The sequence below is a fragment of the Eximiradius proteiniborus genome, assembly GCF_058546985.1.
Map to the genome: position 1 here is coordinate 2,083,358 of NZ_CM178592.1, position 57,671 is coordinate 2,141,028.

The window sequence follows — 57,671 nt, forward strand, 5'->3', positions numbered from 1 at the left end:
AATAATTGCTGCATTTACCGGTGGTTTTCACGGACGCACCTACGGAGCTCTCTCAATTATGGACAAACCAAAATACAAGGAAAATATGGGACCATTCCTGCCTGATACTATGGTTTTGAAATTTAACGATATTGATGAACTTGAACGCAACATTAACGACCAAACTGCCGCTGTATTTCTTGAATTTATTCAGGGAGAAGGTGGAATAGCAACTCCAACTCAACAATTTGTAGATAAATTAGAAGAATTGCGAAAAAAATACGGTTTCCTGCTTGTTGCAGACGAAATACAATGTGGAACTGGACGCACAGGCAAATTCTTCGGTTTCGAACACTTTGGAGTGAGCCCGGACATTGTTACTATGGCAAAAGGAATTGGCGGCGGGCTACCTCTTGGGGTGATTCTTGCAAAAGAATTTTTAGCCGAAGTGTGGGACCGCGGCAATCACGGCACTACGTACGGTGGCAATGCTGTTGCGTGTGCTACTGGACTTGCCGTTGTCGAGGAACTTACCAACGGTGTTATGGAAAATGTTCTTAATATTGGCGAGTATTTGAAAAACAAATTATTCAATCTGCAAGAGAATTTTCCTAAACTTATTGTTGAGGTGCGGGGGCACGGGCTTATGCTTGGGCTTCTTCTTTCTTTCGACGCTCAATTGCTTGTGGATGAACTTCTGAAAAATATGGTCATTGCCAACGCTGCTTCGGGAAATGTTCTACGAATTGTTCCACCACTTACAATTACAAAAGACGAAGCAGAACTATTCTTAACAAAATTGCATCTATCGCTTGTCAATTTAGAAAATAAAATTAATTTACAGTAATTTAAGAAAAAAATCGTTATATTTATTAATTGTAATAAATTGAAAAATTAAAAAAATATTTATGAAAAGTAGTGTTATTATTCCTGCCGGAGGTGTGGGGAAGCGATTCGGCTCGCAAGTGCCAAAGCAATTTGCTGAGCTGGGTGGCATTCCATTAATTGTCCACACAATTCGCATTTTCGATACTGTCGAGGATGTGGAAGCTATTGTTATTCCTGTTCATAATGAATGGTTTACCTTTACCAAAGAACTTATCGAAAAATATAAATGCGATAAAGTCAAAGAAGTGATTATCGGTGGTTTGGAGCGTCAGGATAGTGTTTATAACGGTTTGCTTTCAGATACAGTTAAAAATTCCGAAATTGTATTGGTTCACGATGCTGTTCGTCCTTTTGCTTCTGCGAAACTTGTGCAACGCATTATAAACGAAACCGAAGATTTTGGTGCAGTTATTCCCGGAATTGCTCCCAAAGAAACTGTGAAAGAAAAGACAAATACCGGGCTTGTTGTGAAAACACTCGAAAGACAAAAACTTTCGCTTATTCAAACTCCACAAGGATTTTGGACTGATGTGATTACTTCTGCCTATCGCAAAGCTAAAGAAGCAAGTTTCTTTGGCACCGACGAGGCTTCGCTTGTCGAGTTCATTGGATATAAAGTTACTATCATAGATGGAGAAGATGAAAATATTAAAATCACTACTCCATTTGATTTAAAAATTGCTGAATTAATTATGAAAGAAAAGTATCAAAGTCAGTAGGTGAGCTATGCAAAAGAAAAGAAATATTCGCTCTAATGTTCAGTCGAAAGCTGTGAAGTGGGAATTCCCGCTCGAAAAAAAGGATTTAATTGTTATCGGGGTTGGTATAGCTATTGTTTTGCTCGGTTATTTGCTGATGGCTACTGGTATTACTGAGGAGCCGGCTATTCCAGATGGCAAATGGAACAACCCGTTAGCTACTGTCGTTGCTCCTTTTTTGCTTGTAATTGGATATTGCGTTGTTATTCCTTTGGGTTTAATAAAATTCTTTTCAAAAAAGAAGAATTCACCAGAGAATAATCAATAATGAATAATACTCCTGCAAAAGATACATTTGCCGGCTTTGTTGCTATCATTGGCAAACCGAATGCCGGCAAATCTACTTTTATGAACTCTGTGCTCAATGAAAAGCTGTCAATTGTAACCCCAAAACCACAAACCACACGCAAACGCGTTCTCGGTATTTACACAAAAGATAATCTTCAGATTGTATTCGTTGATACTCCCGGCTTTATCAAACCACGCTATGCGTTGCACGAAGCTATGATGGAATATGTTACAGAAGAAGTTCTTTCGTCTGATGTGCTGCTTGTGATGTTCGATGTTTCGGAGTATTCTGCCCACAAAGAACCTTTTCATAGCACTTTTTTTGAATTACTTGGGAAATCGCCTGCTCCTAAAATACTTCTGCTCAACAAAATTGACCTGCTGAAAGACAAAAAAGCTATGCTTCCTGCAATTGACTATTTTGCAAAAACCGATACTTTCTCTGAAATTTTGCCTATTTCTGCTTATCAACCAGATGATGTTGCAAAAGCTATTGAAATAATTGCCAAATATATCCCAAAATCTCCGTTTTATTATGATGAAGATTTGCTTAGCACGCAAAACGAACGCTTTTTTGTCTCGGAACTAATTAGAGAACAAATTTTCCTGATATGTGAAGAAGAAATTCCATATTCTACGGAAGTTTCTATCGTTGAATTTAAGGAAAGAGAGAAAGGCAAGTGGTACATTAATGCAGAAATCATCGTCGAACGCCCTACTCAAAAACCAATAATCATTGGCAAAGACGGTCAACGAATCAAACAAATTGGCGAGCTTGCGAGAGTTGCCATTGAAAACCATCTTGGCACTCCGGTTTATCTGGATTTGTTTGTGAAGGTTCGTCCCAAATGGCGGCAAAATCAGCGACAGCTCAAATCTTTTGGCTATTGAACAGTTCCTTTTCTAAAATTGAACGGAAATATTCCGGTTTATTATCATTAATTGTGGCATCCGAAACAGTTTCAATTAAAATTTCTTCTGTGAAAAGATATTTCTTGAAGTAATCTAATTTTCTTTTAGTTTTATCATCAATTTTCTTATAAAACATATCAAATCTTTGGCTTAAATCCCATCCCTTTATCTCGACTGGTATGATTTTCCCAAACCAACGCCTGTATAAAGCATATTTTACCCAAGTAAGCCCTATATACAATGCTTTGCTTGTGGGGCTTTTAGCCCCGAAATCATAAACAACACAGCGAAAACCCATCGCCAAATGCATCAGAAAATTATAATCTAATTCTTTCAGAATATCTACAAACTTTTTGCTTTCACAATGGCAGGACTGCAACCTAATAAAGGATACGTCTTCAAGTTTCAACCCAAATCTTTCTATTGCTTCTATCCCATTTGTTAAATTTAGAAATATTTTTGTTTTTCCCGGCATTTTTTCCTTTATCATCAATTCACTAATACTGCAAATTAATTATTGAAGTGTGATTTTCCGAACAAAAAAAGAGGCACAACCTTTTGTTGTGCCTCTGCTAAACTTATTGTAATAGTCAAGTATTAGAATGTGTATCTAATGCCCACTTGCATTTGCCAGCGAGACCAGAAGTCGCTTGTTTCGAAAATGTCGTCGCCTCTGTATCCTCTTGTGTTAGGCAGGTAGCTTGCACGGATTTTGCCAGATTTGTCGTATCCTTCAAAACGTAACAAGCTATATGTTCCATTGCTGATATATTTTACGTGTCCCCATTCTCTATTGAGCAGGTTCAGTACATTCAAAATATCAAGAGTGAGTTCAACTTTTTGTCTGCCCACAGTTGGAATTTCCTGGCTAATTCTTAAATCAACCTGATGGCGCCAGGGTTGATTTAATGAGTTTCTGTCCATAATTTTGCCACGTTTTAGGTCTTTCCAGTCGCTTAAGAATTTTTCGAATGCTTCTACGTATTTCATTTGAGTGCCATCGGGTGCAGTATAATTTTGGTCACCATTGACAAGTATCATCTTGTCGTCCTGCCAAACGCCATTTACATTTGTTAATTTGTTTGGAATGTAGCAAAGGTCGTTGCCCCATACATTGTCGTTGTTTGCATCGCGAACTCTTGTGTCAATCAGCACGTCTCTGTCCCAGGTTATATTGCTTTGAGTATAATATAAGAACGACATTGGCGAACCGGAACGCCCTTCGTAGAATAGACCAACAGTAATGTCTGCGTTCTTATAGTAAGTATATCTGTATGATATATTAGCCAAAATTCTGTGTGGAATAGAGAACAAAGAAGTGGAGAGTTTCGGATTGTTTGGATCTGGGGCTGGATTATACATCCAGTTTGAAATTGCACGGCTCGAAGTTGCACTATTCACATCACGAACGAGTGAATAAGTGTAAGCAAAATTTGCACTCAAATTTGGTAAAATACCTTGATTGAATGGTTTTTGAAGTTGTGCTGAAATACTTAATTGGTCGCCTTTGTTTGTGTTAGTCATATAAATTACGTTAGTATAGTCGTTGCTTTTAATCACTGCATTGCTGTTGTATCTTAGATAAAGCGGTCTGCCGTCTATTGAGGTAACTCTGTTGCCACTGTTATCGAGCGAGTCCACCAGCAAAATGTTTTTGAATAATACTTCGTTAATTGATTTTCCATAAATAAATTCAAGTGTTCCGATTAAACCTTCTGTTATCTGATGGTCAACGGCAACATTAAAACGCAGAATTTGCGGCATTTTGAAGTTTTTATCTGTAATATTAACCTCTGTTGTCTTTACTGGTTGAAGTGTTGTTCCGGGGTCGCCTGGCTTAGGCTGTTTCTTTGGATCAGGTTCAAATGCAGGCACATTGCTTGTAACATCAACGCGTCCGTAATCAACACCGGTGTTTGCATATTGGTTGCCAATCCATACGCCGGGTGTGCGACCAGCAAAAAGCCCTACACCACCACGCACCTGTGTGTTTTTATCACCAAACACATCATAATTGAAACCAAATCGTGGAGAAAATGCAAATGAAGTTGGCATCTCTGAAGTCTTCATTTTGAAAACACTATCAAATTTTGCATTATAAGATGGATCATCTGGAAAAGCGTATAAGTCGCCGCGTAATCCGAATGTAAGTTTAAGATTTGGCAAAACTTTCCATTCGTCTTGTGCGTAAAATGCTAACTGCCAGTATGAAAATTCTGCTCTTTCTTTTCCTCCTGGCAATAGGTAACTGTAATAATACCTATTGGGTTTATTGTTGTAGAAATTATCTAATCCGGAAAATGTATAAGTTCCGAAAGCATCTTGGACATATAAGTTGCTGAAAGTAACATATTGATTAGTCGTTCCAATCGTAATTACGTGGTCGCCTAAGAAATAATTGAGGTTGTCTGTAATTTCAAGAATGCTCTGGTCCAAAGCATTAGCTTGCGAGAAACGTTCCACACCAAAACTTACCGAACTACGCTTGTCGTCTCCCAGAGATGAAATTGTAACGCTTGGAAAATCCGTTGATTGAGGGTCGCGTTTGTCGTTTACTTGGGTATATGCAACACGAAATTCATTTGCAAAATCTTTCCCCAAAACACTATTTAGCTGTAATACTGTCTGATTTTGAATACTCTTGAATATATATTCCTGCCCTGAATATGAGAAGAATGTGGCTGAACGGGTAACAGCATTATCCTGATCTGCATTTACAAAATTATGACGCAGTGTTAATCTATGCTGATTTGATATGTTGTAATCCAAACGCATAAAGATTTTGTAGTTATTTACATCGCGGGTGTATTTATCATATGAACCTGGGTCGTAGCCATATTTTGCTATTACACTATCACGCAATGCTTTAAGTTCGTTTCTTGTGAGCCCGAACACATTTGGACCGCTTTCGCCTTTGTATGCGAGTGTTTGCGGTTCTGCACGCTGACGCACTTCACCGTTTACAAAGAAGAAAAGCTGGTCTTTTATGATTGGACCGCCAATACGTCCACCAGCCTGATAATCTGTATAATCTGGATATTGAGCATATTTGCCATCTGGACCTTTTATTACTGCATTACCAACTAATTTCTCGTTTCTACCATAAAAATATGCTGAGCCGTGATAGTAGTTCGAACCACTACGAGTTATTGCGTTTATCAAACCACCTGTAAAACCACCTAAACGAACGTCAAATGGTGCAACTGCTACCTGAAATTCCTGAATTGCATCGAGCGAAATAGGTTCTGTTCCTGCCTGACCGCCGGGGGTGCCTGCTGTCGATAAGCCAAATGCATCGCTCATTATCGCGCCATCTACCTGTATGTTGTTGTATTTACTGTTTCTTCCGCCAACGTTCGAACCTTCCGAAGTTGAAGAAATAATATGAGGAGATAATCTCGAATAGTCGTGAATGGAGCGGGCAATAGTAGGTAAGCTCTTGATTTCACTTTCAGTTACTGATTGCGATGCACCAGTTCTGTTCGATGAGATTATTTCGTTTTTGTCCGCTACTACATCTACTGTCCCTGTTTTAACGCCTTTTTCCACAAGGCGGATGTTCATACTAAAATTCTGGTCTATACCTAATGTAATATTTTCCTTAACCTGTGATTCGTAACCAACCATCGAAATTGTAACAGTGTATGGTCCGCCAACTCGCAAACCGATAATGTTGAACCTTCCGGCATTGTTTGTTACTGCACCTGAGGTTGTTCCCGTCGGCTGATGCACAACTTTGATGGTTGTCCCTGCAAGTGGTTTACCGTCGGCATCTGTAACCCGACCGCTTATTGATGCGGTTGTGCCACCTTGCGAATAAGCAAAATTGATTATTGCTATAAAAGCAAGAATAATTAAGGATACTTTTTTAAGCATATTATGCCCTTTTATTATGAAAAATAAAACAGTTTATTTTACGCAAATTAATCCTTTTTTCTTAATTCTTCTACAACGTATTGTTAATTTTTGATTAACTATCTGAAACGCTTTCTAAGCAATGAACTTCCTTGATTATTAACAAGTTAATAATAATTGCAGAGATTATAAAACTGAACTTTTCCACATTAATAATTTGCAGAAAAAGCCAATTCTCTTGCAAGTAATTTTGTTAAATATCTGCGTTCATAATTCTGGCTGTTTTTAATGTTGGGGTGGGGCAGAGAACCTTTCTTCCACATTTCGAAATAGGCGTCGATAGCTTCTGCTATCGCTTTTGTGTCGCGAGGCTCTGTTGCAATTGCAGCTTCTGTTTCAAGTGCAGTTTGTTTGATATTTCCATTTGGTATGGAAATTAATATTGGTTTTCGGGCACCGATATATTCGTATAATCTCGAAGGTGTTACTATGTTATTTGGGGACATCATCCACAATACATCGGACTGCATAAGCTCTTTAACGCAATCAGTATGCGGTAAATAACCTTTGAGCACAACATTATCGCCTAAATTATACTTCTTTATTAGTTTCTCGTGCGGTTTCCGCATAAGTCCAATAAACACAGCTCTGACTTTGTTTTTCGCTTCATTGTTTTTCTTTAAATACATCGACAAAGCTTTAAGGAAGTATTTTGGGGTAAGGTCGTCCGGAAACAAACCGGAATGCGTTATAGTGAAATAATTCGGGTCGGGCGACAAATGTCGGTATGGTGCAAAATCCTGTTCGTCGAAACCGTGTGGAATAATTGTAATATCTTCGTGAGATAAGAACTTATATCTTTGGAGCAATTTTTCTTTCATAAATCGGTTGATAACTACAATTCGTCTGGCTCGAGTCAGCACCTCTGTTTCCATCTTTATTGCTTTCATCCGATGAAATGGTGTCAGATAGTAGTAGTATGCATTATCTACCCAAAGATCGCGGTAATCTATTACATATGGAATATCATATTTTTCTGACAATTCATTTGCAATCAGAAAATCAGTAAACGGTGGGGCAGTTGCAAGAAGTGCGTGAAAGTGATTGTTTTCAATTATTTCTTCGGCAAGCTTAATTGCTTTTTTCTTCCAAACAATACGGCTATCGGGCTGCAAAAAAGATTGCAGGATAATTCTTTTAAACTTTTGCGAAAAATGCGAAGGATAGCGTATTAGGTTGGAACCTTTTTTTTTAGCCAGACGAGTTGCATCTGGTGGTGTTCTGTATATTGTTATTTTAGGATTGTTCAGTTCTTCAAGCAATGTTTCATCGTAAGCGTAATACACAGATGGCGTTGTTGTGAGCACCGACACATCCCAATCGTTTTCCGGCAGATATTTCGCAAATTTTACGCTTCTTTGAACACCGCTAAGTCCCATTGGCGGGAAATAATAAGCAATAAAAAGTGTATTAAGATTGCTTGAATTATTTCCCGCTAATTTATCGTCAGTTTCAAAATCCATAATTAAATGACAATTAGTTCTTCAGGTGCATTAGTTAGCATCGTTACTTCATTCCGGGTAATATAAATATCGTCTTCTACTCTCATACCAAATTTATCCGGGAAATATACGCCCGGCTCGATTGCAAGCACAACGTCCTCGGGAATTATCTGGTCGTCGCGGCGGAAAGTAATGATTGGTCCTTCGTGCGCTTCAAGACCGATTCCGTGCCCTAATGAATGCTGAAAGTTAATTCCATATCCGGCGTTGTCAATCATTTTGCGTGCTACTGCATCGAGTAATTTCCCGTTCATTCCGGGGCGGGCAGCCTCGCAAGCTGCTTTTTTTGCATCGTAAACCAACTTATATATAGCTTTTTGCTCTTTTGTTGCTTTTCCTACACAGAAAGTTCTGGTGATGTCCGAACCAAATCCCTGCACTTTTGCACCAAAATCGAGCAAAATCACATCATTTTTCTTTATTTTTCGGTCTGATGGTTTGCCGTGAACAAGTGCCGTGCGTGGTCCCGATACAGCAATAATATCGAATGGGTCGCCTTCGCTTCCAAGCTTGCGTGTGCGATATGCAATTTCAATTGCTATGTCTTTTTCCGACATTCCGGGCTGAATGAAACCAAGCATTTCTTCGTAAACTTTCTCGGCAATTTTGCAAGCTTGCTTTATATATTCAAGTTCTTCCGGTGCTTTGGGATATGTAAAACGTTCTACTAAATTATTGATTGGTTTGAATTTTAAAGGTCTGATCCGGTTCCGTATTTCAACTGCATCGCCGTATGGAATGTGGTCTGCTTCGAAACCTAAATTTTCTACTTTGTTCAAAAATTTGCTTTTTGCGAGGTATCCCCACGCATCTCTTGTAATATGCACCTGTAAATTTGGCAGATCGTAAAGTTCTGTTTTTATCTGCTCTTCATATCTATCGTCCGTAACAAAATGCACTTCATCGTCCGTTACAAACAAAAAAGCAGACGAACCCGAAAAATTAGTTAAATATCTGATATTCGAAAGTTTTGTGATTACTGCTGCTTCGCATTTGTTTTCTTCAATATTGAAACGCAATTGATGAAAACGTTTGTCTACTATTTTTGGGTATTGTGTTATAAAATTAGGTTGAGAATAAGTCATTGTAATTTCATAATTTATTATACATAGTAATTTGGCGATTCTTTGGTGATTCTTACATCGTGTGGGTGCGATTCCCGCAATCCGGCAGAAGTAATTCTGTTGAACTTTGCTTTCTGCTGCATCTCGGTAATTGTCCGGCATCCACAATATCCCATCGATGCCCGCAATCCACCTACAATTTGATATATGGTATCTCCGACATTACCTTTAAATGGAACTCTTCCTTCTATTCCTTCCGGAACGAACTTAGATATTTCCTCTTCTACGTCCTGGAAATATCTGTCTGCTGAGCCCTGACTCATAGCACCGAGCGAGCCCATCCCCCGATATATCTTATAAACCCTACCTTCATAGATAATCTTTTCTCCGGGACTTTCCTCGTGCCCGGCAAACAAATTCCCAATCATTACGCTATCGGCACCGCCTGCTATTGCTTTGGCAATATCGCCAGTTTGTTTTATTCCGCCATCAGCAATTACTGGTATGTCGAATTCCTTCGCAACTTTCGCTACATTTATCACTGCACTGAGCTGCGGCACACCTACACCTGCAATAATTCTTGTTGTGCAAATCGAGCCAGGTCCAATGCCAACCTTCAGTCCGTCTGCACCTGCACGAATGAGTGCTTTTGCCGCTTCTTCAGTTGCTATATTCCCGGCAACTACTTGCAATTCCGGATACTTGCTTTTTATCTGTTTCACCATCTCAAGAACACCGCGGCTGTGTCCGTGTGCAGTATCAACAAATACTGCATCAACTCCAACTTCTATCAAAGCAGCCACACGTTCCATAGTATCCGCCGAAATACCGACAGCTGCACCTACTCGTAGCCTTCCTTGTTCGTCTTTGCAAGCGCGAGGGAATTGCTTCTTTTTCTGAATGTCTTTAAAAGTAATTAATCCACAAAGAGTGTAATTATCATCAACAACAGGAAGTTTTTCTATTCTGTATTTCTGTAGAAGTGTTTCAGCTTCTTCTAATGTTGTTCCAACCGGGACTGTTTTTAAATTGTCCTTAGTCATAATGTTTTTAAGCAATTCGCTTCGTTCAGGATTGAACCGCAAGTCCCTGTTTGTAACAATGCCAATAAGTTTTTTATTTTCATCAACAATAGGAATACCAGAAATTTTATACTTAGCCATCATTTCGAGAGCGTCGGCAACAGTTCTGTCGCCTGTCAAAGTTATTGGTTTTTTTATCATTCCGCTTTCGGAGCGTTTGACTCTATCAACCTGGTCTGCTTGTCGCTGAATGCTTAAATTTTTGTGTATTACGCCCAACCCACCTTCGCGGGCAATAGCCTGAGCCATTTCAGCTTCGGTTACTGTATCCATCGCAGCGCTAAGTATAGGTATATTCAATTTTATAGTTTTCGTAAGGCGCGAGCTTACATCTGTGTCCCTCGGCAAAACCTCGCTATATCCCGGAATTAGCAAAACATCGTCGTATGTAATCCCTTCAAATAATATTTTTTCTTCCATAAACGCCTCTTTTCAATCAAAAATATCAATTATCTTCCTGCAAAATCGATAAGCAAGCTTTTGCAAAATCTAACTCTTTCTGTGCTTTTATTTTATCTTCAGATTGCTTTGCACCACTTATAGCGGCTTTTGCTTTTTCCAAGAGCAATTTTGCTTCGTCAAGCTTTAATTCATCTGATGAAACTGCTTTTTCGAGCATTATGCTTGCTTTGTTGTTATGCAAATCAACAAAACCGCCAGTTATCGCATATTTTACTATTTTGTTTTGTCCATCAAGAAATTTTAGTATTCCAGCATCGAGCGAGGATACTATTGGTGCGTGATTTGGCAACACCTGAAAAGGTGAGAGCGAGCCGGGAAACCACACAGACTGCACCTCTCCCGAAAAGATTTTCTTTTCGGGGGTAACAAGCTCTATATACAACATCTTAGTTTTCAACTTATGCACCTCTACTATGCTCTACTTTTCTTGAATCGGTCGAATACTTCGTCGATAGTCCCTGCATAACTGAAAAATGTTTCGGGAATATCATCACATTCGCCATCCAATATTGCTTTGAAGCTTGCTACTGTATCATTTATCTTTACGTAACGTCCTTGATAACCAGTGAACTGTTCTGCAACAAAGAATGGTTGAGAGAAGAATTTCTGTATTTTACGTGCTCTATATACTGTTAATTTATCTTCGTCGGAAAGTTCTTCCATACCCAGAATATTGATGATATCCTGCAGGTTCTTATATGTTTGAAGAACATTTACGCAAGCACGAGCAACATTATAATGCTCTTCGCCTATTACAAGTGGGTCCATAATACGCGAGCTTGAATCAAGTGGATCTACCGCCGGATAAATTCCAAGCTCAGCTATCTGACGCGAAAGAACTGTCTTTGCATCAAGATGTGTAAATGTATTGGCTGGTGCCGGGTCAGTAAGGTCGTCTGCCGGCACATACACTGCCTGAACTGATGTGATAGAACCTCTGTCGGTTGATGCAATTCGCTCCTGCAGGAAACCAAGCTCAGTTGCCAAAGTCGGTTGATAACCTACCGCTGATGGCATTCGCCCGAGAAGTGCCGACACTTCCGAACCTGCCTGAATAAAACGGAAAATATTGTCGATAAATAGCAACACATCACGTCCTTCGACATCGCGGAAATATTCTGCAACGGTGAGAGCCGTGAGTGCTACGCGCGAACGGGCTCCCGGTGGTTCGTTCATCTGCCCGAATATCATAGCTGTTTTATCAATTACTCCCGATTCGGTCATTTCCAGATACAAGTCGTTTCCTTCACGAGTGCGTTCGCCTACACCAGCAAAACAAGAATAACCACCGTGATGCTTAGCAATATTATGTATCAGTTCCTGAATAATTACTGTTTTGCCAACGCCTGCTCCACCAAATAAACCTGTTTTTCCACCTTTTGTAAATGGCTGAATTAAATCTATAACCTTAATTCCTGTTTCGAACATTTCTTTTTTCGTCGAAAGAGCTGTGAACTGAGGTGGTGCTTTATGAATTGGGGAACGTTCTTTAGTTTTTATCTCACCTTTGTTGTCTATCGGTTCGCCGATAATATTCAAAAGCCGGCCTAACACTTCCGGACCAACCGGCACCTTTATCGGTTCGCCGGTATCTATTACAGGCATTCCACGCACAAGACCATCAGTAGAATCCATTGCAACAGAACGAACACGATCTTCACCTAAATGCTGTTGTACTTCGCAGACTAATTTTTTCTCGCTTCCATCTTCCGGAGATTTCATCATTATTTCTAATGCATTTAAGACCGCTGGAACTTGACCATTTGGAAATTCGACATCCACTACTGGACCGATTACTTGAACAATATGACCTTGGTTCATAGAGAGTACCTTATATTGTTGGTTATTAACTTATTTCAAAATAAGCACAACAGCGTTGTGCAAAATTACGCAATAATCAATTTATTGACAAAAAATTACAAAAAATATTTTATTTGCAAACATTAAATATTTATAAAATTACACTTAATGTAATTCGTCAAAAAAAAATCTTACTGTTTGTTATTTTACATTTTCGGAGAAAATTATGGCTCAACCTATTCATTTAACTGATGATACTTACGATGAAGTTGTTGTAAAATCAGATATTCCGGTTTTGATCGACTTTTGGGCTACCTGGTGCGGACCCTGCCGTATGATTGCACCTATTATTGAAGAACTCGCTGTTGAATACGAAGGCAAAATAAAAGTTTGCAAACTTGATGTTGATAACAACCAAAAAGTTGCTATGATGTATGGTATTCGCTCCATTCCGACTGTCGTTATTGTTAAAAACGGGACGGAAGTCGATCGTATCTTAGGTGCTGTTCCGAAACAACATTTTGTTGAAAGAATTAAGAACCATATTTAATAATGAGCAATTTAGTTACTGCTACAGAAACCGAAATCCGGGATTTTCTTGAAGAAAATCCGTTATGGACTATCGAAAATAATTCGTTAGTCCGTGAAATTGTTGCTTCAAACTTTGTTTCTGCCGTTGGCTTAATTAATTCTATCGCTATTTTAGCTGAGAAGCACGACCACCATCCCGATATTTTGCTATACGGATGGAATAAATTGCGTGTTGTGCTTTCGACGCATGCTGCTAACGGAATTACTTCCAGAGATTTCAGTTTAGCAAAAGAAATTGACTTTTTAATTAATTAATAATTTGGAGATAAAAATGAGTTCCTACATTGTTGATATTTATGGTCGTGAAGTTCTTGATTCACGTGGCAACCCAACTGTTGAATGCGAGGTAATCCTTGCTGATGGTTCTTACGGACACGCAATTGTTCCAAGCGGTGCAAGCACCGGCGAAAAAGAAGCTTGCGAACTCCGCGATGGCGACAAAAGCCGTTACTTAGGCAAAGGTGTTACAAAAGCAGTTGATAATTTGAATAATGCTATTGCCGACGCTTTGGAAGGAATTGATGCTACAGAACAAAAACAGGTTGATTCTATTCTGATAGAACTCGATGGCACAGAAAATAAAACTAATCTTGGCGCTAATGCTATGCTTGCTGCTTCTCTTGCTGTTGCAAAAGCTGCTGCAGAGTACCACGGGCTACCACTTTATAAATACATTGGCGGAATTAATGCAGAACTTTTGCCTACTCCGATGATGAACATTCTCAACGGTGGCAAACACGCTGATAACACAGTTGATATTCAGGAATTTATGATTGTTCCCGTTGGTGCCGACACTTTCAAAGAAGCTTTGCGTATTGGCGTCGAAGTCTTTCACAATCTGAAATCTGTTCTTAAATCCAAAGGTTATAATACTTCTGTTGGTGATGAAGGTGGTTTCGCTCCATCTTTGAAATCAAACGAAGAAGCTTTCGAAGTAATTCTCGAAGCTATAGAAAAAGCAGGTTACAAACCAAATGATGATGTGCTTTTGGCAATTGATACTGCTGCAAGCGAAATGTGGGAAAACGGCAAATATAAAATGTTTAAATCTACCGGCGAATACAAGACTTCCGAAGAAATGATTGAATGGTATATTAGTCTATGCAATAAATATCCGATTATCTCTATCGAGGACGGTCTCGGCGAACACGACTGGGACGGTTGGAAAAAACTCACAGAAGCATTAGGTCGTCGCATCCAGCTTGTTGCTGACGACATCTTTGTTACTAATCCAAAAATCATTGCCGAAGGTATCAAAGAAAATATTGCTAATTCTGTGCTGATTAAAGTTAATCAAATCGGAACTCTTACTGAGACTTTGGAAGCAATTTCTCTTGCTAAGAGATTTGGCTACAACAACGTTATTTCGCATCGCTCCGGTGAAACCGAAGATACCACAATTGCAGATATTGCAGTTGCAACTAACGCTGGTCAAATCAAAACCGGTGCTCCAAGCAGAACCGACAGAGTTGCTAAATACAATCAACTCCTTCGTATTGAAGATATGCTCGACGACGCTGCAATTTATGCCGGAAGAAGTGTTTATAGCTACTCACTTTAATTATTATTTGATGTTAAACTAATTTTTATAGAAACTATGACAATTGTATTTGGAACGGATGGCTGGCGTGGCGTTATCGCTCGTGATTTTACTTTCGATAATGTTCGGTTGGTTGCTTATGCAACTGCTAAGCATATTCTAAATCACTATAAAGATGTAGAATATCCCAGCGTCGTTGTCGGCTATGATACGCGTTTTCTATCGCGAGATTTTGCCGAAGAAACTGCCGCTATTTTAGCAAGTCAGGGAATTACTGTTCACCTTACCGATTCTGTCTCTTCTACTCCGCAAGTTTCTTTCCATACCAAGCAAAAAGGTTCGCAACTCGGAGTTGTAATTACTGCTTCTCACAATCCACCAAAATACAATGGATTTAAGCTCAAGGGTAGTTTCGGTGGTCCTGCTACTACTGACGAAATCGCTATGGTAGAGAATGAACTCAAATCTATTATGAAAAAACCACCTCAGCTTGATTTGAAAACTCTTGATGAATATATCGAACAGAAGAAAATTCGTCTCTTCAATGCAAAAGAGTCTTATATCCGCCAGATTAAGAAAAAAGTCGATATGCAAGCTGTAAATGCTGCCAACTTTAAAATCCTTTACGACCCTATGTATGGTGCTGGTATCGACACAATTCATCTGCTTCTCCCCGATGCTGACGTTATTCATAATGAATACAATCCTTCTTTTGGTGAGCTTCACCACCCCGAACCTATTGCTGAAAACCTCTACATTTTAGCTGAAAAAGTCAAGGAAGGTAAATACGACATCGGTATTGCTACTGATGGGGATGCCGACCGCGTCGGGCTAATCGACAACGAAGGTAATTTTGTTGATTCTCATCGCGTATTTATGATTTTGCTCAAATATCTGTACGAGCAGAAAAAGAAACGCGGAACCGTCGTCAAAACCGTTTCACTTACATCGATGGTCGATAAATACTGCAAAGCTAAAAATTTACCTCTTGTCGAAACACCAGTCGGATTCAAACACACTGCTAAAATAATGAACGAAACCAAAGTTCTTATCGGTGGCGAAGAATCCGGTGGATTGGGCACAATCCTGCATATCCCTGAACGCGACGGATTATTTAACGCTATGCTTATTCTCGAAGTTATGGCTGTACGTGGCAAGTCTCTCAAAGAGCTTTCAGCCGAACTCGACGAAGAACTCGGCACACACAAGTATCATCGTCGCGATGTCCGAGTTACACCCGACAGAAAGAAGGCAATTCTTGCGGCTGCTCAAAAACTACCCGAAAAAATTGGTCCATTTGCTGTCGAAAGTATCAATACTCTTGATGGATACAAGTTCTATATTGATGGTGGTTGGTTGCTTATTCGTGCCTCCGGCACCGAGCCTCTGATTCGCTTCTATGCCGAAGCAGATTCTATGAGTAAAGTTAATGAACTATTAGACGCTGGTATGAAATTAAAATAAATCCTGATTGAGTTAAGGCGGGGCTCACCTCCCCGCCTTTTTTTTATGCAGTTACTTCTTCTTTCTTTTGCTTAATTGGAAGTGAGAATGCGAATGATGAACCTTTTCCAAGAGTGCTTTTTACCCATACTCTTCCATTGTGCGCATCGACGAGTTTCTTCACTATCCACAAACCAAGACCTGTAGAAGTTTCTCCTCCGGTTGGCTGTGCCGAGAGCTTGTTCCCTCGCTGAAACGCTCGTTTTATGTCGTCTTCTGTGAGTCCAAGTCCGTTGTCATTGACTTCTATAATTACTTTATTATCGTCAAGATAAGATTTTACGTGCACTTTCCCTCCCTTTTGAGTGAACTTTATTGCGTTTGATACAAGGTTGTCGAGTACTTCGTCAATTTTTTGTACATCTATTTCGATTTCAGGTAAGTTCTTTGCAATGTCGAAGGTCATTTCAATGTTTTTGCTTTTTGCTGAAACAAAGTTTCTATTAACAACATCCTCAACTAAATCAGCAATTGGAACTGTTTCAATATTGAGTTCAAGCTTTGTTGTCTCAAGAGCAAGAATTTTTGTAACTTCCTGCGAAAGGCTAACGATACGAGCTGTTGTTTCTGCAATATCTTCGATAATTTCTTGCTTTTCAACAGCTGATAAATCATACGAACGAAGCAAATCTACAAGGCTCTTAATCAAAGCTGCCGGATTTTTTATATCGTGAATAATCAATGCAAAAAGTTCATCTTTTTGCTGCTGCAGATTTTCTAATTCTGCTTTGGAATTGGATAAGTGATTAAGCTTTTCTTGTAATTCCTTGTTTTGCTTACGCATATCGTTCGAACGGGCTTGAAGAGCGTCAATTTGTCCACGTAATGCAGATATTTCAGCACGAAGATTGCTGTTTTCGGACATTATCTTGTTGTACTCTTCTTTTGTGATTACAATGTTTTCTAATTCGTCCATATTTTCACCTTTATTTTTTTTATTTTTAATTCCAACATAGATAAAGAAAATCGTTGAGGCAATTATTATTCCAAATGTCAACCCAAAAATTAATGATACTTTATCAAATAAAAATGAACTGATTTTTGTTTTTTCAGGTAGCATTTTTTCTAATTTTTCGATATGCCTTTCGTATTGCTCTAATCTATCAAGAAGCTCAGCCTCTCGATTATTCACCCTGAATGTAATTGTACTTGTTTTGGCAATCCAGCGCCCCTGTAAATCAAATCCTCCTGCTACAAAAGTATAATTATCCTCAAATAAATCAGAATATTGAACAACATCTGAACCAGTAACCTTAAAGCTCGAATCTTGCTTTGTTCGCAGAACTACACGATAGTAAAACGAATTACCGGCGTTTTTCGGTATATTTTTTATAACATATTTGAAAGTAATTGTATCGCTCTGTCGCACCACAATCTCTTTTTCATCCGATAAATTAATTTGTATATTGTTTACTTTTATTTCGAGAATTTCACTCTCTGGCTGCTGGCTTTTCGCCACTTGCACAATTGCGAGCAATACAATTAATAAAATTGTGTATAGTCCTGTTTTTCTCATCATTCTTTAATTTATTTTTGACTTTTCATACAAAATCTAAGACAAAAACCAAGCCAATAAATTGCAATATAAATGATTAAAAATAAAAAAATTATTTCAAATTTGAAATAAAGAGAGAAATGTAATTTTTTTAATTAATTATTCATTTTTCTTTCTTGAACGAAGTGCATTTGCACTTACCCGAAAATCTAATCTGAAAAAAGACTCCCGCCCTTTTTCAAGTAGCTTCTTCTCGGCAATGAAACCAATCATTGCTGCGTTGTCCATACAATATCCCATTTCGGGTGCATATGTGGAAATTCCAATTTCTGCTGCCTTCGTTTTCATTTTTTCTCTGAGCCAACTGTTTGCAGATACTCCGCCTGAAATCACAATGTTCCTTGCTCGATGCTCTTCTGCTGCTCTTATAGTTTTTGCAACAAGCACATCCACAATTGCCGCTTGCACCGAAGCAGCAATATCCGGCAAAACCTCACTGGGAACACCACCCGGATAATTCTTATAAACAAAGTTTTTTACAGAGGTTTTCAATCCGGAAAAACTAAAATCGTAATCTCCGGAATTTATCATAGAGCGCGGAAAATCAAATCTTTTGCTGTTGCCGAGTTGTGCTAATTTATCAATTTCAGGTCCACCGGGATATGCAAGTCCCAAAAGTTTTGCAATTTTATCGAAGGCTTCTCCTGCCGCATCGTCCCGGGTAAGCCCAACTATTTCATAATCATTAAATGAATGCACTAAGAAAATTGCTGTGTGTCCTCCACTTACAAGCAGATTAATAAATGGAAAGCCGCACCCGCTATTGCTAATCAATCCGGAATATATATGTCCTTCGATATGATTTATTGGAACAATTGGCAAATTGTATTTAACCGAAAGCCCTTTTGCAAAGTTCGAGCCGACTATCAGCGAACCAATCAAACCCGGTTCGGTTGTAACTGCAATTGCTTCAATATCTGTTGGAAGAAGTTTTGCTTGCTCGAAAGCAATTGTGGTGAGTTCGCAAATTGCTTCAAGGTGTGCTCTCGATGCAAGCTCGGGCACAACCCCACCGTATTTTTTATGAAAATATTGCGATGAAATAATATTGCTTCTTATTTGTCCATTTTCAACAATCGAAACCGATGTTTCATCGCAACTTGATTCAAACGCTAATATTTTCATCTTATATCTATTGTTTCAACGTTTTTGGGTGCTTTGAAATTAAAATATTCTTTTTCAAATTTTGGATTTATCCTGACATCCCAGATTGCCCATTTTTCTTCATTTTTGTCTTTAATGATTGAAATAGAGGCAATTTCTCCTTTGGTATCAATCCACAATTTTATTTGCGAAAATTGCTCGCTTGTTTTTGGTTCAAGCGTCAATATTTTAAACGAGGTTCCCCGGGAAGAACTTTCAACTTTTAGTTCAACTGGATTTAGCTGTGAAATCAGCGAAAAGAAAAAGTTTTCCAACGAGTTCGTGTGTATATTACTATCGAAATTACTTATGATTACATTCTTGTCTGTTTCTGAATAATTCCAGAGAGTTTTACCATTGCAAGTGATTACCCTATCGCCCATACGCAATACATACTTGTTTCCCTTTTGTGCATCAAGTTTTCCTTCCAGCGAATGATTGTTCAGCGACTTGAACTTCAAGGAAATCGAAGTGATATTTCCATATTTAGTCAATAAGGAATTATAAACCTGAGTTTTATCGTTTTGGGCAAAAACAGAAACAACTGTAAGCAAAAATACAATCAATTTAGTTCGCATCTTTCCCCCTAATTAATTTTTGCAGTTACCGGACCGCGTGTGCCGCTATAAGATACTAAATCTGCACTTACAAATCCGATTAAAATTCGTGTAGCCACTTTTACAGGAATTTTGCGATCGTCGTCGCTAAGCCAGATGAAAATGCTGCCTTCGCTCTTGAAAAGCCCACCTTTTACAACAAGCGGTTCAATAACAATACAGCGAAACTTGCCAGCTTCAACATCTATTGTTTCCCTGCGGTGAATTTTCACTCCCAGAGTATAAGTTGTATCTTTAAAAAAATGCTTCAAATAGAAGACGTGTCCGTCCTTCATAGATTTCAAGTCAAGCGTGCGAGTATAGTAAAAGGCTGAAACTACATCGTGGACATATTCAGGCACCTTGTATTGCTTATCTTTAACAGTTGCTGTGTTGTTTACCTGGTCGAAAATTGCCCGGGCATCTCTTTTGTAGTTTCCCTCGCGGATACTTTGCTCAAATTCCCAGGGAAAAATTCCTGCCACATCGAGCACAGTCCGATAACGATCCCGCACCTTGTACAGCATTTCCAAGCTTGGCAGCGAACGCACCTCGAACCGGACATCATAGCATTCGCGCCCGTTTCTGTAAACCGGATTTGGCTGAATATGAAAATATCCAGTACCGGCTGTAATAAATTTATAACCCACTTTATAATTTAATTTTTCGTTATATCCAAAAGCTTCGTTAGGAATATACCGGAAAGATTTTCCTTGCTGCTGGGCAACAAGCAGATTTTTTACCTCGTTATCTAAAATAGTTATTAATGAAAACACAATAGCGACGATAACTGTTGCTAAAATAAATTTGTTCAGATTTTTTGTTATTTTCATTTCGTTCTCATACACTTTTACATTATATAAATATACGAATAAATAGGCAATTTGTTAATTGTTTTATGTTCATATGCAAAGTCTTCTTCAGTGGTGCAATTAAAAGAAATGCAGTTAGATTGCTTAATATGTTTGTTTTTTCAGATATTTATTATATAAAAAAACCGAGGGAAAATAATTTCACCCCGGCTTTTTTCTCTTTTTATATTTAGTTATTCAATTACAATCTGTTTTGTGGTAACGTTCGAATTATTAATGATTTTTACGTAATAAACTCCTCTTGGTAAATTTTCTGTGCTTATTCGGTTATTGCTATTGGATGCTTTATCAAAATATACAATTTTCCCATTGTTGTCGAAGATTTGAATTGTTGATGCTTCTTCGCATTCTACTACAAAATACTTATTTGCTGGATTAGGATATATTCTTATGTTTTGTTCGCTACTGTTTTCGATAGAAGTTGCAGCATTTGATTTAACAAAAATTGGATTTGAATAGAACCAGAGATCATCGAAAGATTTTGCAGCAGTGTTTTTGCCGTAACCTTCCAATGTATCGCTGAGTGGATTACCTTGTCCATCAGTCTGATTTGGAACATTCAAGCCAAAGTTCGAACCGCGTAATCTGAAATACATATGATTATCAACAGACACATTGATTGTCATTTCTTTCCAGCCATTGCCGATATCTGACCATTTCTTGCTTGTAATACCTTTGCTATCTGTAATACCTCCGTTTGCATCAAATCTTGCAATAATTCTTGTTGTTGCTACTGTATCTACATTGTAAAGCGGGCTTGATGGATCTATCTTGTTTCCGACTTTGCCTGCAATCAAAACAACGTTGTTCACTTCCGGTCTGTTGTATGAAGACCAAACGTTGTGATTTGGTTTTGATGGAACGTGGAATCTTATGGTAATATTTACCGACTTTTTATCTGTTACTAAAGTTTCGCCCATTGTAGCGTTTTCAACAAAGAAATGTAAGCTATCAATTAAGTCTCCCGATACAACCCATACGTTACCGGAACGTGCTCCATCGATAATAGCTTGTGGATTTTTCTTATCGCTTACGTAAACATAAGTTTTTTGGTATTCGCCGGGATAAAAGTCGCCACCTTCGTCAGTTGTATTGTGGCAGTCTGAATTTGAGAACAACCAGTATTTTCTGCCTTCGGAAAGCATAGCATCCCATAGTCCACCAACTTTTGCTGAATATATTCCGGCACCTCCGTATGTGCCTCCACCAGCGCTTGTATTAGAGTAACTTCCGCGATATTTTTCTTTTTGATGTCCTGGAATACTTTCAAAGCCAAATGCAACATCTGGTCCGGCATTATTGAAGTCTCTTAAATCAGCGATTGTATATCCGCCTTTGCCGGGCAATTTTCTCTCTGGGTGTGCAATTATTGCCCAGCTTGTATTTCTATGATTTTGTTGCAACCAGGCAATTGCTTCTACTGCTTTCTGATGATTATTGACGTGGTTTTTCCCTTGCCAGCCTTGTGATAATCCACCATTAGTATCCTTGTCTGAAGCGTCAAACAAGAATTCAAATTGTGCCACAACATTTGCATTATCATTTTGTTTGTATTGATCGCCTAAAATTACTATACTGCAATGCTCATGTCCAGGTACATTCCATTCGACTCCTTGTAGTACAATTTTGTTTGGATAAATTTTCCTTGTTAACTGAACTGCTGCGTACGAGAAGTCTCTTATCGATTGCCATCTCCACATCTTGGGGTTCTTTCCAGAAGTCCCATCGCCAATTAATTTTGTTGGTGAATGTGAATCCCAATATGTTATTACGGGAAGCACTTTCCCTGTTGAATCAAAACCACCAAATAAATCAATTCCAGAATACAAACCGTTCATTTTAAATGCTCCGCCATGTTCGCTGTTTGCCCACCAGTCCAAACCAAACTCCGCATTTTTGGTCATCATATGGAAAATACTGTACGAACCATCAGTAAATGTTGTGTGTTGATGAAAATCTCCAACTGTCCAGCCTGGCTGCGCTTGCAAATTTAGATAAAAGAAAAGTGAGAGTGATAGTAGAATTAATTTTTTCATTTGTTTAAACCTTATTGTTAATAAAACATTTTTGACAAAGGCAAAACTATCCTACTTGTTTAAAGCAATAATTAAAGATTAATTTTTTTTGTATAAATTTTCTTTTCTTGACGCAAGTGATTATTTTGTTTGTATTTATAGTTGGTTTAGTCTTACTTAATATAAATTTAATGTAAATTTCATTAATATTCTTTAATTTTATATTAACTTTTTTTTAATTCTATTATTCAAAACAATTTTTTTCCTTGCATTTCTTTTTGATTTTTAATATATTTCTGTTGTATTGATTTTAGTTCTCTTTATTCATTTTTTTTCATTTAATAATCTTCAAAATGCGGAAGCATTGCGATATATATAATTCCTCTATTTCAGAAGCGTATAAGTGCTTGATAATTAATGGCTTATTGTATTGCGGGGGGGGGGGGGACTTTCACTTGTAATATTATGGCTTATTTGCTCTTGCAAATACTTGCGACCCCCACCAAAACAATAGAGCATCATAAATTACTCTTTTATCTAATATATTTTTCTAATATTCAATTATTTTCAACATTAAATAAGGTGAAAAAATGAAAAAAATATTTGTTATATTCAGTGTTCTTCTTTTATCAGCGTCAATTCTATTTTCTGGTATTAACGCACCGTCAATTGTTCCGGAAGGTGCAAGTTGGCGAATTGATATTTATCCTGGAAATCCTCAGTGCTATGGTAAGTGGGTATCGATATCGACACACTATGATGAAGAAGGTATGCCAAAATGGGGGCAAGGACAGTGTCAGCCAAGCGTAAAGCACGAATGCCACTGTTGGGACTGGGTTACCTGGTGGTATGGCATAGCCAATATTCCCTCACCACCCAAAGATTGGGAATCTATTTTTGGGACTTATGATGAGTTCCCGACTTCTTATAATCCAGAAACAGGTCAATATGAAAGAGAATAATCAAATTGGGGTAGGTTATACACCTGCCCTGTTTTATTAACAATAAAAGGTGAACTATGAGAAAGATATTGTTTATATTCTTAGCACTAATGGTACTTGGTTGCTCGCAACAAATCTTAACCAATAATAATAATTTTAATTATGCTGATTTGCTATTCATAAAAAATGGTAAAAAATTAATTCAGGGCAATGAATATGAATTTTTCTGGAAAACAAGCGGACTAAATTCTAAAGTTTTTTATTCTGCAATATCTTTTATATTTGAAAAAGATGGTTTTTCGAGAAATGAGATAATAAAACTTGAAAAAATTGACAGCGTTTTTTATCGCGGTTTTGTTAGGATACCTGAATCTGCCTCATCTGTGTATTTTGCTCTTACAACACCTTTAGCTGATTTATCCTGTCCTTATTCAATCACTTTACCAATTTATAAAGATGAAAACACACATGAATTTGGAGCAAATTCAACATTGCTGTATATTGCAGACACTCAAAATTATTTAAAATATTTCTACAATGAAAGAAGCCTTTATCCTGATAACTATGCTATTTATTTAGTGCGATGGCTATATGAAATGGAGAAAAAGATATTTGTAGCAGATTCAGTTAGAAAACATCTTCAAGAATTAAAAAAAGAAAAAGATTCTCCCGATATTCAATTACTGAAATTAGTTGGCAACACAATGCTTATGGATTACTCAGAACACAGCAAAATACTTGAAAATCTGGCACAAAACCTGAAATGTTCTAATATATTGAATAATCAATATGTTGCCGGTGCTGTACAGCAATTATTTATTAATAATTATGAAAAAGACACGGTTAATATAAAAAAGATAATAGAGAATATTGTAAAATACTGCCCAAATTCTATGTTTTCTCAAGGTATGATAGAACCTGGTCCGAAAAATGTCAAAATTCTACCGACTTCAATAATTCTATGGTTGATCAACAAAAATTTAGAAAGTCAGACAGATTATAATTTATTGATTCCAAAATTTAATATTCTAACATTTAATTTTTTACCTGATTCATTAGAATCTGCTGAGATCTTAGCAAGCAAACTATATACCGATTATATTAACTATTTTGTTGATGGTGATAATTATTATAAAATTAAAGATTATTCTCATAGTCTTTATTCCAGAATAGGAATGCTACCATCTGCTTATAAAAAGTTAGCTTTTGTAACGAAGGATTACGATAAATATCTTGGGTATATGAAAGAGATAGCAGAGAAAATTAATTACAATTTATCATCAAAAGCTTTGTTCTACTATGATATAGGATTGGTATATGATAGTTTGTCCATATTAGATTCAGCTTCAAAATATTATTATTATTCGCATTCATTGCTACCAGTTCGTTCGCTTGGATATGCTCAATTAAAAAAATTAACTCCAAAAATGGGATATAGCGATGTCGATAAATTTGTTGCAGATATTAGCAAAAAATATGGTTTCCCTTTAACCAAGATTGGGGATAATTTCCCTTCAATTGAATATGTTGATGGGACAAAAGAAGATATTGCTAATAACAAAGTTCCAAAAATAGTGTTTTTCTATAATACTACTTGTGGTCCTTGTGAACGAGCTTTTAAAGATTTAAAAAAAGTGAAATCATTGCTTGATAATAAAAAAATTAAATTATTTTTTATTTCGCCAGAAAATACTGATAAATTAAAAAAATGGTGGATTTATGATTCTTTTGGCGTTAAAGTGATAAATAATGCTGCTCAGATAAAATCTGCCTTTGGTTCTGACGATTCTGTCCCTCAAATATTACTTCTCAATGCTGACAGTTATATTGTAAATTGGATAACCGGATATTCCCCCGAAGGAATGAATTGGGAAGAAATTCTTGGGAAATTATAATTATAACACCAATCTAACACAATTATGCCTATTTTGAACCTTCGGAAGGTCCGAAAACCTTCCGAAGGTTATCAAACCGGGCACTTTCAGAAAAAACACTTTATCTTAACACTATTTCTTGTCTCTTTCTTCTAATATTTTTAGTATTTCAGCGCATTTTGTTTTTGATCGCTCTACCATTGCTTCCGCTTCTGCAAGTATCCTCTTTTTGAATTCTTCGTCCTTTATTCCAGGCAAATTAATCAACACATTTCGATATGCACCCCAAATGCCAACTTCAAGGGCGCGAGCACCTACCTCAACATCTGATTTTGACGCAATATTGCCAATTTTTGCGACTTCAACCATTGCATCCCAGGCAGCATCGCCAAGTCGCATAGTCCCAAGTGGCACTTCAATCGCCTTCTTCAAGCCATCTTGCATCTTTTGTTCGCGGATTTGTTTCTCTTCCTCAGTATCCTTTGGCAATCTCAACGCTTCCATATAATCATTGAAAGCATTTGTATCGGCATCTATCATTGGGATTAGCGCCTGCACTGCATTATGCAACGGTGGTATTATTCGACGCAAATCCTTTTCCAGATGCTCAAACTTGCGAACTCCATAAGTAAGCTTCGCAACCATTGCCCCAAGTCCGGAACCAATTGCCGCAATCGCAGCGGACGCACTCCCGCCACCTGGTGCAGACGAACGCGCCGCTACTTCCTCGATAAAACCGCGTACCGTCATTCCTGCAAGTGGTTCGACTGGTTCTTCTTTTATTATATATTCGATAATTCTTTTCTTCGGGTCGAACTGCGAAACTGAATTTAGTCCAAGCCTATCTATCACAAGCTTTATTTTTTGGTCTTCGTCCAGTATGAATAAATTTTCCTTTTCAATATAGTAATCTGCTGCCACGAGCATCGCTTCAAGCGGAATTAATCCCACTATTTCAGAACCTGCAACACCGACGTTGATTTCCTTTGCGATGCGTTTTGCTTCCTCGAATGCAATGTGTGGCGGTGTTACTTTGAAATTTGTCAAATTCATTGAAATTTGAGCCATATTGTATTCATTGACCCACCAGCCAATTGCTTTCACTTCTTTGAGCAATCCCGGCTGACCATCGCCACGTCCCGCCTCACGCAAATCCAACGCAATCCGGTGCGCCTGGTTGTTTGTTCCAAGTATGTTGATATTATATGCAATCAGGAAAAATCTTGCTCCTGCAACAGTTGCTCCCCATTCCGGGATAAACTCGGCAGGACCAAAATCGGGCTTCCACTCGGGCTTGTGTATTTTTTCACGTAATCCTTCATATTCACCCTGACGAATATCCGGAAGACGCTTGCGATATTCTTTCTCTTGTGCATATTCATACAAATACACCGGAATGCCAATTTCTTCGGCAGCGCGCCGGCCAAACTCTTTTGCAAGCTCTACGCACTCTTCCATAGTAACATTTGCAACAGGAATGAATGGACAAACGTCTAATGCTCCCATTCGTGGATGTTCACCTTTGTGGTGTCGCATATCAATAAGTTTTCGAGCCACTTTTGCTGCATTAATTGCACCATCTACAATATGTTCGGGCGAGCCAACAAATGTATAAACTGTTCTGTTGGTTGATTTGCCCGGGTCAACATCAAGCAGTGTGCAACCCTCTGTTTGTCTGATGGCGTCTGCTATTGCATTGATTATCTCTTCGTTTCTGCCTTCTGAAAAATTGGGCACACATTCAACGATTTTTTTCATAACTAACCTTTATTAATTAAAAATCACCAAATTTTAATATCAAACGTGCGTACGGACGCACATTCCCATTTATATTTGAATGCCTGAAATATCCCAATACATAGAAATTACGAAAAATCTCATATCCCATCGAAATAGAAGCAGAAAAATTCCGCTCCACTTTGCCGGTCAAAAAGCCTACCTCCATCGGGTCGAACCACCTGCGCGTTTGGAAAGGGTCGCCACCAGCATTGTATATCAAACTATCGCCTTCGAAAATATTTGCTCCGTGCCGTGTATAACTTATTCCAAGTTCAATAGGATAACGCTGTCCCCACCAATATTTTACCGATAGCAAATATCTGTCTGAATTAGGCAAGAGTATAGAACCAATTAGTTTTCCATCGTGCGAAACAGTGTTTTGTCTGTTAAAATGCGAAAAAGTATATGGCTCGACCCGTGCATACTCAAATCCAATATCCAGATTATTTGCCGAAGCATATTCCACTGAGAAATTATAAGCCATTTTGTTGCTCCAGTAGCCTGTTCCGACTTTTTCGAAAATTATGTCGTCGAGCAAATAACTTCCTTTTACTTGCAATCTGCTAATCGGGCGGACAGTAAAAAACAATCCCATCAACGAATTATCTCTATCGTGCAAAGCGTGTTCAATCGATTTCAAAAAGCCAATCGGGTTTAGATATGCTAAATCTGTATTTCTATTGGAATATATTACTTGCTCGACAAAGGCAACTTCTCCCCAGCTTGGTCTTACCGCAATTTTATGGTAAGCCATATACTTGGGCGGTATTTCTGCAAAGGCACCAATCGAGCTTTGAGTTGGCTCACCAATAAGCGAACCGTGAATAAATGAATATTCAAAATTGCTGAATTTTGCTGCAAGAGTGAGTGCGTCAAATGCTGGTGCGAGGTCTGCAATAAAAGTTCTTTGCTGAAGCCCAGCGCCTTCAAGCTTTGTTTCGCGTGCAATTGATGCAAAGAACCAACGATTACGATAATTCACGTGAGATTCGGAAAAGTCGATATCATCATTCAATTTTGTAAATTTTATACTTTTTGCATAGTATTTATCATTTGCCGCAAGCCCGCGTGAACCCGAGAACAAACGTCCGTTAGTCGCTTGCAGATAAAATCCCATTCGGTTGTCAATACTACCTTTGAAACGAACACCCAAAGTTCCTATAATGCTTTTTTCGCCATTTCTTAGCGAGAGCATATTATCGAGCATACCAAGTGGCGAAACTGCAATTTTTGTAGAGTCATAAGAATAATAATAGAAAAACTTTTCTTTGTCCGAAAACAAATCTTTTGAAAGCACAAAAGAACTATCGCTTGGGCTACTGAAAAGAACGGTGTTTTCTCTGCTTACAATTTCGAATTCGATTAAATATTTTTCAAGTAATTTTACGTCAGAGTTTGTAAGATATTCTCGCTTATTATTAATTTCACGCAGAATTTCCTGAATTTCCATTTTTTGAAGCGGCAGCGACGATAGCGAACGGTGTTCAAGCAAACCAATAGCTTCCGCTCTTTGCAGAAAAATATATACAGGGTGGGCAACCTGAACATTTTCTACTTGTGCATATACAATGCTTGCAATCAAAAGGCAGATTGCCGCTATTATTGTCCTTTTTATCATTATTTGTTCTTCGAAACCCAGTAAATGTTAAATAAAGTTCCGATTACTGCAACTGTTACGCTCACAAGCGAAGCAATTGTTCCGTATTTCTGCCATTCTATTGCAAGTGGAACATCTGGTGGACGCGGTACATAAATTTCATCACCTGCGAACACAAATGTATTTTCATCACCTTCTGTCCATACGCGGGATTTGCCACGGATAATACGGGCACGCTTTTTCGCAGCTCCTTGTGCATAACCTCCGGCTTTCTCTATATACCATTGCATTGTTTTGCCTTCGTGAAACTCTACATATCCCGGATGATTAACCTGACCATAGACATATACATATCCGGGGTTGTCCGGCACTGTTATCACATCACCGTCGTAAAGCAGAACGTTATCTATTTCTGAATTTTCTTTAAATGCCTTGACAAAATCACAAGAAACTATTTGCTTTTTAAGCATCATATCAATATAGAAGCGTGTTGTATCCTCCATCGTCAAATCGCTGTACTGGAATGATGAATAATAGTCCCCCCGATAATCTACATATGCATCAATCATTTCCTGACGTCGGGTAATATATGCAAGCGGCAGATATGCTTTGTTTGTAAAACCTCCTGCTTGGGCTATCACGTCTTTAAGGCGTGTTTGTCCAAAATTGACGGGATAGATACCGGGATTTTGAACTTCCCCACGAACCGAAACAGTTGCCGTGTTTTCATATTTTTTCTGTTCTAACATTCCGACAACAATGCTTGCTCCGGCTTCAAGCTCAATATCTTCTTGCAACAAGTTCAAATTTCTATCAACTTTTATTTTTCTTGGTGCTTGTCCCTGCTGATATAGTGTAATATTGTTCAAATCTGCATTTTCTTTAAGCCCATAGCAGAATTTCAACACATAAGATAATTTGTCTTCATTTTTGTAGGGCAACACAACAGGTCTGTGAACTGCACCGCTCAAAGATACTTTTGGGTATTGATATGGTTCAAATGGAACAAATATTTCATCGCCTTCTGCAATGAACGGGTCGTATCTGAGGTCTCCTGTTGCAATTGCTCGCTCAATATCAACATTTTGCGAAGTTTTAAATTTGCGCAACAAAGTAATATTACGCATTGAATATAGATTTTCCGATGCTATTCCTGATTCAGAATAGCTTTTTGTTCGTTCTCTTGTCCTTGATTGCAGTTTTTGTATTGACATTCTTTCTTCGTCAGCAAGTGATTTTTCTGTGGAAATTTGATTTGCAAATTTTATTGCTGTCGATACTCTATATGACGAAGGCAGAGCATAAGTGCCGGGAAATAAAACATTTCCACTTATTGTAACGATTACAGTTCTTGCCTTCCTCAACGAAAGATTTACTTCTACTCTTTCGTTCCTTTGTCTGAAAATAATTGATAAAGTATCTTTCAACTGTGCAAGTGTCATATCCCGAACAGATATTTCTCCACCACGAGGCAATACAAGAGTCAGATCGGGCGACACCATAAGTGGCACTTCATAGGGAACAATTGGATTTGCCTGCAATGAAATAATATCGCCTGGTCCTAAATAGTAATACTTTGGCTCAACAACGTTGCCAACAGGCATCCTATCCTGTTCTATTGCAGATGTCAATGCCTTGTCTGTTGAAGTTTGCAGCTTGAATATATCTTCTTTGTCAAGCGTTGATGAGGATGGCAATCCTTTAAGTTGTGAGTATAGATTTATACTTGCAACAAACAAGATAAACACTGCTATTGCAATTCTTTTCATTATTTATCTCAGATAATTATAAATAATCTCTACTATTCTCGAGGCAGTTTTTCCGTCCCAAAGTTTCGGAACTTCATAACTTTTACTGCTTTGATCAAATGCTTCGTATATTGCTTTCAGTATGTTTTCCTTTTCTGGTGCAACGAGCACATTTGTGCCAATTTCAACAGTTATTGGTCGTTCGGTTGTCGTTCTTGTAGTAATGCAGGGGATTCCCAGAAAAGTTGTCTCTTCCTGAATTCCTCCTGAATCTGTAATTACCAGCGAGGCGCCTTCCATAATTTTCAGGAAGTCTAAATATCCGAGAGGTTCAATCAGATGTAGCCTTTTGTTGTTATTTACTACGTTAGATAATCCAAATTCTTCAATTTTCTTTCGTGTTCTTGGATGAACAGGAAAAACGATTTTCTTTTTGCTTGTGATGTAATCAAAAATATCGAAAAACATTTTCAGCATTTCGGGTTCATCAACATTTGTAGGTCTGTGCATAGTAACAAGAACGTAATCGTCTTTTGCGAGGTTCAGTTTTTCTAATATTGTCGATTTGTGTAGTCTCTCTTTTGCGAAAATCACTGAATCAATCATTGTATTGCCTACAAAGTGAATTTTATCGCTTGGCACACCTTCGTTCAATAAATTTTCGTAGCCTGATTTTTCTGTAACAAAGAGCAAATCAGAAATTGCATCAGTAACTATTCTGTTGATTTCTTCCGGCATTGTGCGGTCGCCCGAACGCAATCCGGATTCAATATGTCCAAGAGAAATATTAAGCTTCTTTGCTGTAATTGCGGCAGCCATCGTGGAGTTTACATCACCTGCAACCAAAACTAAATCAGGTTGCACCTGCTTGCATACCTTTTCGAACTCAATCATTACTTTTGCTGTTTGTTCGGCGTGCGTTCCGGAACCAACCCCAAGGAAGAAATCAGGCTTTGGCATCTCCAAATCCTGAAAAAACGCCTCAGACATCTCAAAATCGTAATGCTGTCCGGTGTGCACAATGAGATGCTCGATTTTATCGGAATATTTTTCAGTTTCTCGTGCGATGGGGGCAATTTTCATAAAATTTGGTCTTGCCCCGACAACAGATATGATTTTTTTCATAATGCTTTCATAAATATTTAAACTACAAATTTACAAAAATGTTAAATATATAACATACTTCTATCAGAAAATAACTTTTATAATAATAAAAGTGTTACAAAATAAACAATTATTTGTTTATTGTATTAATAATCTATCTAATTATGTTAATGTTAATTTTGAAATTAATTAAAAATAAGTTAAATTAAAGATAATTAATTTTTATTTTTGCGATGAAATACACATTTTTTCTTACAATTGCAGTTTTGCTCTTGTTTTGTGGGCAAAATGCATATACGAATACGTATTCTTCCTATTCAGGAAGAAATTTTTATGTGTCTTTCATGCAAAACGAAATTCATCTCAACAAAGATCCGCTTGTTTTACGTGTTTTTCTTACATCACTCTATCCTGCCAACTATCAGGTGATAATGCCGGGCGAAACTTTTACAGGTTCTTTGAGAGCAAATGAAATCAAAGAAATTGAAGTGCCCGTTACCTTAGAAGCAAGAAATTCCGAAGTTCCTGAAAACTTAGCCATTCAAATTAAATCTGATATTCCTATTACTGTATATTGTTTTTCGAGTAAGCTCACAACAAGCGATAGCTACTCGGCTATTCCGGTCTCTCGTTGGGGGAAAAAATACATCGTAGCAAGTTATCCAAACGATCAATATATTGCAGCCGAACGAGAAAATTTAGATTCTCTAACAAAGTTTGTTCCACGTTCCAGCCAATTTTTAATAATTGCTGCATATGATGGAACTGTTATTAATTTTACTCCGAAAGCAAATACCCGTGCCGGTAAATTAGCTAATCAAAATTATCAGGTGATTCTTAATCAAGGCGATGTCTATTTAGTTCAGTCTTATCCATTTCCAAAAGGATTCGGCGATCTAACCGGAACAATTGTTACCGGCAACAAACCATTTGGATTACTATCCGGGCACGTAAGAACAGCTATTCCACAAAATGCCCCTTATCCATTTGATTCCAAAGATCACCTCGTGGAAATGCTTCCTCCAACGTATTCTTGGGGGAAAAACTATATTTCTACACCTTTTGGTGTTAATTCAAAAGGTGATTTGTTTCGTGTTGTTGCTCTCGAAGCAGAAACAATTGTTGAAATGAAAAAGTTAGATGGTAGTATTAGCTATCTGCCAATCAATAGTGCTGGCGGCTATTACGAAGTTAGAAATCTAAATACTCCTGTAATTTGGTCTTCAAACAAACCTATTCAAATTGTTCAGTATATGCAACATACCGGTGAATTTGGTGATTCAAAAGAATATGATCCATCAATGGTTGTGCTCCCACCAACTGAACAGTTTGTAAACGAGATTCTTTTCCTTACACCTCGTAATTACCGGGTTGAAGATCAATTCAAAGAGCATCGTGTTGCAGTTGTTTTCGAAAATTCTGCTCTTGCTACTTTGGCACTCGACGGGCAAAAAATAACCGATATGTGGGATGTATCTGTCGAAACCATTCCAAATACAAACTATTCCTGGACTTCGATAAGGCTCAAAGAAGGACGCCACAAATTATCTTCTACTTCCGGAAAATTTTCCGGCATTTTATATGCTTATGGTTTTCACGATTCATACGCAATGTCGCTTGGCAATTCGCTAATCGATCCCACTAACCCGGATACTATTCCGCCAACAATTCAGGTTTCCGATATTTGCGGTGTCATTCAAGGTTTCGTTACTGACTTGCACAATGCTGCCGATTTAGGTCTGGACTACGCTTATGTTGTTCCGGAACTTACAAATAACTATTCCTGGAACATTTCTGAGATTTCTGATACTGCTTTTTTCGCCAATTTTACAGCTTCTCCAATAGATCTTTATCGCGATGGACGTTTCACTATCGACGTTTTCGATAAAGCAAGCAACCGCACAAGATATTCCTTTAATTATATCGGCACAAAAATTGACAATGTCGAATCGCTTAGTTTTCCGAATACTGCACTAAATAGCAAAGATTGCCGAAGCTTCGAAATAACCAACAATAGTAATAAAATTATTGAACTGCAATCAATTGATATTGTTGGCGATGGCAGAATTTCTTTCAACACCGGCAAGACTCTTCCTTATCAGCTTTCCCCAAAAGAAAAAATAAATGTGCAGGTTTGCTTTGCTCCAAATGGTGATTCAACTTCTCTTTCTGCCGACTTAAGGCTTAATTTCGATTGTGATTATACTAAAATTGTAAAATTAAACGGTCGCGTATTTGCTCCTCAGTTTGAACTCACCGGTTACGATTTTGGAAAAATCCGCTTAGGAAACGAGGCATTGGGATTTATTAAGCTCGTTAATACCGGCAATACAAATATATTAATTGAAAACATCAGCGGTTTTAATGGTTTCACTGATTTCCAACTCGAAAGCATTCAATATCCGATTTCGCTTTTGCCCGGCGAAGAACGTCAATATTGGGTGGTCTTTTCTCCATCGCAAAGATATTTCTATGATTTTGAAATTACTGCTACAAATAGTTTTGGTTTGAGTGCAACTGCTCAAATCAAAGGCGAAGGAATTGCTCCGGATATTAATAATGTAATAGTTGATTTTGGCAGAAAAAGAGTTGGAACGAAAAATTCTATTTCCGCTATGCTGAAAAATTCCGGTAACGATGCGACTACAATTTCTATGCAAACTCTCGACGGAAATTTAGATGATGGCAATTTTGATTTGATTCGTAATCTTGATGGTATTCCATTGGGAATAAATCAGGAAAAACTCCTTGATTTTTCGTTCGAACCAACTGAAACAATTAATTACAATACTGCTGCGCAATTTCAGTGCGACTGGGAACTTCACCCACCGATTAATATTGAAATCACAGGAGTTGGCACTTTGCCCGAAATCAGCTCTTTCGATAACCGCTTTGATACTACTTTCGTTTCTCACGATTTAGATAGTGCTCTTTTGATTTTCGAAACCTCCGGCAATGAAGATTTGACAGTATTTGATGTGAACATTATCGGCGGAGATATAAATTCCTTCGAGATTGAAAATTATCCATATAGTAACCAAAAAATTCAACCTAACGAAAAAGTTTATTTTCAGACAAAATTCAAGCCAAGACGAGCTGGCGAGCATATTCTCTTTCTTGAAATTATCAGCGACGCCCTGCCGAATTATGGCATTAAACGCGATACGGTTACAATCTCTGGATATGCTTTGCCAATTGATACGCTCGATTATTCAATGTCAATTGATTTCAATAATCTCGAAGCCTGCAGGTTTTACTCAGGGAACTTAGTAATAAGAAATCTTGGCAACGTAAATATTAATGTTCAATCTATTACAATAAACAAAAATAATAATGACTTGTTCGTGAATTTTGCAACAGATGTTTCATCCTTGTTGCCATTTACAATATTGCCTGATAGTTTGCTTGCAATACCAATTGTGTCTTATGCCGAAAGAAACCAAAACGGAAAAGTCGAATTTGAAATGCTTTTCAACGATTCTCTTAGTCAAATTCTCGAAGTTGAAATTTCCCCAATTGTATATCAAATAGAACTTGTAGAAGCAAATAATTTGCAGGTAGTTCCGGGCGATACAGTTAAATTACACATTCACGGACGTTTTCCAAAGGGTATAGATGCTAAAATAGCACCAAATATTTCATTATTTGTCAATCGCTTCCTGCTCGATTTGCTGAGCAATAATACTGAATTGGTTCTGAAAGGTGCCAATACTGATTTGCATTTAATTTCGCAAATTAATAAAATCAATGATAGAATAAATCTTGTACTATCTGTTGATTCACTGATTATTCCCGAACCGCTCGATTTTTATTTTACATTAGAATTTTTAGGATTACTTCACAAGGATGATTCAACTACAATAAAATTATCTCTTAATGCTGATAATTGCTTCGACCCGCTGATTGACTTAATTCCGTTGAAAATTATCAACGTATGTAATTTTCCCTTGCGTCCAATAAAATTAATTACTAATTTGCCATATTTAAGTGTAACTCCAAACCCAATTATAGATGAATTGGTAGTGGAATTATATTTAGTTGATAATGATGAAGTTACGCTTTATATAACTGATATGCAAGGGAAAACGATGGTTTTAGATGAAAGCAGAAAATTTGATAAAGGTAAATATATTTTGAAATACAACACCTCTCATTTTACAAATGGTGTTTATAATTTGATACTTTTATCAAAACAAATGAAGGAAAATATTATTTTTATAAAAACTAAATAGTAGGTTAATTATGAACAAAAGGTTCATTTTACTATGTCTCGGGATAGTTGCGTTATCCTTTTTAAAGTTGAATGCTCAAATGGATTTAGCAGACCCACTTATGCCTGTCGAGAAAAAGCCTAATTTCTACGTTGGTCCCGTTCTGGGATACAATAAGTCTATGCACACAGTTGAATTGAAAACATTTGCTCAGGACCCGCTTTGCCCTACTTTCGTTGATGGTTCGAGCAACGGATTTTTTGGAGGGCTTTCCTTTGAGTATCTTTTAGGTGAAGCAGAAACTTCTAATTCTTCTATTATTGCTCGTTTATTATACAATAATTTGCCTGCATCGATGGAGCAAAATGATCTTGATCTTCCTACCCGTGTGATTTCAATTAGCGGTAGAGATACTGTTGAATCTATAGAATACACTTCTATTGTTCACAAAAATGAAGTGAAATATGATTTAGTTACTTTCGAAGTAATGTATAAATTCAATCCTATTCAAGGAAACGGCTTAGGGCTTACAGTTGGTCCAACATTTGATTTTGCTCTTGTTAAAACTCAGAACCAAACAATGAATTTAGTCCGTCCATTGAATGCTCAGTTCAGTCGCGATCCAAATGCCGATGCAAAAGGCTACAAATATACTAACAACGATAGAACAATAGTTATTCTCGATGGTGATATTCCAAATTCAAGTGCTTTTCGTTTAGGATTAAAGTTTGGTGTGCAATATGAAGTGCTTATGAAAGGTGGTATGTATATTGTGCCGGCAGTTTTCTATAATTTTGGGGTAACAAACTTAAATAGTGATTTCGATTGGCGAGTAAACGCACTTCAAATCGGCGTTGATTTGAGATTCTCATTCGTTAGCTTATTCTAATATATTTTGACTATAAATATAAAAAGAATGCTGCCCCTATGATGGCAGCATTTTTTATAATATTATTTTTTATGTTTCGTTTTTAATAAAATGTATTAAATAATATACAAGTAAATGAAAAAGTTAGTAGTTTTTTTCCTGTTGTTATCTTCTTCATTATTATTTTCTCAATCAGATAAACAAATTTATAGCATAGGTGGCAACGTAATCGTAAAAGGTCGCGTTACCTGCGAACTCACCGGCGAACCTGTCGAAACCGAGCTTGAATTTCGCGCCTCTAATGGAAAAAAAATTCGCACTAAATCAAATTCCATTACAGGCAATTGGGAACAAGTGTTGCCATCAGACAATTACAAAGTTATCCTACATAGCTGGAATGTCGCTCGCAAAACTTACGATATGCAAGTGCAACCAAGCGAAAAGTATAAAGAAATTCAGCAAAATTTCACTGTAAAGCGATTGCTTCCTACGGATATTTATTTGCAGTCTCCTTTATTTAAAAACAATAGGGCAGAATTGAATGCCGATTTCTCGCAAATCGCTGGTGAAATAAAAGATGTGCTAAAATATAACCGTGCTGTGGAATTTACTTTTTATGTCAGTGCCTCGGATATGAATAAACCTTCCGAACAAAAAGTTATTGCTGTCGGTAATACTCCAGACAAAACAAAATCGTCTAAAAAACCTGTGAAAAAGCAACAGCCTGCTCAAACCGAAACAGCCAAAATTCCTGACTATACCAAATTGCTCAACCAGCGTTATTCCGTTCTGAAGAGTTTTGTTAATGAGCATTTCCAGGATGCAAATCGTATCAATGTTGCAATAGATATCGACGGAAAATATTCTCGCCACCCAAATAATTTCTCGGTAGTTGTAACCAATAATTACGATAAATTCGGAACTAACAGATAATCCAACCTGTTTTTTCTGCTATCAATAAAACAGGATATAATAACATATGTTTATTATATCCTGTTTTGTATATTAATGAAATATATTATCGAATTATTAGGCTGTTGCCTTAATTTTTTTCAATACTTGCTTTGCAAGTTTTGCTACATTTTCGCGCGTACTTGTTGTGCATTCCTCGACAAATTCTTTTGCTTCTTTGTTTCCAATAATAAATCTATAGTTTTCTTTCAGGAATTCGAGCAATTTTCCACGCGAAATATCGCGGCAGTCCTCTGTATCGAACTTAATATTTCTCAGTGCAAGAAACATTGGAATAATCTCGTCGGCAAAATGAGGCTTTTGAAGCAATATTTGCCCAAGAGCCGCCAGTGCGTGATTTGAAGGAATTAATTTTCCGCTCAGCAGAAAATCTTTTAACATTGGCAGTATCTTTGCAACATTTTCATCAGTCAATACAGTTGCTAAATTACCGAGCAAATCAATTCCGGTCCATTTTATTATGTTGTTCTTTTCTTTTGTGAGTTCAATTATATAATCAAAATCCTCCAAAAAATCTTCTGGATTTTTTGCACTATCCCTTACAATCTGTTTTGCATACGAAAATTTAATTTTAGGGTTTTTCGATGATATTTTCTCTCTATCTATCATAACTATACCTACTACTTTTTCATTATTTGCTTATACATATCTGGTAATCTATCCATATTAATATCATTTATCAAATTGAATGATTTATCGCGGGTTCGTTCCGGATAGATCTCAGCAGTTATTATTTTAGCACTGTCCACTGGTGCTTCTGCAAGAGTGTCCCCATTATAATCATATATTGATGAACGCCCATTGAAAAGCAGAGTTTCATCATTACGCTTCTCTATGCCAATACGATTGGCAACTGCAAGATATACCTTGTTCTCTATTGCTCTTGCTGGCATTACTTTGTTCCACAATGGAGTTACCAAGTTAGACGGACACGCAATTAAATCGGCTCCATCCAGACCAAGACACCTTGCAGCCTCCGGGAAACGCCAATCGTAACATATCATTGTGCCTATTCTAATGTTCTTATCAGGAAACGAAACAACAAAAAAGCCTGTATCGCCACGGTCGAATGCATAAATTTCCTTATAAAATAAATGTGTTTTTCTATACACACAATTTAGCGTCCTGTCCGGAAAAAATAAACCAGCTGAATTGAATATCTTGTTGCCTTTGCTTTCGGCAAAACCGATGATTATTATTCTATTGTTGTCTTGCGCATCTTCTCGCAGAAAATCTAATTCAACTGATTCGAAATCTATAGCATTTGCCGAAGCTTCATCCCGGTTAAGAAAAAAATATCCACTTAAGCTCAACTCAGGAAAAATTATTATATCAGATTTAACTTCCGATAAACATTTTTTTACATATTCAATGTTAAATTCTTTATTAAAAAATTCAGGTGCAAATTGAACAGCCGAAATTAACATAATTTTTTCCTGATATTAGTAATTTTCATCAAAAATAATAAGAAAATTTCAAAAATCCAATATTATCAATAATTTTAGAATATTAGTGTAGGCTAAACACGTTCATAAAAATGAATATTTGATTAAAATATTATCATAAATCATTTTTTTCTTTGGTGTTTTTTTAAGATTTTTGTTTATTGCAATGTGTTGAATGTGTAATTTTTTTCACACTTTATTTTAAAGTTTCCTTTTATTAAGTGAAACGTAGAATTAATTAAAAAATTACTCCCGGTTTGGAATTCAAATCGGAGTGTAAAAATGTCTCAAAATTGGAGAGAAAGGATGTTTGAATATAGTAAGTTAAGGAAATTAATAATAATTCTGATTTTGCCAATATTATTGTTAGCTTCATTCGAAGATGTCTCGGCTGCAAAAAAGAAAAAATCACCTCGTCGCACAAAAGTTACTAAATACAATCCTTCCGCAACCCGCGCACAAGCAATCGAAATAATAAAATCAAATTCTGCATCTGTTAGTGAATTGGCTGGCTTGGAATCTAAAGTCGGACAAAATAACGATTGGTTGCTTAATAACGATGGCGAAGACCTTTACGATCCTAATATCGTCGGCGACTACGGCGAAGATATTGCCGAACTCGAAAAAGAAGACGATATTACTGTCAATATCGATGATTTTAAAACTCTCTGGATTCAATTTGTTACCGGCGAGTTCGATAAAACATCCTATGGCTTGAAAAAAACTGAGTTGATGGACAAAATAATGGAATGGCTCGGCACTCCTTATCGCTTTGGTGGAACTTCCGAGCATGCTATCGATTGCTCCGGCTGGACTCAGAGAATTTTCCTTGAAGTTGCTAATATCGCTCTTCCGAGAACTGCTCGCGAACAAATTAACGTCGGGCAAAAAGTTAATCGCAAAAACTTAGAATTCGGTGATTTAGTATTTTTCCATACATATTCAAGAAAATTTGCCTCACACGTAGGCATTTATTTAGGGGATAACTTATTCGCTCACGCAAGCTCGAGATTCGGTGTTACCGTTTCTTCGCTGGAAAGCCAATTCTATAAAACCCGCTTTATCGGTGGTCGCCGGTTGTCAACTACCGATTTGCGTAAGCTTGCATTGAACAGCTCGAAAAATAACCAATTATAAGGCTTTCCTCTTTTCTTTATTCTGAAGGCGAATGGTTTTTCGCCTTTTTTTGTTTTTGACGTAGATTATTTATTAATACCACAGAAAAGATTGGAATAATGTTGAAGTAAATAATATTCGATATTTGTTATTTTTCTCTTTTAAGTCCAACAATTGTAATATCATCATAATAGCTTGATTTAAAAGAATGTTCCTCAACTTCTGAAATTATTTTTTCTACAAGCAATTCAGCATTATATTTATGGTATGCTTTTACTATGCTTTCTAATTTCGCTTCTGTGAATTCTTCGCCGTGTTTGTTTTGTGCTTCGCTTACTCCGTCGGTGAACATTACGAGAGTGTCTTCTTCGCTGAACTCAATTTCGCCAACTTCATAATTGAACACTTTATCTAAACAACCAAGCAGCAAGCCACCTTTTCTTAATAATTCAATTTCTTTTGTCTTATTACTATATAGCATAGGTGGATTGTGCCCGGCATTTATATAAGTAAACTTATTCGATGAAAGGTCGAGCTTTCCAACAAAAAAAGTAATAAATTTATCAGGAGATGTATTTGAATAGACCAAACTATTTAATTTTTCAACCAACTCATTTAATTCAAGCTCAAGCGAAGCCAAGATACGTAAGGCAGACTGAAAATTTGCCATAAGAAGTGCTGCTGGCAATCCTTTCCCTGAAACGTCAGCTATTGCAACCAATAATTGATAGTCATCTATCATAATGTAATCAAAATAATCGCCACCCACTTGACGCGATGGAATGCTACGACCATAAATAGAGTAATTAGGAATATTAGGAGCTACTTTGGGCAAGAGGTTCTTTTGAATTTCGAGTGCATAAGCAAGTTCGCTTTCGATTGCTTTTTTGGCAAGTTCTTCCTGAAATAATCGTTCATTTTCCAACGCAGTTATTGTTGTATTAGCAATTGCTGTAATAAACAGTTTCTTTGTTTCATCATACGGTGCAAAATTATATGTAGGACCTACAATCAATAACCCTTTTGTTTCACCTTGCACTATCATAGGCACAAGTAGCTCTGCCTTTGGAAACAATTCAGCTATGTAGTGCGGGAACTCTGCTTTTTCTAATACATTTACAAATTGATTTTCACCACTAATTTCTATCCGAGTTTCATTATCAGAATTATTAAATCTATTTATCAGCACCTCGTAATTGTTTTCGCTAATTCTCCGTAGCAAAGCAAACCGATTTACCATCAGCTGACCCATCAAGTGATAGGATAGCATTTTTACGATTTTTTCATGCGAAAGCAAATAGCTGAAATCTCTTGATATTTCGAATACAGTCGAAAGCATCTGGCTATGGCGTTCTGCCTTTAGCTTCGCTTTGTTCAAATTATGCACATATTTGGTTGTTTGAAGTGCATTAGCAGTAATTTGCGATATTAGTTCGCCGTAATGTAATTCTTCGTCTGTCAGCTCAGTTTTTCCAAGAGGACTGGAAAGCAGGAAAACAGCAAGTAGCTCGCTTTTGTAATACACCGGGAAAATATAGCTAAGTTGAAATTTCTTAAAAAAATTACTAAGTGTAGAAAATTTGAAATCGCTAAAATATACCTTTTCGGGCAATAGTTTTATTCCTTTATCTACAGATAAATACAGGCATTCTTCGTTTCTGATGTATGCGGCAGCTCGGGAAAATTTTAGCTTACCCATCATACTCAAAATCGAAGCATTAAGAATCTTTTGCTCATCGTTAAGCTCGTTGAGTTTTGTGCTTAAGTCGAGCAGTGATTGCAGATTTACAATTGATTTTCTTCTTTGCTCTAATAAATTGGCAATATCCATCTAAGTCCATTTTGAACGTTTACACTATATTTTGTTGTTCCGGTGGAACGGTCGCAAATGTTTATTTTCTTAGAATTACCTTGTTCGTCAGCTACAAGAGCAATCATCTCACTTCTGAAATTGTTAAAGAAAAGTTCCCGGTACGAATATTTACCTACGTTATAAGCTGATGAGCGACTTTTGACATTTATTCTAAATAGATTGTTACCGTTTGTAACAAACAAATAATTTGAGTTTGTTATTACTGATGAAACAGGCAGAACGGTTTCAGCTTTGATGGAAGATGTTCCTATTGGTATTTCGGCAACTTTCTGCTTTGTTGTAACATCAATAATTGTTGCTATTGCTGCAGTAGGAACAACGTCTGTAAGGTCTTTTCCAAGTCCTCGCGAAACAACGACTACCTCTTTGCCGTCTGAACGAACGCCTACATAAACAGGGTAGGGTGCAACCGAAATTACTGATTCCTGCTTATTTGTGCGACTATCTATAATTGAAACAGTATTGTCCGAGTAGTTTGCCACATAAATCTGATTACCGGATGCGGCTATTGAACGCGGAGAGGAACCCACTTTTATCTGCTTTGCCAAAACAAAATTTGTTAAATCTAATAGTCCAACCTTGTCTGTGTTCTCGAACGAAATATATGCATCAGTTGCATTAGCAAATGCTATGTCGTTCGGAATAATCTGACTTTGCGAAAAATCAATTGTATATTTATAATCAAGAGTATTAAAATCTAAAACATATATTTTGAAGCTTCCCTTTGCAAATAAAAATATGTTATCCCGAAAATGCCTTGCAAGAGAAATCGTATCATTTTTATTTATCTGAGGTAGCTTTGAGAGAATATTTTCTTCCAGCACATTCCCGTTCAGCAAATCAACTTTTGCAATTGAAAGGTTATTCTCTGTGTTATAAATAAACAATGCTTTATTAGCATCTTTGAAATTATCAATTAGTTTTTCTTCGCTGTTGCAAGCTGCGAGTAGAAACGCAATAAATAGAATATATTTGAGTTTCATTGCTTCCCTCTTTTTTTGATAATACGAAATTAATTTGATAAAAGTTTACACTCTATAATAAAACAAGCAACTCTTTTTTGTTACAAATTAAATAATAACACATTTATATACTAAAATATTTTGTTTAATTATTTGTTTGATAAGTTGTATTATTGTAATTATTATTTTTATTTTTTGCAAATGAACGATTTTTTCAATGAATATGATGATGAGTTTCCCGAGGATATAGAAGAACAGTTTAAGCGTTTCCGTCGGGCAATTCGTCGTCGCAATAAAAGCAACGAAGACCTTCCGAGTGCTGATGCGCTTGATGATTTAATTGATTATTCTCTTTCGAAAAGCAAGTTCGAAGATGCTCTTGCTTTTTGTGAACTTCTTTTGGAATACAATCCAGCCTCTGTTGATGCACGAAATAAAAAATGTGTGATTTTGTTCAATCTTGGCAGATACAAAGAAGCATTCGAAATTGCCGAAGAATTGTATAACGAAAACCCGACAGATATTGATACTTTGATAAACTACTCAATTGCATTAGAAAACACCGGCAATCCCAAAAAAGCTCTGAATATTATTAATATTGCCAAGCAACTCGACCCTGCCAATGATGATATTGATTTTCAAATGGGTTTGATTTTCCAATCTCTTAAAGAATACGAGAAATCTGTTTCCATCCTAAAAGGTTTGGAAGAGAATGCTTCTTATCGCAAAGACTTGTTTCAGGAAATTGCTTTTTGCTACACTAATTTAGATAAATACGACGATGCAATAGAATATTACAAAAAAGCAATAGACGAAAATCCATACGACTACTACCTTTGGTTCAATCTTGGGCTTGTATATTCATACAATAGTATGCACTACAAGTCTATTGATGCTTTTAAAATGGCACTTGCTATTAATCCTAATTTTTTAGTATGCTACTACAATTTAGCTAATGTATATACAACTATTGGGCATACCAACGAAGCTATTGAATGCTACCGGGAATGTATAAATATTAATCCATCAGATGTCGATGCTCTTCATAATTTAGCAAGTTTACTTGGCGACAGTGGCGATTATACTTCTGCTATCACCACATTTACCCGTTTGTTGCAAGTGCGTCCAAACTATTATCCTGCTCTCTACGGCAGAGGAATTTGCTATGACGCAATCGAAGAATATGAACTTGCTATTCGCGACTTTAAGCAATGTGTGAAAATTAAGCCTGATTATGCAGACGTTTATCACTCTATGGGTGATGCGTACTACAATCTTGATGATTTAGATGAAGCTTCGAAATCATACGAAAAAGCGCTTGAAATAGAACCCTATAATTCCGAATATATATTCGATTACGCTCAAGTATTATATGAATTAAGTAAATTCGATGAAGCTCTCAAAGAAGTTGCCCATCTGGTTGATTTAGCTCCGAATTGGCTTGAAGCCTTGTATTTGAAAGCTAAAATCCACACAAAATTAAATCACTTCGATGAATTTATTGAAGTTGTTGCTGATATTAATTCGCTCGACCCAGCCGGTATGCAAATTTTCATCGAGGAAATGAAAGATTTTATCGCCAAAATTCCTGATTTCGAAGAAAAATTGAATAAAGCAATTCAGGAAAACAACTAATTCTTTTCGCCTGTGTAAGTGTGTGGTGTCGAAACAAACTTGTTGCGTTGTCCTTTTGCTTTGACCCACGAAAGTAGCATTAGCAACAGCATTTTGGGGAGCTCCAATAATGCTGCAAGCATTCTATAAGTGTAAAAACGCTTTGGAATTGATAACATCAAAGTTGCTATATATAGAACGAATATTGAAATCCACCATCCCGAAAAAGGAAAATCTGAGATTAAAAGCGACAGAATAAAAAATACTGACAATGCCCCGAGTAAGATTATTCTCGGTGGAATTAAGCTATGCAACACCTTGTTAAAATAATCAATATTCCCTTTGAATAACTGAACAAAGCCTTTGGTGAAGTATTTCAAAACAAAATCAAGATGTGCCGCAGCCCAGCGAGAGCGTTGACGAGTGTAATTTCCCCAGTTTTCGACCTTTTCGTCCAATACCACAGCTGCACTGCAATATGCTATCTTTATTCTTTCTGCTAATATCCGAATTTCAAGTTCGCGGTCCTCTCCTGCCACATCCTGAATGTCCGACATAAGCCTTCTGAACAAATTCCATTCAATCGAGAAAGCCGAACCAATTATCATAGCCGAACCGCCCAGCATAAAAATTCCTCGCCTAATCAGCGAATTGGCGCTTTCCTCGCTCAATGCATCCAAGTATGCAGTATTTGTATTTATATTTTTTGCTGTACGATGTCCTTGAACAACTTTGTAGCCGCTATTGTGCACTAAGTTCATCTGATGCAGAAATCCCGGTTGCATAATATTATCGACATCAAGAACCACAGCATAGTCGTATTTGTCTTGTTCAATGCTACTAAGAGCTGAATTAAGCGATTTAGCTTTTGTGCTGTTTTCAAATTGCACTTCAAGCACATTGCATCCTGTGTCTTTCAACTTTGCAATAGTTTCGGGTGCAACTCCATCAGCAATTACATACACGTCGAAATACCCGCCCGGATAATCGTGATTTAGTGCCGAACGCGCTACATCAAGAATAATTCGGTTTTCTTTATAATCGGGTATTAGAACAGCAAATCGGTTTAGTTTGTTTATTTGCGGTTGAAAGTTCTTTTCGCGTAGCAACGAAAACACAGCAAGCACAAACAAATAAACCGTTGCAAATCCAAAAAAAAGCAACAATATGAAAACTGCTACATCCACAATCTTAAAATAGCAAATTTTTGGACGTCAATCAAAAGAGCATTTTGCAAAAATCTAATTTAAAGTTAGATAAAATAATTCTCTTTTTGCAAATGGAAAGAACACTATCTCAAAATTTAGGTTCTTCTATTAATATGACTTCTTTTCCAGTGCTATTAATAAATCCGCGTGATACTTTTTTAGTTTTTTCATCAAATTTTTCAAAATACGCCATCCCACACGACATTGGGTGCAACTCTCGGTACATAAAACCGACAACAGGTTTGCCTTTATTATCTATAAAGCCTTTTTTACATCCTTTCATTGCGATGGCATATCCTTCCGAAAAACCGCTCAAAATCGTTATTGTTTCGATACTATTAGCTGCTTTCCCGAATACTTTTACGGGTTTGCCATTAACGTCAATTATCTGGTATGTTAAGTTCCATTTTTCATCCATTAGGCTTACGATAGCATATCCTCCACTATAATTAAATACTTGATGATAAATTGGTTCTATTATCAAATTACCAACAGTATCAATTATTCCCCATTTATTATTTGTGCCTTGTATAAAAGCCCTGCCATTCATAAATGAATTTGGTTTGTTACTAAACTTAAAGTCAATTTTTACATTTCCCAAAGTATCAATAATACCCCATTTCCCATCCATTTTTACAGCGGCAAGTCCTTCGGAGAAATCATCGGCTTCATCGAATTTTGCTTCAATTACAAATTTCCCGGTTTTATTTATGTAGCCATAAACAAACCCTTTTTGCACACAAGCACGATTGTTTGAAAAACGTGAGTAATAACCATTGATAGCAACAAAGTTTTGTCCTATGATTTTCCCGGTAGTATCAATCATTACATAATCATTTTGACGTCCAACAAATGCGACACCTTCATTAAATGAAGTTGCCGAGTAATAAACAGCAGGTATTTTTATCTCGCCTTTTTTGTCTATATAGCCCACTCTTCCTGTTTCAAAATCCACTATTGCAGTTAAACCTTCAGAAAAACGGGGAGAATCACCATAGTTATTTACAAAAACTGTTAATTTTGGTTGAATTACAATGTTTCCTGCATTGTCAAAAAATCCCCACTTGTTGTCAAGCAAAAAAGGAGCTACTCCATCATTAAAATTACCAATAGAATTGGCAGTAATAACTTTTTGTGAAAATAATGATGAATGTGCCACTAAAAAAATTAAAGTAATTAAAATAACAAATCTCATTTTAATCTCATGTTTGTAAATAATAATGTTAATTAATCACAATTGTTAATTTTCATCATATTAACTAAAATATTATTTAAGCATCAACAATTGCTTTTCAATATTATGAAATATTCACTAATAAACTTTTGTAGTTATTATCGCGAGAACAATTTTGAGCAGCTATCTTATTGATATCAGAAATATATTAGAAAAACAGCTGAAAATATTCAATAAGTTGAATAACGAGTATTGATCTCTAAATAATAAAAACTTCAACTTCTTTCGTAAAGAATATACGAATAAAAGTTGAAGATGCAAACAAATATTATATAAAATAATAATTTACTTAGAAGCCTGCCATTATTCCAACGACAGCTTTGCCGAACTTTCCTAACTCTTCGCTATCTGTGTATGTGTACTCAGTAAAAAGTCGTAAATTTCTGCGTATGGCATGCCCTGCGTGCAATGTTAATGACTTTTCGTTTAGTTCTTTGTAGTCGCTATTTATATAATTAAGCAACACCGCTCCATAAGGTCCTGAATTATCACCTTTTGGAGTAAAAATCAACTCGGCAAATCCTCCATCGGTTTTTACTTCTTTATCAATAGCCGAAGAAGCTGAATTTCTCAAAGTGTTTTTATCAGTTCGGAAGAGGTATTGGAGATTTAGTTCCAGAATATCACTGTAACTTAATGTTAGGTCAGGTCCGAATATTGTGAATTCCTGATTGCTTCGCGTAAAATTACTATTAACACTTTCTTTGCCCAAATAAGAAAATGCACCGATTCGGGCGAATTCTCCAATATCTTGGGAAATTCTCGCAGAAAAGTTTTTATATTTGTCCTTGTCAAATAGTCTTGCTTCATTTGCTGGAGAAATGCCATTTCCGTTTCCTATTTGCAAAACAACGTCAGTGCCGGTTTCAAGCCCAAAAGTAAGCATCACTCCACGGTCGTAAGCAAGATTTGCCTTTGCAATGCCAACTTTTGTTTTGTAAATATCGTAGTCGGCAAAGGTCAAGCGAAGTTCTCGTTTGAAAAGCGGGTCAGATATTTGATATTGTCCGACATATAAATCTAAATTAATATTGAATAAATCATTAAACATTATATAAGCATCTTCAATTCCAGCAACTTCACCTCTTTCTGAAAAGAAAAAGTAGAAGTAATATGCTATATCGGGGGCGATTGTCCCGCCAGATAAAATTTTCAAAACATAAGGAGTTGCAAAATCACCTTTCTTTTGGTTTGCTGTATTGTATGCGGCATTCAAATCAAACCGAAATCCTATTGGGAACTCTCTCATCAACGAAAGCTGAGAGTCTCCTGTTTCAACAAAATATCTTGGTGCTTCGCTGTCTTTGAATTTGAAACCATTTGCGGCAAATTCATCTCCGTATGGTTTGAGTTTTGGAACTGGGGCGTGGCAGGTTTGGCAGGATAATCTATACTGACGGGCAAATGCCGGAATAGCCGATGCTTCGCTGTATGCTTCTAAAAATATGCACACAACAATAATAACTAAAGCTAAATTTCTCATTTTTTCACCCTTAATCAATTATTTTTACTTTTGCATAAGCTGTGTTTACTTCAAAGGGATGGTATTCTTCTTCGGGAACTTTCAAATATTTCCCGACTGAACTTACAAGCAGTTGATAATACAGCGTAGCTTTGAATGTAAGCTCTTTTGATTTGATTTTATCAGGTATATGGAATGAAAAGTTCTCAATTTTTGTTTCACGTGGTCCTATGCGATAATCAACTCCAAGCGAAGCAGTGTTCCATTGCTGTATTGTCATTCTTCCTTGCGGGTCAAAATAAGGCATACGGAAAATTCTGTTGCCTTCGGGAATATCATCACGCTCTAATCCTTTGAAATTCGCGTCTTTCAGAGGAACTCCCATATCCTGATATGCAAGCGTCTTTGAAGAAATTGTATATTCCTCGCCGGGAAAACCTTTTCGGCTGACAGGAATATGATATTTTGTTCCGTCTTCGTCGATTGCAACAAGTTCGAGCCATACTAACCTGTCTTCTACCGAACCAGTCGGGAACTTGTGCCCGGTTTTCTGGTTGTACAACGTAACCGTAAGCTTAAGTGCATCGCCGGGTTCGCATTCACTATGGTCTGGATATACTTTCATCTCGATTGTTCCACGAACTTTCGACGGGTCGTGAGCACCTGCAAAAATATGCTGACGCACGTCAGGATACACTTTTCCCATTGCTGCTTTTATGCTTTGTGCCCGAGGCATATGACAATCCTGGCAATGAACGTTTTCTTTGGCGTAAGGTCCTTCTTTCCATTCCAGATGAGTAGATTTCACCCATACACCGTATGGACTTTTTTCGTTGTGGCAAATACCGCAAAAGTCGCCTGTTTTCATTATTGGATTTACTTCAATTTTGTGCACAGGCGAACCGACCTCGCCAATTCGTGAGTTATACTTTGTTTTTCCGGGTTTAATGACGTAGTTGAAATTGTAAGGGAGGTCTCCCTCAAATCCGGAAATCAGATGACATACTTCGCAGGAAACACCTTCGTTTGCTCTTGTTCCGGCTGAAGGTGGTTTCGGAGGAATGTCGCCGGTAAGAAGTGCTAACGGTGCGTGGCAACCATTGCAACCTGCTTCTACTTCTGCAACTTTTTCGTCGAGCCGTGCGTGAGGCAGTGCCAAAGCAAAATATTCAATTTCGTCCCATTCGTGAGTATAGGACTGGGACATCATTGCTTGCGACCATTGATTGTAGAAGTCGCGGTGGCAGGTAGTCCCACAATATTTTGGCGTTTCAAAATCAGAATACTTAAACTTCGGGTTGTTAGGGCTATTTAAAAATGAGACCAAAAAAGCAGAAACGCATAATATTGTGCTAACAAGTACAATTCTTTTCATACTATCTCTTGATTTATTTATGAACGACTATTATTTGCATCTATTAAATATCTAACAGTTGATAGTAGTTCGCCTATCTGTGGCTTTGTTAGCTGTGCGTCTGCCCCGACTGATTTCCCTTTGTGAAGTACATCTTCAGAAATTATCGAAGAAAATATTATTACCGGGATTTTTTGTAATATTGGATCGTTCTTTACTAACTTCGTTAAAGTGTAGCCGTCCATAACAGGCATTTCAATGTCTGTTATTACAATATCGCAGAAATCTTCTAATTTGCTACCTTCACGCACTTTTTGGGCGATTTCCTGCAAACGTTTCCAGGCTTCTTCGCCATTATGAAATGCTTCAATTTCGAAACCTGCAATTTTTAATCTATCGGTAATCATCCGGCGAATAGTTTGAGAATCCTCTGCTGTGATTGCACGTAATTTTTTCTCAAATTTTTCTACTTTTTGTTTTATATCAATTGCAGAAGACGGATCGATATCGGCTACGATTTTTTCAATATCAAGCATCAATACAGTTACATCTTTCAGGTTGATTATCCCGACGATAGATGATTTGTCGCTACCGAATTCTTCCATAGCGTCGGGTGTTGTGATTTCGGTCCAGGAAATTCTGTGAATACGCTTAACATCGCTAACAATTAATCCAACCCGCAGTTTATTAAATTCAGTGATAATCATTTTGTTGTCTGTCAGATCCGATGGAATGCCATATAAATACTTACGCAAATCAAGCGCCGGAATTACCACTCCACGCAAATTAAACACTCCACAAACGCACTCGTGTAAATTGGGCAATTTAGTAAGCTGAGGCATTCTGATGATTTCCCGCACCTTAGCTACATTCACACCGAATGATTGTGTTTGTTCAACTTTATTTTCATCTGTAAAATCGATTACAAATTCTACTATTTCGAGCTCGTTGGTTCCGGTTTCCAGCAAAATGTTTGTTTGAGTAGCCATAACAAAACCTCTTTTTTATCTATAACATACAAATAAAAAACGAAATAATCAATATTTTAATAATGAATTTATCGTTAAACTTTTTTTATTCTTTAGAGTAAACTTATGTAGGTTAATTTTAACGATAATAAAAAAAATGCCCGTATTGCAAATATGCTATACGGGCTTTGATTTTAGCTATATAATGCAATTCAAAAATTAATATCTTACGCTTATTCCGCAAGTAAATGTTCTTCCGTAGCCGGGTAATCCAATTTGGGTTAAGTAATATTCATCAGTTATGTTGTTTAATCGGGCAAATAATTCAAAGTTGTTTCCATACAGGTCGAAACTATAGCCGATACGTAAATTCAGCAAAGTATAGCTTTCAAGCACGTCGAACTTACCAGAAATAGCATTCAGAGCGTATTGCTTGCCTATATGCTCCAATTCAACTTGTGGGACGAGCCCAAAACTGAACTTATAACCAGCTACAAACGATGCTTGCATTTCAGGTTTATATTCGAGATGATCAACTTTCTTGCCTTGCTCTTTGCCTTCTGATTTCATAAATGTGGCATTTCCCTGAAGTAGCAGGTTAGAATTTGGCAATAAATTAAATCCAAGCTCTGCTCCATAAACTGTTGCTTCGGCAAGATTGTCTCTCATTCGCATATTCGGGTAATTCGGGTCGTAAAGCGGATGATCCTTTGGCACTTTGATGCGAATAATCAAGTCATCATAGAAGCTTCCGAATGCTGTAAAATTCAAATTAACAATTTCAGAAGTGTAGCTTATTCCCCAGTCGAGAAGCAGACCTGTCTCTGCTCCTAAATCAGGGTTTGGTATGAATTTACCTAATGCTCCGGAATATGCTTCACGCAAGGTTGGGAAGCGTGTTCTCCGGGAAATATTTGCATAAGTAGAAATTTCATCTGTCAAATAATATCGCGAACCTACAAATAGCCCAAAATCCTGAAATGTTTCGCCTTCGCTATCTTTGTAAATTCCTGTTTTCGGGGTTACTGCTCCGTCGTATGTTGCTCCTGCAGCAAAATTAATATCTTTATAGCTTGATTTGTATTCTACTCCTGCTGAATATGTAAACTGCGAAAATTCATCTTCTGCGTTGTTGTCAACTTTTTCTTTGTGCGTCGAATAATACGAATTAAATACAGCAGTCAGCCAGTTCTTTTCAAACACTTCATATTCCAATGCAAAGCGGTTTCCAAATGTGAAATCTTTGTCCTTTTGCTTTGTTACAATTTTTGAATAAGTAGAATCATATGCATCTATTTGCTGATTGAAGAAATCGCCCCATAGAGTTGTGCGGAATATCATATTTCGCCTTAAATACTGTTCAGCATTGAATGTAACAACATTGCGATTGATATCTGAATAACGCCAGAAACGAGCATCTTTTGCATACAGATATTCTTCACTGGGAACCCCTTTTTCGGCTGTAGTCAAATTATAGGACAAACCAAGTGAAGTTCCGTCAGCAGGTTTGTATTCCGAGCGAATGAATACATTTAGCCTTTCGAAATCGCTGTTTGTGCGAAGCTGGGAGTTTTGCGATTGATGCAGCAAGGTATTTGGAGCATCTTTCGACATCAAAAATCCGTCCGCTTTGTTGTAACTGACTGCTGTCAGGTAATTGAAATTCCCAAATTTTCCATCGTTCGATGCGGCAATATACCGACCACCTCCGTCTGTATATTGAAGCTTTACATTTCCGCCTATTCCGTCGGATACTCGTTCATAAGACGAAATGCTAACAACACCGCCAAGTATATTTGGTCCCCAAAGTGCTGAATTCGAGTTTTTCTCAACCTTAACACGTCCGATTATTTCAGTGGGCACAATGTTCAAGTCAAGTCGATTGTCCCAAGGGATGTTTATCAAAGCTCCGTCTAAAAATAATCCCATCTGACGTTCTCCGGCTCCTCGAATAAATGGCAAAGCTTCGCCGCGGGAGTTTGTTCTGATCATCGTTGAAGGCATATATAATTGCAACTCGGAAAATGATTTGGCGTCCGTTATGGAGAGCATTTTTAAATCAATCACAGACGACGAAGCAGTTATTTGTGGCGTTTTTTGAACACCGCTGACAACTACATCGCCAAGACGATACACTCGCAAAGTGTCCTTGTTGGCAAGTACTGAATTAAACAAAAGACAAAGAAAAACAATATATATGCTTATTTTTCTCATAAATTCCTCAAATTATTGTTTAAAATATATGTTCAAATTATAAATAAGGTAGTTTTACTGATACTTTTATATTTCTGGCGGTGGAGTAGGTATATCTGAAATATAAGAAATGTATTTTTCTAATTTAACTATATTACTCTGAATTAATGCTACATTCGGTAAGAATATTGTTTTTGCGTGCTCTTCGAAAAATAACAGCAGCGAGAGCAATTTACTTAATACATATCCTCGGCTTCCTTCGTTTTGAAAAGAATTGCTTATCAATTCATCCAAATTTTTGAAAAGTTGCTCCTCTTTTTTGTCGTTTATGCATAAAATATGCATCCATCCATCTGCAATCTCCATCTTAATTACATCGTACAGCCGCCCGAAATAGAAAAATTCATTCTTTTCGAACTTTCTGTAATTTGGGTCTCCAATCTTTATTTTCAAAAATTCTACTTCCGTTTCCGGCAAGCTCGATTTTAGCAGTTGTTTGATTTCTTTTTTGATAATTCTCTGAGAAATTGAGAATAAAAACACATATCCAGCAGAATTATATAATATTACTGGAATAATCAGAATTACAATTAATCTGTTAATTATATTTGCTCTACTTCTTTGCAATTATCTGCTTTCGGCATATGGTCAATAAACAATTCATCTAAAACATATTCAATCATTATTCAAATAACAAAATTAATATATTATTAATGATTATTTAAAGTCAATTTTGAATAAGATAGTATCTTCACTATACGACGAATTTATTGGTATGAACATAATTTTTGCTTAATATTGCAAAAAAACAAGTGATAATATGAGAATACTGAAAATATTTCTAATATCGTTCAGTTTGATAAGCTCATTAGCATTTGCAAATGAAAACGATTCTTCTGCTGTTAGTGTCAATACGCTTCCGTTCGGATTTTACAGCAATTCATTGGGTTGGGTGTTCGGAAGCTTTACAAGTATCAAAGGTTATCCTCAAAAAAACTCATTTACCAAAGCTGGCGGAATAATATCGACAAATGGTTCTAAATACGTTTATCTTCAGGCAGATGAAGTGCAAAACCCTTTATTTAAAAGGCAGTTCATTAGACCCGACATCTTTGTTGGCAAGCTTGGCGACGTGAAAGAATATATTGGATTGCCGGATGCAAATGGGATTGTGCCCGGAAGCAACAACTCACGCGAAGAGCAACATCTACTTTTGCACGGCACAGATTATTGGTTTGAACTGAACTTAAAGCATCTTTTGCCAATTGGGAAGGGAATAGACAAAGATTTTGAATATGTTATCGATATTCGGAGCAAGGATCAAATCAATGAGCCGGTGTTGAATATCGGTAAAGTATTTTTCGAGACAAAGCTGATTTATAGGGATATGACTCTGAAAAATAATTTTACAAGGCTCAAGCTTGTTACCTCTGCAATTGATTTTTCTCTATCAAACGATAATACAAACTACATTTATTTCCCAACTTACGGAACATATCAAAAAGTATCATATATCAAGCAATTCAATGCTTTTGGGTGCGACGTCCCTGCTGATATTTGGAAAGCCGATTTCCGTTGTTTTTACCCGATTTTTGACGGCATTAACTCATTTCCTACTGTGATTGCCTTCAATTTTGTTACGATGGACACACCTTCCTGGGACGAAAAATTCAAAGGGAAATATAAGCGAGGCAAACTATTTGTAGGTCCGACGCTTGGCGGAACCAAATATCTTCGCGGATATAAAGACCTAAGGTTTCACGATAGGGCTATGCTCTATTATTCATTGGAACTTCGGAAAAATCTTGATTGGAATCCTTTTAACTATTACGAATGGACGCGAAAAATTGGCATTGATGTTTTGCAATTGGCTTTGTTTAGTGATTTAGGAAGAGTTGCTCCCGAATGGAATTTTGCTGAATTTCATCAAAATATGCGTTATACTTATGGTTTAGGGCTTCGTGCTTTTATGCAAGGAATGGTTTTAAGAATGGATGTTGGTAAAAGCAAAGAAAATATAATGATACAAATGTTTGTCGAAAATCCGTTCTAATTTGCATTATTTTTCGAATTTTAATAACATTTCAATTTTGTTGTTTTCAAATTAAGTAAAAATACGGATGTATTTTTTTTCATTATTCTCTATAATCTATAATGGTAGAATAATATTAAAAAAGAAATTTCGTTATTTTTTACTTAATTTTGCAATCAGATATGAAACCGAAAGATTATTATGCAATATTGGGTGTGGAGCGAACCGCTTCGCGAGACGACATAAAAAAAGCGTTTTACGAACTTGTTAAGCGCTACCATCCTGATTTGCATAACGGAGATGAATATTTTCTCCAACGATTTCAGGAAATTAATGAAGCCTACTATGTGCTTGGCGATTTAGACCGCCGTCTTGATTATAGCTTGCAGCTTTACCGCTACGAAGAATTCAAAGAAGAAGCACTTGAAAAACTTAAAGAACTTCAAAAACAAATGAAACGTGAAATAAAAAAATCGAAAAAGAAGTATTAGTTCAACAAATTTCGGAGTTTAGATGAAACTCGAAACAGGTAATAGTGGAAGTATTATTTCATACAATGGCAAAACCCCAAAGATTCATCCTACTGCTTTTATTTGCGAAGGTGTCCGGATTATCGGAGATGTAGAAATTGCAGAGAATGTATCTGTTTGGTATAATACTGTTATTCGCGGTGATGTTCATTATATCAAAATAGGAGCTCGCTCGAATATTCAGGATATGTCTATGCTCCACGTTACAAACGAAGTTTATCCACTTGTGATAGAAGAAGATGTGTCTGTTGCTCATTCAGTTTCTCTGCACGGCTGCACTCTTAAAAAAGGCTGTTTAATCGGAATTGGTGCTATTGTTTTAGATGGTGCAACTGTTGGCGAAGGAGCTTTGGTCGCAGCTGGGGCTTTGGTGCGCGAAGGCTTCGAAGTGCCGCCCTACACTCTTTTCGCAGGTCTTCCCGGAAAAGTTGTTCGCGAACTCACTCCCAAAGAAATAGAACGCGTCAAAAACACACCAACTAATTATATGAAATATGTTGCAACTTATCGCGAACTACTCGGTAAATAAATACATCACTTTTTTCTAATAAAAGAGGCTGCCTCGTTGAAAAAGCAGCCTCTTTATATTTATAAACATTTGTTTGCTATCAAAATAATCTGTTTTCGTCTTCGCTATGCGATGCTCCTAAATGTTCATACGCAAGCCTGGTTGCAGTTCTGCCACGCGGAGTGCGATTGATGAAACCTTGCTGAATTAGAAACGGTTCATATACTTCCTCAATTGTTCCCGGCTCTTCGCCAACTGATACCGAAATTGTGTTTATCCCAACCGGACCACCATTAAATTTGTAAATTATTGCCTGAAGAATACGCTTATCCATTTCGTCCAGCCCGTATTTATCAACATCAAGAGCCGAAAGAGCGTATTGGGCAATTTCTCGCGTGATTCTTCCATCTCCTTTCACTTGGGCAAAATCCCGGGTACGTTTGAGCAATCGGTTTGCAATTCTGGGCGTTCCACGCGAACGCTTTGCTATTTCCATTGCTCCTTCTTCATCGATTGGTATATCCAAAATCTTCGCTGAACGCAGCACCACAACAAATAAATCTTTGCTATCATAATAATCAAGCCGGTTTACAATTCCGAAACGTGAACGAAGCGGGTCTGAAAGCAATCCGGCACGTGTCGTTGCACCGATTAATGTAAATTTAGGTATTTTTATCTGTATTGTTCGAGCCGATGGTCCGCTATCAAGCATAATATCCAGCCGAAAATCTTCCATTGCAGAATACAAATATTCTTCTACTACCGTCGATAGTCGATGTATTTCATCAATAAATAATATATCTCCATCGGTTAAGTTTGTTAGCAATCCGGCTAAATCTCCGGGCTTTTCCAGAACGGGTCCGGATGTGGTTTTTATGTTTGTGCCCATTTCCCGGGCAATAATGTAGCTTAATGTTGTTTTGCCAAGTCCGGGAGGTCCGGTTAGCAGAACGTGGTCTAATGCTTCTTTTCTTTGCAGTGCCGCTTTGATGAATACTTTCAGATTTTCTACAATTTTCCTTTGCCCGATAAATTCTTCGAAAATAGCCGGACGCAGTGTAATATCTAATTCATCTTCTTTGTTTTTCAATGGCGAAACTGTATCTTTTTGACGTTCTTTCAATTATTTCCCTCGCAGATTATCTTCTGGCTTCGTTGTAAATGTGTGCATTAGTTGGATCTAAATATATTAAATTGTCGAATACTTTCCCGTCCGGATAACCTTTGAAGAGTGCGGCGAATTCCCGCGATTTTGTATCAAAAAACATTTGAAGAAAAGCGCTCGGTCCGACCATTCGCTTTTCCTTGAAATCAGCCATTTTTGATATAGTTTGAGCAATGTTGCCGAGTGCTTTTTGTTTGTTCTTTGCGAGCAAATCCATTCCATCTAAATATAGTTCTGTTATTAATTTACGGAAATTATGATAGCGCGGGTCAGTGAGTTCACTTATTAAAGTGTATTTAGTAAGTTCACCCGGTGCCGCATACGTTCCCCAACCGTCAACTCCTTGATTTGCACCAAGCAACAATACTTGCTTTGCACGGTCGAATGCAACATTTCCATCAAGTTCGCCATAGCTATCTAAATCCATCCCAATTATTAGCATCATATA

General features: G+C 37.1%; 47 protein-coding genes (2 of these 47 running past the window's edge). 18 read left to right on the top strand and 29 right to left on the bottom strand.

Features of this window, described 5'->3' with window-relative positions:
- From ACY2LT_RS08675 to era, 4 genes are all read left to right on the top strand, one after another.
- Nucleotides 1-826, top strand: the 3' portion of a protein-coding gene (locus ACY2LT_RS08675) for an aspartate aminotransferase family protein (protein ID WP_491815173.1). It extends 371 nt beyond the left edge of the window; only the last 826 of its 1,197 coding nucleotides appear in the window; its start codon lies beyond the left edge, outside the window; it ends in the stop codon at nt 824-826.
- Between the two features lie 61 nt (nt 827-887).
- Nucleotides 888-1,586, top strand: coding sequence for a 2-C-methyl-D-erythritol 4-phosphate cytidylyltransferase (gene ispD, locus ACY2LT_RS08680; RefSeq protein WP_491815174.1), 699 nt, complete (start codon nt 888-890; stop codon nt 1,584-1,586).
- A gap of 7 nt (nt 1,587-1,593) precedes the next feature.
- On the top strand, nt 1,594-1,893 hold the full coding sequence (locus tag ACY2LT_RS08685; protein ID WP_491815175.1) for a DUF3098 domain-containing protein: 300 nt from the start codon (nt 1,594-1,596) through the stop codon (nt 1,891-1,893).
- Nucleotides 1,893-2,804 (top strand): GTPase Era, encoded by a 912-nt coding sequence (era, locus tag ACY2LT_RS08690; RefSeq protein ID WP_491815176.1) that lies wholly within the window; start codon nt 1,893-1,895, stop codon nt 2,802-2,804. The genes ACY2LT_RS08685 and era overlap by 1 nt, the downstream gene beginning before the upstream one ends.
- Here the strand turns inward: era and ACY2LT_RS08695 are convergent.
- From ACY2LT_RS08695 to atpD, 7 genes are all read right to left on the bottom strand, one after another.
- Nucleotides 2,785-3,315, bottom strand: a complete 531-nt coding sequence (locus tag ACY2LT_RS08695) for a hypothetical protein (protein ID WP_491815177.1) — start codon at nt 3,313-3,315, stop codon at nt 2,785-2,787. The genes era and ACY2LT_RS08695 overlap by 20 nt on opposite strands.
- A gap of 107 nt (nt 3,316-3,422) precedes the next feature.
- Entirely contained in the window at nt 3,423-6,701 is a 3,279-nt protein-coding gene (locus ACY2LT_RS08700; RefSeq protein WP_491815178.1) for a TonB-dependent receptor, read from the bottom strand.
- A 188-nt stretch (nt 6,702-6,889) separates the two neighbouring features.
- On the bottom strand, nt 6,890-8,203 hold the full coding sequence (locus ACY2LT_RS08705) for a glycosyltransferase (RefSeq protein ID WP_491815179.1): 1,314 nt from the start codon (nt 8,201-8,203) through the stop codon (nt 6,890-6,892).
- A gap of 2 nt (nt 8,204-8,205) precedes the next feature.
- Nucleotides 8,206-9,327, bottom strand: a complete 1,122-nt coding sequence (locus ACY2LT_RS08710) for a M24 family metallopeptidase (RefSeq protein WP_491815180.1) — start codon at nt 9,325-9,327, stop codon at nt 8,206-8,208.
- A gap of 17 nt (nt 9,328-9,344) precedes the next feature.
- Nucleotides 9,345-10,808 (bottom strand): IMP dehydrogenase, encoded by a 1,464-nt coding sequence (gene guaB / locus ACY2LT_RS08715; RefSeq protein ID WP_491815182.1) that lies wholly within the window; start codon nt 10,806-10,808, stop codon nt 9,345-9,347.
- Nucleotides 10,809-10,833: 25 nt separating this feature from the next.
- Entirely contained in the window at nt 10,834-11,247 is a 414-nt protein-coding gene (gene atpC, locus ACY2LT_RS08720; protein WP_491815184.1) for an ATP synthase F1 subunit epsilon, read from the bottom strand.
- Nucleotides 11,248-11,261: 14 nt separating this feature from the next.
- Entirely contained in the window at nt 11,262-12,671 is a 1,410-nt protein-coding gene (atpD, locus tag ACY2LT_RS08725) for a F0F1 ATP synthase subunit beta (protein WP_491815185.1), read from the bottom strand.
- Nucleotides 12,672-12,876: 205 nt separating this feature from the next.
- Between atpD and trxA the strand changes: the two genes are divergently transcribed.
- The 4 genes from trxA to ACY2LT_RS08745 are packed head-to-tail and all read left to right on the top strand — an operon-like array spanning nt 12,877 to nt 16,245.
- Entirely contained in the window at nt 12,877-13,200 is a 324-nt protein-coding gene (gene trxA / locus ACY2LT_RS08730) for a thioredoxin (RefSeq protein ID WP_491815186.1), read from the top strand.
- 2 nt (nt 13,201-13,202) lie between these two features.
- Entirely contained in the window at nt 13,203-13,496 is a 294-nt protein-coding gene (locus ACY2LT_RS08735; protein WP_491815187.1) for a 4a-hydroxytetrahydrobiopterin dehydratase, read from the top strand.
- 16 nt (nt 13,497-13,512) lie between these two features.
- On the top strand, nt 13,513-14,802 hold the full coding sequence (gene eno / locus ACY2LT_RS08740) for a phosphopyruvate hydratase (RefSeq protein ID WP_491815189.1): 1,290 nt from the start codon (nt 13,513-13,515) through the stop codon (nt 14,800-14,802).
- A 36-nt stretch (nt 14,803-14,838) separates the two neighbouring features.
- Complete coding sequence (locus ACY2LT_RS08745) at nt 14,839-16,245, top strand: phosphoglucomutase/phosphomannomutase family protein (protein WP_491815190.1); 1,407 nt, start codon at nt 14,839-14,841, stop codon at nt 16,243-16,245.
- A 43-nt stretch (nt 16,246-16,288) separates the two neighbouring features.
- Here the strand turns inward: ACY2LT_RS08745 and ACY2LT_RS08750 are convergent, their stop codons facing one another.
- The 5 genes from ACY2LT_RS08750 to ACY2LT_RS08770 all read right to left on the bottom strand — a co-directional run bounded on the left by ACY2LT_RS08750 (nt 16,289) and on the right by ACY2LT_RS08770 (nt 22,486).
- Complete coding sequence (locus ACY2LT_RS08750; RefSeq protein ID WP_491815191.1) at nt 16,289-17,803, bottom strand: sensor histidine kinase; 1,515 nt, start codon at nt 17,801-17,803, stop codon at nt 16,289-16,291.
- A gap of 135 nt (nt 17,804-17,938) precedes the next feature.
- On the bottom strand, nt 17,939-18,964 hold the full coding sequence (tsaD, locus tag ACY2LT_RS08755) for a tRNA (adenosine(37)-N6)-threonylcarbamoyltransferase complex transferase subunit TsaD (protein ID WP_491815192.1): 1,026 nt from the start codon (nt 18,962-18,964) through the stop codon (nt 17,939-17,941).
- Nucleotides 18,961-19,560 carry a LolA family protein gene (locus ACY2LT_RS08760; protein WP_491815194.1) on the bottom strand — a complete coding sequence of 200 codons (600 nt, stop codon included), beginning with the start codon at nt 19,558-19,560 and terminating at the stop codon, nt 18,961-18,963. The genes tsaD and ACY2LT_RS08760 overlap by 4 nt, the downstream gene beginning before the upstream one ends.
- Before the next feature lie 8 nt (nt 19,561-19,568).
- A complete protein-coding gene (locus ACY2LT_RS08765; protein WP_491815196.1) occupies nt 19,569-20,411 on the bottom strand; it encodes a DUF3108 domain-containing protein in 843 nt (280 codons plus the stop codon).
- A 212-nt stretch (nt 20,412-20,623) separates the two neighbouring features.
- A complete protein-coding gene (locus ACY2LT_RS08770; RefSeq protein ID WP_491815197.1) occupies nt 20,624-22,486 on the bottom strand; it encodes a T9SS type A sorting domain-containing protein in 1,863 nt (620 codons plus the stop codon).
- 569 nt (nt 22,487-23,055) lie between these two features.
- Here ACY2LT_RS08770 and ACY2LT_RS08775 point away from each other — a divergent pair.
- Nucleotides 23,056-23,427, top strand: coding sequence for a hypothetical protein (locus ACY2LT_RS08775; protein WP_491815198.1), 372 nt, complete (start codon nt 23,056-23,058; stop codon nt 23,425-23,427).
- A gap of 56 nt (nt 23,428-23,483) precedes the next feature.
- Nucleotides 23,484-25,301: a TlpA family protein disulfide reductase gene (locus ACY2LT_RS08780; protein WP_491815200.1), complete on the top strand. Its 1,818-nt coding sequence runs from the start codon at nt 23,484-23,486 to the stop codon at nt 25,299-25,301.
- Nucleotides 25,302-25,412: 111 nt separating this feature from the next.
- Here ACY2LT_RS08780 and ftcD read toward each other — a convergent pair whose 3' ends face one another.
- Genes ftcD through wecB form a run of 4 tightly spaced genes read right to left on the bottom strand, consistent with a single transcriptional unit; the run spans nt 25,413 to nt 31,529 of the window.
- Nucleotides 25,413-27,038 carry a glutamate formimidoyltransferase gene (gene ftcD / locus ACY2LT_RS08785; protein ID WP_491815201.1) on the bottom strand — a complete coding sequence of 542 codons (1,626 nt, stop codon included), beginning with the start codon at nt 27,036-27,038 and terminating at the stop codon, nt 25,413-25,415.
- A gap of 16 nt (nt 27,039-27,054) precedes the next feature.
- The gene (locus ACY2LT_RS08790) at nt 27,055-28,677 is read right to left on the bottom strand and encodes a hypothetical protein (RefSeq protein ID WP_491815203.1); all 1,623 of its coding nucleotides are present in this window, start codon (nt 28,675-28,677) and stop codon (nt 27,055-27,057) included.
- Entirely contained in the window at nt 28,677-30,425 is a 1,749-nt protein-coding gene (locus ACY2LT_RS08795; protein WP_491815205.1) for a polysaccharide biosynthesis/export family protein, read from the bottom strand. Before ACY2LT_RS08795 ends, ACY2LT_RS08790 begins: the two co-directional genes overlap by 1 nt.
- 3 nt (nt 30,426-30,428) lie before the next feature.
- Entirely contained in the window at nt 30,429-31,529 is a 1,101-nt protein-coding gene (gene wecB, locus ACY2LT_RS08800; RefSeq protein ID WP_491815206.1) for a non-hydrolyzing UDP-N-acetylglucosamine 2-epimerase, read from the bottom strand.
- Between the two features lie 323 nt (nt 31,530-31,852).
- Here wecB and ACY2LT_RS08805 point away from each other — a divergent pair, with 323 nt between their 5' ends.
- From ACY2LT_RS08805 to ACY2LT_RS08815, 3 genes are all read left to right on the top strand, one after another.
- Nucleotides 31,853-35,740, top strand: coding sequence for a T9SS type A sorting domain-containing protein (locus tag ACY2LT_RS08805; RefSeq protein ID WP_491815208.1), 3,888 nt, complete (start codon nt 31,853-31,855; stop codon nt 35,738-35,740).
- Between the two features lie 10 nt (nt 35,741-35,750).
- Complete coding sequence (locus ACY2LT_RS08810; RefSeq protein WP_491815209.1) at nt 35,751-36,608, top strand: hypothetical protein; 858 nt, start codon at nt 35,751-35,753, stop codon at nt 36,606-36,608.
- 114 nt (nt 36,609-36,722) lie between these two features.
- Nucleotides 36,723-37,520: a hypothetical protein gene (locus ACY2LT_RS08815; RefSeq protein WP_491815211.1), complete on the top strand. Its 798-nt coding sequence runs from the start codon at nt 36,723-36,725 to the stop codon at nt 37,518-37,520.
- A 96-nt stretch (nt 37,521-37,616) separates the two neighbouring features.
- On the opposite strand, the gene ACY2LT_RS08820 is transcribed toward ACY2LT_RS08815, so the two are convergent.
- Together ACY2LT_RS08820 and ACY2LT_RS08825 are read right to left on the bottom strand one after the other, a co-directional pair.
- Nucleotides 37,617-38,168 carry a hypothetical protein gene (locus tag ACY2LT_RS08820; protein WP_491815213.1) on the bottom strand — a complete coding sequence of 184 codons (552 nt, stop codon included), beginning with the start codon at nt 38,166-38,168 and terminating at the stop codon, nt 37,617-37,619.
- An 11-nt stretch (nt 38,169-38,179) separates the two neighbouring features.
- Nucleotides 38,180-38,986 (bottom strand): nitrilase-related carbon-nitrogen hydrolase, encoded by an 807-nt coding sequence (locus tag ACY2LT_RS08825; RefSeq protein ID WP_491815215.1) that lies wholly within the window; start codon nt 38,984-38,986, stop codon nt 38,180-38,182.
- A gap of 324 nt (nt 38,987-39,310) precedes the next feature.
- On the opposite strand from ACY2LT_RS08825, the gene ACY2LT_RS08830 reads away from it, so the two are divergent.
- A complete protein-coding gene (locus ACY2LT_RS08830; protein ID WP_491815216.1) occupies nt 39,311-40,141 on the top strand; it encodes a C40 family peptidase in 831 nt (276 codons plus the stop codon).
- 127 nt (nt 40,142-40,268) lie between these two features.
- On the opposite strand, the gene ACY2LT_RS08835 is transcribed toward ACY2LT_RS08830, so the two are convergent.
- Nucleotides 40,269-41,951 (bottom strand): GAF domain-containing SpoIIE family protein phosphatase, encoded by a 1,683-nt coding sequence (locus tag ACY2LT_RS08835; RefSeq protein WP_491815217.1) that lies wholly within the window; start codon nt 41,949-41,951, stop codon nt 40,269-40,271.
- Nucleotides 41,930-42,976 carry a YncE family protein gene (locus ACY2LT_RS08840; RefSeq protein ID WP_491815218.1) on the bottom strand — a complete coding sequence of 349 codons (1,047 nt, stop codon included), beginning with the start codon at nt 42,974-42,976 and terminating at the stop codon, nt 41,930-41,932. The genes ACY2LT_RS08835 and ACY2LT_RS08840 overlap by 22 nt, the downstream gene beginning before the upstream one ends.
- A 180-nt stretch (nt 42,977-43,156) precedes the next feature.
- Here ACY2LT_RS08840 and ACY2LT_RS08845 point away from each other — a divergent pair, with 180 nt between their 5' ends.
- Complete coding sequence (locus tag ACY2LT_RS08845; RefSeq protein WP_491815219.1) at nt 43,157-44,590, top strand: tetratricopeptide repeat protein; 1,434 nt, start codon at nt 43,157-43,159, stop codon at nt 44,588-44,590.
- Here ACY2LT_RS08845 and ACY2LT_RS08850 read toward each other — a convergent pair.
- From ACY2LT_RS08850 to ACY2LT_RS08880, 7 genes are all read right to left on the bottom strand, one after another.
- Entirely contained in the window at nt 44,587-45,756 is a 1,170-nt protein-coding gene (locus tag ACY2LT_RS08850) for a glycosyltransferase family 2 protein (RefSeq protein ID WP_491815220.1), read from the bottom strand. The two genes, ACY2LT_RS08845 and ACY2LT_RS08850, sit on opposite strands and share 4 nt — an antisense overlap.
- 109 nt (nt 45,757-45,865) lie before the next feature.
- Nucleotides 45,866-46,972 carry a WG repeat-containing protein gene (locus ACY2LT_RS08855; RefSeq protein ID WP_491815221.1) on the bottom strand — a complete coding sequence of 369 codons (1,107 nt, stop codon included), beginning with the start codon at nt 46,970-46,972 and terminating at the stop codon, nt 45,866-45,868.
- Nucleotides 46,973-47,300: 328 nt separating this feature from the next.
- Nucleotides 47,301-48,494, bottom strand: a complete 1,194-nt coding sequence (locus ACY2LT_RS08860) for a hypothetical protein (RefSeq protein WP_491815222.1) — start codon at nt 48,492-48,494, stop codon at nt 47,301-47,303.
- A gap of 10 nt (nt 48,495-48,504) precedes the next feature.
- Nucleotides 48,505-49,848 carry a multiheme c-type cytochrome gene (locus tag ACY2LT_RS08865; protein WP_491815223.1) on the bottom strand — a complete coding sequence of 448 codons (1,344 nt, stop codon included), beginning with the start codon at nt 49,846-49,848 and terminating at the stop codon, nt 48,505-48,507.
- A gap of 17 nt (nt 49,849-49,865) precedes the next feature.
- Nucleotides 49,866-50,816 carry a chemotaxis protein gene (locus ACY2LT_RS08870; RefSeq protein WP_491815224.1) on the bottom strand — a complete coding sequence of 317 codons (951 nt, stop codon included), beginning with the start codon at nt 50,814-50,816 and terminating at the stop codon, nt 49,866-49,868.
- A gap of 198 nt (nt 50,817-51,014) precedes the next feature.
- Nucleotides 51,015-53,009 (bottom strand): TonB-dependent receptor, encoded by a 1,995-nt coding sequence (locus tag ACY2LT_RS08875; protein ID WP_491815225.1) that lies wholly within the window; start codon nt 53,007-53,009, stop codon nt 51,015-51,017.
- A gap of 66 nt (nt 53,010-53,075) precedes the next feature.
- Nucleotides 53,076-53,615, bottom strand: coding sequence for a hypothetical protein (locus tag ACY2LT_RS08880; protein ID WP_491815226.1), 540 nt, complete (start codon nt 53,613-53,615; stop codon nt 53,076-53,078).
- A gap of 193 nt (nt 53,616-53,808) precedes the next feature.
- Between ACY2LT_RS08880 and ACY2LT_RS08885 the strand changes: the two genes are divergently transcribed.
- The 3 genes from ACY2LT_RS08885 (at nt 53,809) to ACY2LT_RS08895 (ending at nt 56,079) form a co-directional block, all read left to right on the top strand.
- On the top strand, nt 53,809-55,041 hold the full coding sequence (locus ACY2LT_RS08885; protein ID WP_491815228.1) for a BamA/TamA family outer membrane protein: 1,233 nt from the start codon (nt 53,809-53,811) through the stop codon (nt 55,039-55,041).
- A gap of 161 nt (nt 55,042-55,202) precedes the next feature.
- Nucleotides 55,203-55,511: a DnaJ domain-containing protein gene (locus ACY2LT_RS08890; RefSeq protein WP_491815229.1), complete on the top strand. Its 309-nt coding sequence runs from the start codon at nt 55,203-55,205 to the stop codon at nt 55,509-55,511.
- A gap of 22 nt (nt 55,512-55,533) precedes the next feature.
- On the top strand, nt 55,534-56,079 hold the full coding sequence (locus ACY2LT_RS08895; protein WP_491815230.1) for a gamma carbonic anhydrase family protein: 546 nt from the start codon (nt 55,534-55,536) through the stop codon (nt 56,077-56,079).
- 79 nt (nt 56,080-56,158) lie between these two features.
- Here the strand turns inward: ACY2LT_RS08895 and ruvB are convergent, their stop codons facing one another.
- Together ruvB and porD are read right to left on the bottom strand one after the other, a co-directional pair.
- A complete protein-coding gene (gene ruvB, locus ACY2LT_RS08900) occupies nt 56,159-57,181 on the bottom strand; it encodes a Holliday junction branch migration DNA helicase RuvB (RefSeq protein WP_491815231.1) in 1,023 nt (340 codons plus the stop codon).
- A gap of 16 nt (nt 57,182-57,197) precedes the next feature.
- Nucleotides 57,198-57,671 carry the 3' portion of a type IX secretion system protein PorD gene (porD, locus tag ACY2LT_RS08905; RefSeq protein ID WP_491815232.1) on the bottom strand. The gene runs 420 nt beyond the window's last position, so 474 of the gene's 894 nt are visible here — the last part of the coding sequence; its start codon lies off the right edge, out of view — the gene reads right to left on this strand; its stop codon occupies nt 57,198-57,200.

Bases quoted from the DNA above. Each gene is read 5' to 3' on its own strand.
- ACY2LT_RS08845 (WP_491815219.1), top strand. From the start codon at position 43,157: ATGAACGATTTTTTCAATGAATATGATGATGAGTTTCCCGAGGATATA.
- ACY2LT_RS08830 (WP_491815216.1), top strand. From the start codon at position 39,311: ATGTTTGAATATAGTAAGTTAAGGAAATTAATAATAATTCTGATTTTG.
- ACY2LT_RS08735 (WP_491815187.1), top strand. From the start codon at position 13,203: ATGAGCAATTTAGTTACTGCTACAGAAACCGAAATCCGGGATTTTCTT.
- ACY2LT_RS08875 (WP_491815225.1), bottom strand. From the start codon at position 53,009: ATGAGAAAAATAAGCATATATATTGTTTTTCTTTGTCTTTTGTTTAAT.
- tsaD (WP_491815192.1), bottom strand. From the start codon at position 18,964: ATGAAAATATTAGCGTTTGAATCAAGTTGCGATGAAACATCGGTTTCG.
- ACY2LT_RS08750 (WP_491815191.1), bottom strand. From the start codon at position 17,803: ATGATGAGAAAAACAGGACTATACACAATTTTATTAATTGTATTGCTC.
- ACY2LT_RS08870 (WP_491815224.1), bottom strand. From the start codon at position 50,816: ATGGCTACTCAAACAAACATTTTGCTGGAAACCGGAACCAACGAGCTC.
- ACY2LT_RS08700 (WP_491815178.1), bottom strand. From the start codon at position 6,701: ATGCTTAAAAAAGTATCCTTAATTATTCTTGCTTTTATAGCAATAATC.
- ACY2LT_RS08795 (WP_491815205.1), bottom strand. From the start codon at position 30,425: ATGAAAAGAATTGCAATAGCAGTGTTTATCTTGTTTGTTGCAAGTATA.
- wecB (WP_491815206.1), bottom strand. From the start codon at position 31,529: ATGAAAAAAATCATATCTGTTGTCGGGGCAAGACCAAATTTTATGAAA.
- ACY2LT_RS08855 (WP_491815221.1), bottom strand. From the start codon at position 46,972: ATGAGATTTGTTATTTTAATTACTTTAATTTTTTTAGTGGCACATTCA.
- ftcD (WP_491815201.1), bottom strand. From the start codon at position 27,038: ATGAAAAAAATCGTTGAATGTGTGCCCAATTTTTCAGAAGGCAGAAAC.
- trxA (WP_491815186.1), top strand. From the start codon at position 12,877: ATGGCTCAACCTATTCATTTAACTGATGATACTTACGATGAAGTTGTT.
- ACY2LT_RS08895 (WP_491815230.1), top strand. From the start codon at position 55,534: ATGAAACTCGAAACAGGTAATAGTGGAAGTATTATTTCATACAATGGC.
- ACY2LT_RS08835 (WP_491815217.1), bottom strand. From the start codon at position 41,951: ATGGATATTGCCAATTTATTAGAGCAAAGAAGAAAATCAATTGTAAAT.
- ACY2LT_RS08705 (WP_491815179.1), bottom strand. From the start codon at position 8,203: ATGGATTTTGAAACTGACGATAAATTAGCGGGAAATAATTCAAGCAAT.
- era (WP_491815176.1), top strand. From the start codon at position 1,893: ATGAATAATACTCCTGCAAAAGATACATTTGCCGGCTTTGTTGCTATC.
- ACY2LT_RS08745 (WP_491815190.1), top strand. From the start codon at position 14,839: ATGACAATTGTATTTGGAACGGATGGCTGGCGTGGCGTTATCGCTCGT.
- ispD (WP_491815174.1), top strand. From the start codon at position 888: ATGAAAAGTAGTGTTATTATTCCTGCCGGAGGTGTGGGGAAGCGATTC.
- ACY2LT_RS08885 (WP_491815228.1), top strand. From the start codon at position 53,809: ATGAGAATACTGAAAATATTTCTAATATCGTTCAGTTTGATAAGCTCA.
- ACY2LT_RS08765 (WP_491815196.1), bottom strand. From the start codon at position 20,411: ATGAAAATAACAAAAAATCTGAACAAATTTATTTTAGCAACAGTTATC.
- ACY2LT_RS08860 (WP_491815222.1), bottom strand. From the start codon at position 48,494: ATGAGAAATTTAGCTTTAGTTATTATTGTTGTGTGCATATTTTTAGAA.
- ACY2LT_RS08775 (WP_491815198.1), top strand. From the start codon at position 23,056: ATGAAAAAAATATTTGTTATATTCAGTGTTCTTCTTTTATCAGCGTCA.
- ACY2LT_RS08695 (WP_491815177.1), bottom strand. From the start codon at position 3,315: ATGATAAAGGAAAAAATGCCGGGAAAAACAAAAATATTTCTAAATTTA.
- ACY2LT_RS08685 (WP_491815175.1), top strand. From the start codon at position 1,594: ATGCAAAAGAAAAGAAATATTCGCTCTAATGTTCAGTCGAAAGCTGTG.
- guaB (WP_491815182.1), bottom strand. From the start codon at position 10,808: ATGGAAGAAAAAATATTATTTGAAGGGATTACATACGACGATGTTTTG.
- ACY2LT_RS08840 (WP_491815218.1), bottom strand. From the start codon at position 42,976: ATGAAACTCAAATATATTCTATTTATTGCGTTTCTACTCGCAGCTTGC.
- ACY2LT_RS08810 (WP_491815209.1), top strand. From the start codon at position 35,751: ATGAACAAAAGGTTCATTTTACTATGTCTCGGGATAGTTGCGTTATCC.
- ACY2LT_RS08805 (WP_491815208.1), top strand. From the start codon at position 31,853: ATGCAAAACGAAATTCATCTCAACAAAGATCCGCTTGTTTTACGTGTT.
- ACY2LT_RS08770 (WP_491815197.1), bottom strand. From the start codon at position 22,486: ATGAAAAAATTAATTCTACTATCACTCTCACTTTTCTTTTATCTAAAT.
- ACY2LT_RS08890 (WP_491815229.1), top strand. From the start codon at position 55,203: ATGAAACCGAAAGATTATTATGCAATATTGGGTGTGGAGCGAACCGCT.
- ACY2LT_RS08820 (WP_491815213.1), bottom strand. From the start codon at position 38,168: ATGATAGATAGAGAGAAAATATCATCGAAAAACCCTAAAATTAAATTT.
- ACY2LT_RS08780 (WP_491815200.1), top strand. From the start codon at position 23,484: ATGAGAAAGATATTGTTTATATTCTTAGCACTAATGGTACTTGGTTGC.
- ACY2LT_RS08815 (WP_491815211.1), top strand. From the start codon at position 36,723: ATGAAAAAGTTAGTAGTTTTTTTCCTGTTGTTATCTTCTTCATTATTA.
- ACY2LT_RS08790 (WP_491815203.1), bottom strand. From the start codon at position 28,677: ATGATAAAAAGGACAATAATAGCGGCAATCTGCCTTTTGATTGCAAGC.
- ACY2LT_RS08865 (WP_491815223.1), bottom strand. From the start codon at position 49,848: ATGAAAAGAATTGTACTTGTTAGCACAATATTATGCGTTTCTGCTTTT.
- ACY2LT_RS08760 (WP_491815194.1), bottom strand. From the start codon at position 19,560: ATGCGAACTAAATTGATTGTATTTTTGCTTACAGTTGTTTCTGTTTTT.
- eno (WP_491815189.1), top strand. From the start codon at position 13,513: ATGAGTTCCTACATTGTTGATATTTATGGTCGTGAAGTTCTTGATTCA.
- ACY2LT_RS08710 (WP_491815180.1), bottom strand. From the start codon at position 9,327: ATGACTTATTCTCAACCTAATTTTATAACACAATACCCAAAAATAGTA.
- ACY2LT_RS08825 (WP_491815215.1), bottom strand. From the start codon at position 38,986: ATGTTAATTTCGGCTGTTCAATTTGCACCTGAATTTTTTAATAAAGAA.
- atpD (WP_491815185.1), bottom strand. From the start codon at position 12,671: ATGAACCAAGGTCATATTGTTCAAGTAATCGGTCCAGTAGTGGATGTC.